This is a genomic window from Candidatus Thiodiazotropha sp. AKAK2 (assembly GCF_058244685.1).
Genome location: NZ_JBSYOP010000021.1, coordinates 173,014 through 225,253, shown reverse-complemented (window position 1 = coordinate 225,253; position 52,240 = coordinate 173,014). Strand labels below are relative to the sequence as shown.

The window sequence follows — 52,240 nt, the reverse complement described above, 5'->3', positions numbered from 1 at the left end:
CGATATGTGAAAGTCCACAATAAATACAGCGCTAAACCATTTCGTTGGACAAAAAGTGCCGAGAAAATAATTGCTTCAGTAAATCGCGCTAAAAATGCGTCGTCGAATTAACCGCATGGCCCACTAGAGTGCCTCTCTAGCCGCGCTGTAAGAAGATAGCTAGAACGCTTCCCTATGAGATTCACCATCCAGACCAAACTGTTTTTAAGCCACTTTGCTGCCATTATTCTGGTTTCCGGAAGTGTCGGCAGCTACTTCTACCATAGCGCCATCGAAAATCTGATGCATGCCCTGCAGTCGCGGTTAATGAATAGTGCTTCCCTGATCAGCAGCAGTCTGCAGGATGCACAGTTGGATCAGATCAGGGAAGAGAAGGATATGACATCACCCAACTATCAGCACTACGTCAATCAACTCCGCAGTTATGTGAAAACCAATCCCGATATCGCCTTTATCTATGTGATGAGAAAGGTGGATGACAAGGCGGCCTTTGTACTGGATTCGGACATGCAGGAACCGGCCTTCCCGGGTGAAATCTATGAGCCTGATATCGCTACCCTGATGGAAGGATTTCTTCGTCCCTCGGTCGACAAGGAGCTGGCAGAAGATCGTTGGGGAGTGTTCCTATCTGGATACTCTCCGGTACAGGCGGGTAATGATGACTATCTGGTCGGTATCGATATGCGAGCCGATGAGGTGAAGAAGAAGTTCGAACAGATTCGACTCGCCGGCTTTTTGTCACTGGCTCTGTCTGTGATCCTGGCGATGATATTCAGCCGGCTTTTATCGCAAAATCTAACACGTCGGATCACCGATCTGACCACCCGTTTTGCCAGGATAGCCCCCGATGAGCAGTCAAATGGTAATCAGGCCAATGGTGATGAAATCGATCAGTTGGCGCGTGCTTTTGATTTGATGTCGCAAAGACTGGAGGTCAAACAGCAACAGATCGAGACCAACCAGATGGCACTTCGCAACGCTCACGATGACCTGGAGGAACGGGTCGAGAGCCGTACCATGGAACTGGTGCAAACGAATCAAAAGCTGTTGAGGGAGATCGCAGAAAGAAAGCATGTTGAACAGATGCTTGAAGAGACTTCACGCATCGATTATCTGACCAACTCTCTGAACCGCCGCGCCATGACCCGGCGTCTGGATCAGGTGGTCTCACAGACCGAACGGGGTTCAGAGAGCTTCTGCATCATCCTGCTGGATGTGGATCATTTCAAGCAGATCAATGACAGCTACGGTCATGATATCGGCGATCAGGTATTGAAATATATCGTCAAACAACTCAAAAGCCGGATTCGTGAGGCGGATGAGCTGGGTCGCTGGGGTGGTGAAGAGTTTATGATTCTCTGCCCGGAAACCCAACTGGCGGAAGCCAGACTGTTGGCTCAACGTCTGTGTGATGATCTGTCCGGCAATCCGATGACACTGATTGATAAACAGCTGGTGGTAACCGCCAGTTTCGGTGTCTCCCTGTACCAGCCCGGTGAGGTTTTGGACAACTGTCTGAAACGTACTGACTACGCACTCTATGAGGCCAAGGCAAAAGGGCGAAACTGTGTTGTGGTAGCGGATCAGTAACAGCTGAACTTTTTATTCAGAGCCCCGCTTAAGCGTCATCAGGACTGATCATCGCCCAGATGTTTGGCAATGCGCGCCTCATGTTTCTTGATACGTTTCCGCAAGGCTGGAAATCGTCTGAGCAGGTGCATGATCCAGCGCCGACCGGTCGGGGAGTGACGCATGATGATCGGCGTGCCGATCAAGAGCAGTGGCACCCCGATGGGCACCGGCAGCAGGAAGGTGATCAGGCCACTCAGGATGGATAGTGAGCCAATAGATAGGTAGAGCCATTTCATGATCATTCAAACGGGTTGGTGAAGTCTCTCTACCTGCCGCAATTCTTCGGTTAGAGTTGAATTCTAACCTGTGGAATGTGAAGCTTTGATGAAAGCTCCGAGCAATGGTCTGTGTCACGGATAGTCGGAGATCCATGTGATGGGTATGAGCGTTGGTTTGGTAATAAGGATCGGTTGAAGCAACCCTTCCATAACATAAGGTGACTGAATCATGTCGATTGACTGGCAGAAGATCAATGCCGCTGTCTGGCGTCCGCGCAAAGGCTACCTGCGAGGGATTGAGCGCATCGATCCAATCATGCTCTCCCAGTTGGTTGGTATCGATGAGCAGAAACGCCAGTTGATCAAGAATACCGAACGGTTTCTCAACGGTGATGGAGCCAATAATGCTCTGCTCTGGGGCTCTCGTGGTACTGGTAAATCTTCGTTGATCAAAGCTCTGTTGAACAACTATTGGCGCCAGGGTTTGCGATTGATTCAAGTGGATCGAAACGATTTGGTGGAGTTACCGGAAATCGTCGATGAGATCAGGGATCTGCCGCAAAAGTTCATCGTGTTTTGTGACGATATGACATTTGAACAGGGTGAAGCCTCCTACCGGGCATTGAAGAGCGTGCTCGATGGGTCAATTGAAGCACCACCGGAGAATGTACTGATCTATGCAACCTCGAATCGCCGCCATTTGCTACCGGAGTCGATGCAGGATAACCAGGATGCGGTGCTGGTAGGGCGGGATCTTCACCTGGGCGATACTGTGGAGGAGAAACTGGCGCTTTCTGATCGGTTCGGCTTATGGCTCTCTTTCTATCCGGTCAATTGGCAGGGTTACCTGGCTATTATCGATCACTATTTCAAGGATTTTACCGGTGACCGAGAGCGGCTGCACGAAGCCGCTAAACATTTTGCCATGGCGAGAGGAGGCTCAAAGAGCGGGCGGGCCGCACTGCAGTTTTACAAAGCCTACTTGGGCAGTGAACAGCTGGAAGATTGTTGATTATGCTGTTCTGGTAACTCTGGCACGTATGTCCAAAAAGATAAAAAGCGAGAGTAACAGCAGGTAGCCTGCCATGATGACGATCAACCACTGGGCCATGCTGAGGCCGATGAATTGCCACTGTATATCATCGCAGAAACCCGACGCTTGAAAGATGGTGGGAAACCACTCATCAAGTTTCAGCCAATCCGGGAATTTGGCGTTCACATCACAGCTCATGGATGGTGGAATGATACCCAGCTGAAGCCCGGACTGTTTGAGTGCCAGATAGAGCCCCCAGAGTGCCCCCGCAGACCAGATGAGATAGCTGAACCCACGTACGATTGAAAGATGGGGGGCGATGGCGCCGGTCAGGAAAGCGATGAAGAGTATGCCTACAGCGACACGCTGATAGATGCATAACACACAGGGTTCAAGTGACATGACATGCTGGAAATAGAGTGCCGCGAGTTCCAGCGTCAGCGTGGTTGCCGCGAGGAATAGCCAGCTAAGAGTACGATGGTGAGTCATGACAGCTTCTGATTTATGAACGATTTCAATGGTTGAGGATTCTATATTTTGTGAATCTGATCTGTTAATTTTTGTCATTGTATACGGCAGTCGGTTCGGGCCTGTTAACCCTGCCATGATGGCTATGGAAACTTTTTAAATGCTTCGCTCTCTTTTGTCACACATTTCTCATCATTGTTCCATAACAATGCTTTATAGAGTGTGGCTTAAAGGAACCTCGGAACAAGTCATGAACCGACATCTTGTGGTCAAAAAGCACCGCTTCTGCGTTACAGATCTTTGCAATAGCCGGCTACTAGGTGCGATCTGTACCTCGAACCGGCACGTTTTGATCGACAATCTGTTCGGCTCAGACTTAGTCAGAGGTTCCTTAAGGATTACAGGTTGAAGAAGACACTGACTATGATATAGGGATGCTTTGATTGATTCACCAGGTTGGTAAATGGTGGATTCATTGAAGATAACTGATTTTGCGAGCGAATAATTACAGGAGTTTTGCCAATGCGCTGTCACGAAGTTGACTATGAGATTCTGGGTTCGGAGATGCAACTGGTCGAGGTGGAACTCGATCCGGGAGAGACGGTGATAGCCGAAGCAGGTGCGATGACCTATCTGGAGGAGGGTGTCGATTTCGAAACCAAAATGGGGGATGGCTCCAATCCGGATGAGGGGTTTATGGGTAAGCTGTTTTCTGCCGGCAAGCGGGTGTTTACCGGTGAGTCCATATTCACCACTCACTTTACCAACCGTGGATCAGGCAAGCAGCGGGTAGCTTTTTCGGCGCCCTATCCAGGCAATATCGTCGCCCTGGATATGGCAAAGCTGGGTGAGAAGGTGACCTGTCAGAAAGATGCATTTCTCTGCGCCGCGCTCGGCACTAAGGTGGATATCGCTTTCAATCGGCGGATTGGCACCGGTCTGTTTGGTGGTGAGGGTTTCATTCTGCAGTCCCTGGAAGGTGACGGCATGGCGTTTATCCAGGCCGGGGGAACCATCGTGGAAAAACAGCTCAACGGTGAGACCTTGCGTGTGGACACCGGGTGTCTGGTGGGATTTACCGATGGCATCGACTATGACATACAGCGTGCTGGTAATTTGAAGTCAATGGTGTTCGGTGGGGAAGGGCTGTTTCTTGCCACCCTCAAGGGGCATGGCAGAGTCTGGTTGCAGAGCCTGCCTTTCTCACGCATGGCGGATCGTATCCTGGCCAATGCGCCTTCTGGCGGAGGTTCAGACAAGGGTGAAGGATCCGTGCTTGGTGGAATCGGCCGGGTTTTTGATGGTGATTGAGTCACCGATCCGGTTCTAAGATTTGATATTAGTGTCGCTGCAATCTTAGCTAAGCCTGTGATTTCAAGAAGGCTTTTAGCGCAAGCTATGACTTCCCCCGTGGTTCAAATAGGTCCACCTTGCCTGGGTGTGGCTTAGCGTTAGTAAAGTTTTAGGTGGGGCATGGCCCCACCCTACACTGTGAATTAACCGGTAGGGTGGGGCCATGCCCCACCGAATGCTCAACCGGCACCACCAGGTCAGAGTTATCAGAGCTCAGAATAGGATCCTGCCCCACAAAATGCCGCTAAAACTCGATCCCCTGTTCCGCTTTGATTCCTTGCTCGAAGGCGTGTTTGACCAGCCCCATCTCCGTCACCGTGTCAGCAACCTCAATCACCTCCTCCGGTGCTTGCCGTCCGGTCAGTACCAGATGCACCCATTTGGGTTTTGAGTGTTTGATGAAATCGGCAATCTCCTCACCGCTGAGCCAGCCATAGCTGCAGCAATAGTTGATCTCATCCAGGACCACCAGGTCATAGGCTTCCGAGAGGATTTTCTGTTGGCAGAATGACCAGATCTCCCGGCTCGTCTGCTGGTCCTGTTGTGGATTGTTGGTATCCCAGGTAAAGCCGTCTCCCAAGGCGTGCCACTCGATATTGTCAAACCGGGAAGCAGCTTGCTGTTCCCCGGTTTTCCATTTGCCCTTGATGAACTGAATCACCAATACCTTCATGTCCCAACCGGCAGCGCGAAACACCATGCCGAAGGCACTGGAAGATTTACCTTTTCCGTCACCGGTGTGAACCAGGGTCAGACCGTTGCGCTTTTCTCGCTGTTTCATGCTTATCTACCGATCCTCAACGCCGTTTCTGTGGTGGTTGGCAAATTTGGGAGGGGGGGATGTTGCGAAATCAAATGAAAATCGTTATCATTTGCATATGCCATTCAAAATACTCCCAAAGGAGACCTTATCGTGTCAATTTTTTCCAAACTCATCCTTGCTCCCCTGGTGCTGAGTCTATTGCTACCTGTGGTGGCCAGCGCTGATGAGGTTAATCTCTACTCTGCACGTAAAGAGAAGCTTATCAAACCACTATTGGACAGGTTTACTCAAGAGACAGGTATCGAGGTCAACCTGGTGACCGGGAAGGCGGACGCTCTGCTGCAGCGGCTGCAGAGTGAAGGACGAAATACCCCAGCGGATCTGCTGATCACCACCGATGCAGGCCGTTTGCACCGGGCCAAAGCGGCCGGCGTGACTCAGACTGTAGATTCTGAATTGCTGAATAAGGTCGTACCCAGTAACTATCGGGATCCGCAAGGTCACTGGTTCGGTCTCTCCTTGCGAGCAAGGCCGATACTGTATGTCAAAGGCAAGGTGGACCCAGCCACGCTCTCGTCCTATGAGGCGCTGACCGACCCTCAATGGAAGGGCCGGATCTGCATCCGTTCCTCAGGCAATATCTATAATCAGTCCCTGGTGGCCTCGATGATCGAAGCGAACGGTCTTGAAGCGACCGAGGCCTGGGCCAAATCATTCGTCAAACAGTTTGCCCGTCCCCCCAAAGGTGGTGACCGGGATCAGATCAAGGCGGCAGCAGCCGGCCTCTGTGATATCGCGGTGGCCAACACTTACTATCTGGCGGGAATGTTGAAATCAAAGGATCAAGCGCAACGTCAGGCTGCTGAGAAGATGGGTGTGTTCTGGCCCAATCAGGCTGGACGCGGAGCCCATGTGAATATCAGTGGCGCGGCCCTGATCAAGACCGCCAAACACAAACAGGCAGCGATAAAACTGCTCGAGTTCCTGCTCGGTGAATCCGCCCAGGCATGGTACGCAGAGACCAATGGTGAGTATCCGGTTCGCAGTAATGTGGCAGCGGGAGAGACATTGCAGGCCTGGGGAAAGTTCAGCATGGATGGCCTCAACCTGAGTCGCCTGGGTGAGCTCAATCCTGAAGCGCTTAAATTGATGGATCGCGCCGGTTGGAAATAACTGGCATGATTAGCCGATCTTTGGCTGATTTGTTGCGGAGTATGTGGTTGGGTGTTGAGAAGGTCAACAGGGTGTCACCGGTCGGCTTGATGGGCTGTGTCGGTGGTCTTCCCCTGGCTGTTGTTGAGGCAGGTTGTTATGCAATTGGTCTCTGACAAGCGGCTACTGCCACGTCTCCCGTTCCATACCAATGGCTGGAGCCTGGGAGTGATCAGCATCGCCCTACTGCTGGCGGTGCCGGTGTTGGTCGTGCTCAGCTATCTGTTGGAACCGGCGGGAGAGGTGTGGGAGCATCTGGCGGCCACGGTGCTTCAGGACTATGTGATCAACTCCCTGCTGTTGATGGTGGGTGTTGCAATCGGTGTGTTGCTGCTGGGCGTCAGTACCGCTTGGCTTACCAGTATGTGCCAGTTTCCGGGGCGTTGGTTGTTTGAGTGGGCGCTGCTGCTGCCAATGGCCATACCGGCCTATATCATCGCTTATACCTATACCGGGCTTTTCGATTTTGCCGGCCCGGTACAGACCCTGCTCAGGGAGCTCACCGGCTGGGGCTACGGAGACTACTGGTTTCCAGAGATCCGCTCCATAGAGGGTGCCGCACTGATGCTGGCGTTGGTGCTCTACCCCTATGTCTATCTACTCTCCAGGGCGGCCTTCATGGGCCAGTCGATCTGTGTGTTGGACGTCAGCAGAACCCTTGGCAACGGTCCCTGGCGGACCTTTTTCATGGTTGCTCTGCCACTGGCGAGACCCGCCATCGTGGCCGGTCTCTCCCTGGCGCTGATGGAGACTTTGGCCGATTACGGCACAGTGCAGTACTTTGGCGTTTCGACCTTTACCACCGGAATTTTCCGTACCTGGTACGGATTGAACAATGCAGCAGCAGCAGCCCAGTTGTCTGCCATGTTGCTGCTGGTGGTATTTACCTTGATATTGATCGAGAAGGGCTCCCGCAGGCAGGCCCGCTACCATCACACCACCCAACGACACCAGTCATTGACACGCTTTCAATTGACCCGCCTGCAATCTTTTATGGCCTTTATGATCTGCTTCGGCGCCCTGTTTTTCGGTTTTTTACTGCCTGCAGGTCAGCTGCTCTGGTGGGCATTGACCACGGCCGAGGAGAGCCTGGATGGGCGTTTTCTGAGTCTGATCAGCCACAGTCTGTTACTGGCCGCATCGGCTTCGGGTCTGGCCCTGTTGCTGGCTCTGTTTCTCAGTTATGGCAAGCGCCAGTATGGCAGTTGGCCGGTGGTGCTGGCGGTGCGAACCGCTGGTATGGGCTACGCCATACCAGGGACTGTGATTGCGATCGGTGTGATGATCCCCTTTGCCGCCTTCGACAATGCCCTGGATGATTGGATGCGGACCCAGTTTGGCTGGTCCACGGGTTTGCTGCTCAGTGGTACCCTGGTGGCGCTGATTTTTGCCTATCTGGTGCGGTTTCTCGCTGTCTCGCTACAGACCGTGGAGGCGGGGCTGGGTAAAATCCGGCCGACCATGGATGAAGTCGCCCTCTCCATGGGGGTGGGCTCCAAGGAGATCATTCACCGGGTGCATATGCCGATGTTGAAAGGCAGTTTGATGACCGCCCTGCTGTTGGTCTTCGTTGACGTATTGAAAGAGTTGCCGGCTACCCTGATACTAAGGCCCTTCAACTACAACACCCTCGCGGTCAGGGCTTATGAGCTGGCTTCAGATGAACGGCTGGCGGATGCTTCCTACGCCTCTCTGACCATTGTGGCTGTTGGAATACTGCCCGTAATTTTATTAAGCCGATCGATTACCCGGTCCCGTCATGCCGAACCAACTTAGCGTCAAACATGCAAGCGTCAAATACGGTCGTCAGACTGTGGTTGATGATGTCAGTTTCGAACTGCAACGCGGGGTGATCGGCTGTCTGCTGGGGCCCAGCGGTTGTGGCAAAACCAGTCTGCTCAGGGCAATCGCAGGTTTTGAGCCGCTGGCCAAGGGAGAGATACTGCTGCATGGCCGATGTGTATCCCGTCCTGGTGAGACCATGGCGCCGGAGAAACGGCGGGTTGGCATGGTGTTTCAGGATTTCGCACTCTATCCCCACCTGAACATTGAAGACAATATCGCCTTTGGCCTGCGTGGACAGAGTCAGGCGCAACGAAGAGAGCGGGTCAAATCCCTGTTGGCCCTGGTGGGTCTGTCCGGTACGCAGAAGAAGTATCCTCATCAGTTATCTGGTGGTCAGCAGCAGCGGGTGGCACTGGTACGGGCGATGGCGCCCCAACCCGATATTCTGTTGCTGGACGAGCCCTTCTCCGGATTGGATGTGGAGTTACGGGAACAGCTTGCCCGTGAGGTCAGGGATATATTGAAGCGTGAGGAGGTGACCGCCATTCTGGTGACCCACGATCAACTGGAGGCCTTTGCCCTGGCTGATGCTATTGGCGTACTGGGTGATGGGCGGTTACGCCAGTGGGATAACGGTTACTCCCTCTACCATCGTCCCAACGACCGGTTCGTTGCCGATTTTATCGGTCAGGGTGCGATGATCCCCGGTAAGGTGACTCAGGATGGTGATATTCAGTCCGCGCTGGGTAAGATCCATGGGGAGTTTGTCAAACAACCCACTGCCGGTGAGCGGGTGGAGTTACTGATTCGCCCCGATGATGTGGTGCATGATGACGACAGTGATTTCAAGCTGAGGATTGTCGACAAGGTATTCCAGGGGGCCGAATATCTCTATACCCTGGCACTCGAGGATGGCACTGAGTTGCTCTGTCTGGTGCAGAGTCACCATGATCACGATGTGGGTGAGATGATCGGTATACGCCTCTATGTGGACCATGTGGTGGCCTTTCCTGTCGTGGCCGATTAGGGATTGATTGCTGATTGTCTTGTGGCTGCTCATGTACGCGAACAGTCGCAAAGGGAATTCTTATAAAATGCCTATCCCAAGGCTGATTCTTAAATGATTTCTTATTGCGCCAACTCTTGACTGTTTGTGGCTTGTTTTTCTGGTTTTTTATGCGTTTTTCAAACCGATCCAAGCTGGGGAATTAATGATAGGCATATACTATAGTTGTTAAAGTAATAAACGATTTTAACAATTAATAGATCAGGCATAGAGTTAATACAGGTGATCCCACTACGGGTGATAAAACCTGAATAACGAATAAGGAGATGACTATGTCTGAGAATAGATGCCCCTTTCACCATACGGCAGGCGGCGGTACCACCAATCATGACTGGTGGCCCAATCAACTGCGCCTGGAGATCCTTCGTCAACACTCATCCAGGTCCGATCCGTTGGGTGAAGAGTTCAATTATGCGGAAGCCTTCAAAAGCCTGGATCTGCAGGCCGTGAAACAGGATCTCCGTGAGCTGATGACCGACTCTCAGGATTGGTGGCCGGCAGACTTCGGTCACTACGGTCCACTCTTTATCCGCATGGCCTGGCACAGTGCCGGGACCTATCGCACCAGTGATGGGCGCGGGGGTGGCGGTACCGGTAACCAGCGTTTTGCCCCGGTCAACAGCTGGCCCGACAACGGCAACCTGGATAAGGCGCGGCGTCTGATCTGGCCGGTCAAGCAGAAGTATGGACGCAGTATCTCCTGGGCTGACCTGATGATTCTGGCCGGTAATGTTGCCCTGGAGAGCATGGGATTCAAGACCTTCGGTTTTGCCGGTGGTCGAGCGGATATCTGGGAACCGGAAAAGGATATCTACTGGGGAATGGAGCAGGCGTGGCTGGAGGACAAGCGTTATGCCGGTGACCATGAAGCCCTTGAAAACCCCTTGGCTGCCGTACAGATGGGATTGATCTATGTAAATCCGGAAGGCCCAAACGGTAATCCCGATCCCCTGGCAGCGGCGAAGGATATTCGTGAAACCTTTGCCCGGATGGCGATGAATGATGAAGAGACCGTGGCGCTGATCGCCGGTGGACACACCTTTGGTAAGACCCATGGTGCGGGTGATGCCGCCCTGGTGGGAGCGGAGCCGGAAGCGGCCCCGATCGAAGCCCAGGGGTTCGGTTGGCAGAGCAGTCATGGCTCGGGAAAGGCAGGGGATGCCATCACCAGTGGTCTTGAAGTCACCTGGACCTCGACACCGACCCAGTGGAGTAACAATTTTTTCTGGAATCTGTTCGGCTATGAGTGGGAGCTGAGCAAGAGTCCGGCCAGTGCTCATCAGTGGATACCCAAACATGGTGCGGGGCAGGGCTCGGTGCCGGATGCCCATGATCCTGAGCGTCGTCATGTTCCAAAAATGCTAACCACGGATCTGGCGCTGAGGTTCGACCCCGAGTACGAGAAGATCTCACGTCGCTTTTACGAGCATCCCGATGAGTTTGCCGATGCCTTCGCCCGTGCCTGGTTCAAGTTGACCCACCGGGATATGGGCCCGAGAAGCCGTTATCTCGGAGCGGAGGTTCCGGCAGAGGAGCTGATCTGGCAGGATCCGATACCTGCAGTCGACCATGAGTTGATTGACGATCAGGATATCGCCCGGCTTAAGGACGCGATATTGGAAACGGAGTGTTCCGTTGCCGAGTTGGTGGCAACCGCCTGGGCGTCCGCCTCAACCTTCCGTGGTTCCGACATGCGCGGTGGTGCCAATGGTGCGCGGATCCGACTCGCGCCACAGAAGGATTGGCCGGTCAATCAGCCGGATCAGTTGAGCCGGGTGTTGATGATTCTGGAACAGGTTCGCAATGAGTTTGATAAACCGGTGTCGATGGCCGACGTGATTGTTGTTGCCGGATGTGCCGCTGTAGAAGAGGCGGCCAGGCGTGCAGGTCACGATGTACAGGTGCCTTTTACTCCGGGACGGATGGATGCCTCCCAGGAGCAGACCGATGTGGACTCGATTGCTGTGCTCGAACCGGAGGCGGATGGTTTCCGCAACTACCGGAAAGCCGAATACGCGGTTTCGCCTGAAGAGATGTTGCTGGATAGAGCCCAGCTTTTGACCCTGACACCACCTGAGATGACGGTGCTGGTCGGTGGTATGCGGGCTCTCAACAGCAACTACGAACAGAGTAGTCACGGTCTGTTTACCGATCGCCCGGAAGCCCTGACCAATGACTTCTTTGTCAATCTGCTGGATATGCAGACTGAATGGCAACCGGTCAGCGGGGAGGACAATCTGTTTGAAGGTCGGGACCGTGACAGCGGGGAGGTTAAATGGAGTGCCACCCGGGTCGATCTGGTCTTCGGTTCAAACTCTGAACTGCGGGCATTGGCGGAAGTCTATGCGGCAGACGATTCAACTGAAAAGTTTGTGCAAGATTTCGTTTCCGCCTGGAATAAAGTCATGAACCTGGATCGTTTCGATCTTAAATAAACAGAAAAAACACCCAGGCCTGGTTAAACCGGCCTGGGTGTTACGCTTCAACTGTTCAGCCACCCAATAAGGCCGCGGTCTCTTTTTTTCGTTTGACCGCTGAATGGCGACGGGGCTTGGCGGCTTCCTCAGTCTGAGTGGCCCGATTGTGTTTACGTGGGTTCTTGCCTTTTTGCTGATCCTTGTCGGCATGTCGTTTAGCCGATTGTTGAGACTTTCCGGTTGATCCTTTTTTACCGTCTCTTGAGCGATTGTTGCTGCCAGCTGCTCTTCTATCGTTATTGCGAGGATTGTTGTTTCTCTGTTTCTGAACAGGCTCCGCTTTAATGGTCGGATCCGGTTCATAGCCTTCAACCGTCACTTGTGGAATCCTGCCTTTCAAAAGACGTTCGATATCCTTCAGCAATTTGTGCTCATCGACACAGACCAGGGAGATGGCTTCACCTTCATTACCGGCACGACCGGTACGACCGATACGGTGCACATAATCCTCAGGCACGTTGGGTAGCTCGTAGTTCACCACGTGGGGAAGCTGATCGATATCCAGGCCGCGGGCCGCAATGTCGGTTGCCACCAACACCCGGACCTGACCGTTTTTGAAACCGGCCAGCGCACGGGTTCGCGCACCCTGGCTTTTGTTGCCATGGATTGCCGCCGCTGTAAGGCCGTCTCTTTCCAGCTGCTGCGCCAGACGATTCGCCCCATGCTTGGTGCGGGTGAAGACCAGTACCTGTTGCCAGTTTCCAGAGCCGATCATATGGCTGAGCATCTCCCGTTTACGGCGTTTGTCGACGGGGTGAATCACCTGTTTGATTCGCTCAGCGGTGGTATTTCGCCGGGCGACCTCGATCAGCTCGGGATGATCCAACAGTTGTCCGGCCAGCTTCTTGATCTCATTGGAGAAGGTTGCGGAGAAGAGCAGGTTCTGTCTTGTGCCATTGGCGGGCAACAGTGAAAGCACCTTGCGGATGTCATGGATGAAGCCCATGTCCAGCATCCGGTCCGCTTCATCCAGCACCAGTATATCAACCCGGGAAAGATCAACCGTGCCCTGTGAGGCGTGATCCAGAAGTCTGCCTGGTGTGGCGATCAGGATGTCGACACCCTGGCGCAGTTTGGCGATCTGGGGATTGATCTTGACCCCGCCGAAGATGACCGTGGAGCGCAGTGATGTATGCCGACCGTAGGTATCGACACTCTCACCGACCTGGGCGGCCAGCTCCCGGGTGGGGGTTAATACCAGAGCGCGAACTGGGCGTTTGCCTTTGGTGGTCGGTTTATCCGCAAGCCTTTGCAGCAGCGGAAGCGTGAAGCCGGCCGTTTTTCCCGTACCGGTTTGTGCGCCGGCCATGACATCTTTACCTGACAGGATAATCGGGATTGCCTTACGCTGAATTGGGGTGGGTTCTGTATAACCCTGCTCACCAACGGCGCGCAGGAGATCGGTCGACAGACCGAGACTATCGAATGACATAAAAATTCTACTCCGTAACCACCGAACCATAGATGCTAAGCAAGTGGGTCAAGTGGCCACATTCTATAAATTTAGGTATTCCAGAGAGGAGTTTTCCTTCCCGGCGACAGCAATGCTGGCGGGAGCCGGTCGGCTGGAAAAGTATCTGATATCTTAAGCGGGAGGCTCTGTTCCCGAAGGGGAGAAGCGAACGGCTCTAGGTATTCTGAACGACTAATTGATCGTTGTTAAGCGCTAACCGGTCAAGCGCAAGCCGTGCACATTAACACAAAAGAACTCAGAAATCATTTCGCATGGCTCGGATTAGCCAATTCCTCCTTTTCACAACAATCCTGTTTAAAAATCAGAACAGTATTAAATGATCCTCTTAATCTGTTGGCAGCAGGCTAATATCACAACATGGAACCGATGCTGGACTTGGACCCAGGCTGACTATATTCTTGAGTTCACTGCAACTGTTCTTTGCAACGGATTGGCAAATTAGAAAAGGATTTTCCGTTTGACCCCTCTTCTTCCCCTGAGAATCTGTCACGACACCATTTATTTCATGGCTCGACCTATATTGGGCGTTGCCAGGTTTGCTCTGTTGCAGATAAAAAGTCTCAGATGAATAGGGAGTGATTCTCATAATCTTCGACCGTTACTAAAGGGAGAGTGTAATGATTAGAGTGATTAGAAAGTCTATGTTGTCAGTCGTTTGGTTGTTGCTAACTACCGGACTGCTCCACGCCCAACAGATCAACCCACTCAAGGATTATGTCTACCAGGATGACCCTGCCTACACCTACCGGGTGATCGGCCAACTGCCCGGCGCAGGATACGACGCCTATTTTCTCAATATGGATTCCCAGAACTGGCGCAGCGAGGAGGAGGTGACGCCAACCCTGTGGAATCACTGGGTGACCCTGATCGTGCCCCATCAATTGACCACCACCACGGCGAACCTGACCATCGTCGGTGGCAGCTTCTCCACCACGCCACCTGAACCCGAGGATCTGGTCCTGTTCGTGCCGCTGGCAACAGCCACCGGTAGCATTCAGGTGGTGATCAGTCAGGTGCCCGGTCAGAAGCTGCAGTTTGCCGATCTCGATGCACCGGTCAGGGAGGATGCCCTGGTGGCCTACAGCTGGCGTAAAAGCATGGAGACCGGCGATCCCACCTGGGCGGCCTATCTGCCGATGACCAAGGCGGCGGTACGTGCCATGGATACCGCTCAGGATTTCGTCGCTGCTTCACTGGGGCTGGTGGTGAATGATTTTATCGTCACCGGTTTTTCCAAGCGTGGCGCTACCGCCTGGCTGACCGCTGCTGTGGATCCAAGGGTGGTGGCCGTAGTGCCCGGTGTGTTCAATGTGCTGCATATGGCGGATCAGTTTGAGCACCATTTCAACAGTTACGGCTTCTATTCCGATGCGGTGTCGGACTATGAAGAGAACGGGGTTTTACAACAGATCCGCTCTCCGGAGGGCGAGGTGCTGGAACAACTGATCGATCCGATCAGTTACAAGCAGGCGCTGACCATGCCCCATCTGTTGCTCAACGCCACCGGTGATGAGTTTTTTCTGCCGGATGCCTCCGAGTTCTATGTCGATGAACTCCCGGGAGAGACTCTACAGCGCATCGTGCCGAATACCGATCACTCCATGGAGAACGGATTTGAAGAGACGATGCTGGGCCTGATCGCCTGGTATCAGGTACAGCTCTATGGTGTTGCCAGACCGGAGATCGAATGGGAACTGGAGGATAATGGCGAGCTGGTGGTGAGCAGCGATCAGACCCCGCTGGTTGCCAAGCTCTGGCAGGCCAGCAATCCCGATGCGAGGGATTTTCGTCTGGAAATTCTCGGTGATCAGGCCTGGAATGACAGCATTATCGGTCCCGATGCTGACGGTAAATACCGGGTCACGGTACCACCACCTGCAAACGGTTGGAGTGCCTATCTGGTCGAGCTGACCTATCCGGGAATGACCGGCATTCCCCAGACCTATACCACCTCAGTCTTTGTAACGCCGGATGAACTGCCGTTCGAAGTGGAGGACCCCCTGGGTGACCCAAAGAAACCTGCCTATTGGCAGCGTCAGGTCAACCGGGCATTGGCGGGAAGACCGCTCGATTACGATCTGGATGCCCTGCAGGGGATGTTGCCGATCCGGGTACTGGGGGAGTATATCCGGGATCCGCAAACCCTCGCTGAAAACCTCAATCGGTGGGGCGCAAAACGCAGCTGCACTGCAGCCAGGCTTAATGTAGAGGCGGAGCAGCAGGGTTGGTATACAACGCTCTATGCTGTTGGTGATCGGAATATCAAGTTCTGGCAGACCTACCAGCTGGCTGAGCGTCTCTATGCTGAAGACCGTCAACTATTGGCGGCGGGCATCTGCCAGGCTTTGACCCGTCAGTAGTGTTGTCATCGAGGCCGGCATTTATCCGATACTACTGTTCCATTAACTTCGAAGGTTATACCGTTTGCGGATGAATTGTCTTTAGCTTTTCTTGCAGATTGGGAGTTGAAACATGAAAAGCATCGTGCAGCAGGGAATAAAAGCTGGAAAGAGTCGAATTTCATCTGTGTGCCAAATAGGCGGGAAGAATAGCTCCCCTCTCCCCTTGCGGGAGAGGGGCCGGGGGAGAGGGGGAGAATAAACGGTATCATTTAACCAAGAATCATCCTGATGAAAATAAAAGGTTAAAGCGGCTTTAGCTTTCACATGAAACGCTTCGCGTACACCCTCTCCCCAACCCCTCTCCCGTAAAGGGAGAGGGGCTTTAAGATTTGTACGCGTTAGACTGAAAGTTAGTGGGACAGCAATGATCCGATGCGATAAAAACAGGTCGTAGTGGGCTCGTCTGCACGCTTGGTTTTTTAAAAAGTAGTTGTAGATTATTGCAACACGATTATTCCAATCGTGTCAGACAAGCTCTCTGCCGCTGAAAACAGATATTGTTCAGACGTTGAGTTTTTACCTGTTTCGGGTTCACAGTTTCGACTTTATCAGCTGTCGTTTAATTAACGGTAACTGGACCTGGGTATAAAGGTTGTTTATTCTTTTACCCTGAGCTGTAACGCTTGAATGGAATGTTGTATTAGGCAGGGGCCGCTCGATCGATCCGCCACCTTCCCTTGAGCCCACGGATTCAGATTGAATCCTTTGTACAACCGATGCATCTCGGTTGGACGCTATGCGTGTGGTTTAAGGAATACCTTCCACTGTTTTATCCGCCCTGATCGAGGCAGGGTCGTGGCTATTTGTATCTGCTGTTAGTTGTTGGAGTAGTAAATGAATGGACTCTTTCGTCGGGCTGTTGCGGTCACCGGCCTGGTTCTGTTGTTTGCCGGTCTGCTGCATGCCGAGCAGTCGGCCCCGCTTAAAGCTTATGTCTATCAGGATGATCCGGCTTACGCCTATCGGTTGATCGAAGAGCGTCCGGGGCAGGATTATGATATCTATTTTCTGAAGATGGTCTCGCAGAGTTGGCGTACCGAGCAGGAGGTAACGCCAACACTTTGGGATCATTGGCTGACTGTCATCGTACCTCATCAATTGAGCGGCACCACAGCGAATCTGACTATTTTTGGCGGTGGGGCGACCGATTCGCCACCTTCTGTTGAATCCTTCGATCAGCTTATGCCTCTGGCGACCGCTACCGGGAGTATTCAGGTGATCATCAGTCAGGTACTTGGCCATCCGTTGAAGTTCAAGGAGCTGGATCAGCCACTCGAGGAGGATGCGCTGGTTGCCTACAGCTGGCGTAAAAGTATGCAGACCGGTGATCCCACCTGGTCGGCCTTTCTGCCGATGACCAAGGCCAGCGTTCGCGCCATGGATACAACACAGGCGTTTGTTGCCGAATCCCTGGGTCTGGTGGTGGATGAGTTCATCGTCAACGGGTTTTCCAAATATGGTGCCATCGCTTGGTTGACGGCAGCGATCGATCCCCGGGTGGTTGCTGTGGCGCCTGGGGTGTTCAATGTACTGCGTCTGGCCGATCAGTTTGAGCGTCACTACAACAGCTACGGTTTCTACTCCGACACCCTGTCGGCTTATGAACAGAACGGCATCATGAAAAATATCCGCTCACCGGAAGGCAGACTGCTGCAGCAGCTGGTCGATCCGATCAGCTACAAACAGGCGCTGACCATGCCCCATCTGCTGCTCAGTGCCACCGGTGACGAATTCTTTCTACCGGATGCCTCGGAAGCCTATATCCATGACATACCCGGAGAGACGCTGCAGCGTATCATGCCGAACACCAACCACTCGGTTGAGAACAAACTGCAGGAGATGATCCAGGGGCTGGTCGCCTGGAATCAGACGCATATCAACGGGGTTGCAAGACCGGTTATCGAGTGGCAGCTGGGTAAAACCGGCGAGTTGATCGTCAGCAGCGATCAGATACCGCTGGTGGCCAAACTCTGGCAGGCGAATAATCCCGATGGCAGGGACTTCCGCCAGGAGACCCTGGGTGATCAGGCGTGGCGTGAAAGCATCATCGAAGCTATGGATGATGGTGATTATCATGTCAGCGTCGCCAAGCCGGAAACAGGATGGACAGCCTATCTGGTGGAATTGACCTATTCGGGCATAGCAGGCATTCCCCAGGTCTATACCACCTCGGTGTTTGTCACGCCGGACGAACATCCCTTCGAAGTGGAGGATCCCCTGGACAGTCCGAAAGCCATTTACTACTGGCAGGAACAAGTCAACCAGGCCATGGTCGGCTCTCCGCTGGAATACGATCTACCCGCACTGCAGGCGATGTTGCCATTTCGGGTGTTCGGCGAGTACATTCGAGATATACAGACCCTGAGTGGCTACCTCAACACACCTGGACCTGAGCGTAACTGTATCGCCGCCAGGTTGAGTGTCGAAGCGGATCAGCAGGGTTGGTATACCACCCTCTATGCCTATGAGGATCAAAACTTCAAATTCTGGCAGATCTATGAATTGGCAGAGCACCTTTACGCGACAGATCAGCCGCGCCTCGCCGGAGGGGTTTGTCAGCTATTGACTCGATAATAAAAACTTAGCATTAACATCTGGAACTGTGCTGCTTGTGGTGTTTGTTAAAAACCTCTAAACAAGATCCTCAAGGTTGTTTTGGATATGCGCTCTTGTAATCTTCTCAAGGGCGTCCAGTGGGGCAGGCGTGGCTTGAGGATTACGGTAGACCGCCAGTTCCACCGGTTGCAGTTCTGGCAGACTCGCGACAGGATTTCTGTTTCTGTTTCTGTTTCTGTTTCTGTTTCTGTTTCTGTTTGACAGGCGGGCTGTAACCCCCAGACCGGCCTCCACTGCAGCCAGAAGGCCAGGAAGACTTGGGCTGGTGTAGACGATTCTCCAACTCATTGATGCCTTCTCCAATGCGTTGATCACTCGATCACGAAACACGCAAGGCGGTTCGAATAGAACCAGCTTCAAGGGTTGATCATTCGGTTCATTGAACGGTTCCGGGACAATCCAGGAGAGTTGGAGTTTTCCCAGAGAATCACCGCTATCGCCACGTTCCTGAAAGGCGACGGCGAGATCGAGTTTACCCTTGGCGATTTCCTGTTTCAGTTCACAGCTCGGATTGACCCGAACATCGAGCCGTACCCCCGGGTGGCTATCGGCGAACCGGGCCAGCACTGCAGCCAGACCTCGGTCGGCAAAATCCTGGGTCACTCCGAATCGGATCTGTCCCTGCAGAGGGATCGGTTTCAGTGCGGCGGCAGCCTCATCGTTCAATGAAAGAATCCGCCGGGCATAGTTGAGTAATAACTCACCGGATTCGGTGAGCAGCTGTCGCCGACCGGCTTTGCGAAACAGTTTCGAGCCACTCTGCGCTTCCAGGCGTTTCATCTGCAGGCTGATTGCCGACTGGGTTTTGTGCAGATGCCGTCCGGCTTTTGCAAAGCCGCCCAGGTCTGCAATGGCGACAAAGGTTCGCAACAGGTCGATATCGAGGTTTTTAAACATAATAAATAGATTAGCATTTTAAATGAATAATATAAAAAAGATTCAATTTATTTATTAATATAGGCGGGCTATCTTGACCGGCAAATGGACCCAAGGAGAAACAACATGCCGGTTATCAAGATTCAACACAGCGGTGAGCCACTATCCAACGACACTTGCAGCATGCTTCAGCGGCAGGTGACCGGGCTGATCAATCGGGTGCTGGGAAAAGCGGTACCGGTTACTGCGGTTCTGATCAGTTCACTGCCGAATCAACACTGGTCGGTGGGAGGCGATGCCATCACTTACCACCGATCGGCATTGATGGAGATCTACATCACTTCCGACACAAACAGTGAAGATGAAAAACGGTTGATGATCAGTGAGGCCTATTCACTGTTGGAGGCCAGTCTTGGTCCTCTGGTCGAGGCAAGCTATGTGGTGATTCAAGAACTGGCGCCAACCGACTGGGGGTATGGGGGGGTAACACAGGACGAACGCCGTCACATAACGGCCCAAACATGAATGGCCATCCATATCGGTTACCTCGGCGCCTCGAAGATGGGTCGATTGATCTGGCGTTCTACAAAGATCGGGCACTCGAGCTACGCTCGAATGTTTTCTTCTGTCTGTTTGGCAGGCTGGTGAATCTATTGAGAGGGTTGGTTAGCAGTTGAACAACCGGTGGATGGCATCCAATCCCTCCTGCACCACCTCATCCAGCTCTTCCGGGTCATCGTCATGCTCATAGGCCAGCATCGAATAGACCGATAGGGATTTCAGAGCCAAAGCGATTTTTTCAACGTCGGGTAGATTGAGCTCAACCCCGTCTCTCAGTCGGCAATCCTCACTCATGGTCAAAACCCTCTTACTGACATGGATTTATAGACTGGGATGGTCAGCCAGGATCGGCAGGCTGTCAAAAAAGAAGTGTGATTCTTTGATCTGAATCAATATCCCCTGGCCACTTTGGGCAAGGTATTTTCAATCTGGATAGGCTTCAGCCCGGCTCACAAGGTCTGTTCGGTGACATCCACATACAGCTTGATTCGCTGGCCAGGCTGTAGATATTTACCCTTGATGGTGTTCCAGCGCTTCAGATCCGCAACCGACACTTTGAACCTCTGGGCGATTCTGGAGAGAGAGTCTCCCCGTCTGACCTTGTAGTGCAATCGGCTCTGGGTGCCTGTGGGTTGCAGATCCAATAGGGAGGCGCTGGTCTGGTTGCGGGCGGTCCAGATGACTAAGGTCTGGCCCGTTTTAAGCGGGTCGCCGGGGGCCATACCGTTCCAGGCGGCAAGCTTTTTGTAACTCACATTATGCGCTCTGGCAATGGTCCAGAGGCTGTCCCCGGATTGAACCCGGTAGTGTTGCTTGGTGCCTTTTCTGGAGCGGTTTTGAATCGCCGCTTTGCGCTGGTCCTGGGCGTAGACATAGTGATCGATCTTTTTGCTCGATACCGGAATCAGCAGGTGTTTGCCGGCGCGAATCTTGTTGCCTCGCAGTTTGTTGACCTGCCTGATGAGCTTTGCGGTGGTGCCATGTCGACTGGCAATCACGCTCAGTGAGTCACCGGACTTGATTTTGTAGCGTTTCCAGGTGAGCCGCTTCTCCTGGGGCAGGGCGGCGAGCTTCTGTTTGAACGGTTCAACCCGGTCGAGGGGCAGGGTCAGCTTATGGGGGCCGTCCGGATCGGTGGCCCAGCGGTTGAAGCCCGCATTCAGCAGATAGAGCTCCTGGATGGGTAGCTCCGCCATCTCGGCGGCCAGCGCCAGATCGAGCTGGGATTTGATATCCACGGTGGCAAAATAGGCCTCGTCGGCGATTGGGTCCAGTGGCATGCCGTAGGCTTCCGCGTCCTTGAAGATCTTTGCCAGTGCGAGCAGGCGGGGTACATAGGCGCTGGTCTCATCCGGCAGCTTCAGCGACCAGTAGTCGGTCGGCTTAGCCTTTTTGCGGTTGCGTTTGATGGCGCTGCGTACGGTGCCGGCACCCGAGTTATAGGCGGCCAGGGCCAGCTCCCAGTCACCGTCGAACTGCTTGTTGAGGCGCTGCAGATAGTCGAGTGCAGCGCGGGTCGAGCTGACGACATCCCGGCGCCCGTCGTACCACCAGTTCTGTTTCAGGCCGAAATAGCGTCCGGTGGAGGGGATGAACTGCCAGATGCCGGCGGCACGGCCAGGGGAGTAGGCAAACGGCTGAAAAGCGCTCTCAACGGCCGGTAACAGGGCGATCTCCGCGGGAATGTCCCGCCTGTCGATCTCTTCAAGAATGAAAAACAGAAACGGGGCGGCCCGCTCTTGGATACGCTGCAGATATTTCGGGTGTTTCTGATACCAGCTCAGCTCTTTGCCGATACGGCTGTTGCTGGGGATGGTGAGGGCAAAATTCTGCCGCATTCTGTCCCAGGCGTGGGCCGGTGTCGGGTCGGGCAGAGAGGCAACCACTTCGGAGAGTTGTTCGGCCACCTCCGGCATCGACTCAGGTTTTACCTGTTCACTGCCGGCCAGGGGTTGGGTCTGTACGGTTTCGGTGGAGAGGCTGTCCAGAGGGACCTCGGTCAAGGCCGACTCCTCGGTGCCGTTCGGCAGAGACTGACAAGCCGCCAACAGACAGGTGAGTATTAGGTTCATTGCGAGCAGGTAGGGCTTGCTGAGAAGTGTTGCCGATCTGTTAAGTGACTTTGACATACCGAATACTGAAAGAAAATGTAACCAAAGCCGTGTATGATTTCCATGTAGTGTGAACTCCTGACAAACGGCCGCCTGTTGCAATCTGTGATCGTTACGGCCTCGTTACGCGTGGCATCACATATCACTGGGCGGGGCTGCTCGGTTGCACAGCAAATCCTTGATTTGCTTAGTGATGGTACGCCGGCCCAATGTTTCTATCCAGGCGCAGGCAATAACCTTCTAGTGCATGACAACCGCCGGGACATCGGTTAGCAATATGAGACGCTACACCTGAATCCTGCACAAACCAGGGCCGCTCCTTCGCCTCTTTGAGGTGCCATACTGATAGACAATCGAGTCGGATGCCACAACAGTAGGTTTAAGAGCGGCGCTCAAAAAGAAACACAGATTACCTGACAGTAGTGTCGGTAGCAAAGCCGATAGCTTGACAGATGAGAGAATATAGGCGGCTAAAACTGCGATCTTGCCAACAGAATCACATTCAGGAGTGGTTCGATACCCATCTTGGAGCGAATCTTATCGCCCAGGAACGGATCCCGCTTGAGCGCCATCTCTCTGCCATGTTCGGCTACCATCTGGTGCAGATCGGTCATCAGGGGGTGGGTGAGGAGCTGTTGCAGTTCAGTCCAGCCCGTAACCGGCTAGTGATGGGGATCGGCAACTCCGGTCAACCGAGTGAATTACAGGCTGATCCAAGCCATCTGCCGTTTGCCACCGACAGTGTGGATGGGGTGCTGTTGCCCCATACCCTCGATTTTTCCCTTGATCCGCACCAGGTGTTGCGCGAAGTTGAGCGGATTCTGATACCCGAGGGAAAGCTGCTACTGAGTGGTTTCAACCCCTGGAGTCTTTGGGGTGGGGTGAGGTTGCTGCGCATGCGCTCATCCAATCCACCCTGGTGTGGCCACTTTTTCAGCAGTCGGCGGGTACTGGATTGGCTGGCACTGCTGGGCTTCGATCTGCTGGAGATCCAGTATCTGAACTACCGGCCTCCGATCCAGCACCAGGGTGTGATGCAGAAGTTGCAGTTTATGGAACAGATCGGTGACAAGGTCTATCCGAATTTTGGTGGTGTGTATATCATACTGGCGGTGAAGCGCGTGGTGACGATTACACCGATCCGGCCGAAATGGTCGGTGAAGAAGCGGGTCATTCCCACCGCAGCGGAACCCACAATCAGAAACGGTGCCTGAATTACCCCTACCATGGATTGCAACAGAATTCGATGACACAGCATGTAGAACTCTTTACGGACGGCGCCTGCAAGGGAAACCCCGGGCCTGGCGGCTGGGGCGTGGTCTTGCGCTATGGCGATCATGAGAAGCACCTCTATGGGGGGGAGGCCACCACCACCAATAACCGTATGGAGCTGCTGGCGGTCATCAAGGGGTTGCAGCAGCTGAAACGGTCCAGTCGTGTCGCTGTGACCACCGACTCCCAGTATGTCAAAAACGGCATTACCCAATGGATTCACAACTGGAAAAAGAATGGCTGGAAGACGGCTGCCAGGAAGGCGGTGAAAAATGCCGATCTGTGGCAGATCCTCGACAGCGAGGTTAACAAGCACCAGGTGGATTGGTACTGGGTGAAAGGGCATGCAGGGCATCCCGGCAATGAGTTGGCGGACCAGCTGGCCAACAAGGGCATCCAGGAGCTGTAGGATGATGCGTCAGATCGTACTCGATACGGAAACCACAGGTCTGGAGCCTGAACAGGGCCACAGGATCATTGAGATCGGCTGTGTCGAGCTGGTTGACAGACGGCTGACCGGTAACAATTTTCATCAGTTTCTCCAACCGGATCGGGAGATCGATGCCGGGGCCATCGAGGTGCATGGCATCACCAACGAGTTTCTTGCCGATAAACCTAAATTTTGCGATGTGGCCCAGGATTTTGTGGAGTATGTACGCGGCGCCGAGCTGATCATCCACAACGCCCCGTTTGACGTGGGATTCCTCGATAATGAGCTGAAACTGATGCATGATTCCCAGCGTATTGACAGCCTTTGCGCGGTTACCGATACCCTGGTGATGGCAAAGAAGATGCATCCGGGGCAGAGGAACAGCCTCGATGCCCTGTGTAAACGCTACGATATCGACAACTCTCATCGTGAGCTCCATGGAGCGCTACTCGATGCGGAGATACTGGCGGATGTCTATCTGATGATGACCGGCGGTCAGGCAGCGCTGGTGTTGGATGATGAGCTGGGTCGGCAGGGTGGTGAGGAGCGCGCGGCCGACAATATCCGTCGTTTGGCCACCGATCGTCCACCTCTGAAGGTGATCCAGGCGGTTGAGTCCGAGTTGGAAGCTCATCAGCGGCAGCTTGAAGCGATGGGTGAAGCCTGTATCTGGCACAAACAGCCGTAGCAGTCGTATCGGCTAACAGACCCTTCGTCAGACCCTCGATTGACTCGATTTGGCGCTGTCGCAGCCCTGCACGATGTCGTAGAGTCTGGGGATGTCGAGCAACTGAACGTGCTTGCGCTCCACTCTCAGCAGATTTTCATCCTGAAAACGGGTAAACAGCCGGCTGACTGTTTCAACGGCCAGGCCAAGATAGTTACCGATTTCATGACGGGACATACTCAGAAAGAAGTCGCTGGCTGAAAATCCCCGTTGCTTGAATCGCTCCGAGAAACTGAGCAGAAAGGTGGCCAGGCGCTCTTCGGCACTCTTTTTACCCAGCAGGGTCAGCATTTCCGTATCCTGGCCGATCTCCCGGCTCAGCAGGCGGTACATCTGGTGCTGCAGGCTGGGCATGATGGCGCTCAGGGACTCCAGCTGGGAGAAGGGGATCTCGCACACCGCTGTGGTCTCAAGGGCGATCGCCGAGCAGGTGTGGCAATCATCCTGAATGGCATCCAGGCCGATCAGCTCACCCGGAAGGTGGAAGCCCAGTACCTGTTCTCCACCATCTTCGTTGGGGCTGTAGGTTTTTACCGAGCCGCTGGTAATGACCCGCAGGCTGTGGAACTTGTCACCACCACGGTAGAGGTGGTCCCCCCGATGGTAGGGCCGCCCCCGTTTAATGATGCAGTCAAGGCGCTCCACGTCATCCGGTGTCAATCCCATCGGTAGACAGAGAGTGGCCAGACTGCAGTTCTTGCAGGCTACCTTGATATTTTCAAATGAGACAACTTTTCTGCTAGTCAAGTGATCGCTCCGGCATGCGGGGTGCTTTGATATCAACGCTTGGTAAAGACGGTTTACGCTTAAGGGGTATCATTTCCTTTCCGAGATGACCTCAATTTCCTCAATGGCGTTACAGCTCCCAGAGGTTGGTGTTTAAACCACTGGAGCCACTTATACCGCTATTCCCGACAAACAGCCTGTCGGAGCGGATAGCTTGTCTCCCCATCCTACAACCACATCCGTGTCTCTCAATTTTTTGTGAACCAGCACCCGGCCTATTTTTCCAGAAATTCTTGATGTTGATCAAGTCGTTTTAGTTTTTTTATTACTTTGGATCATTGCAGGACTTGTATCCAGGGTGGCTGGGAGCAAAAAAAAGCCGGCCAGAAGGCCGGCTTTTCTGCACATGGGTAGGCTTATTGAGCCGGTGCAGCTGGTGCAGGTGCTGCAGCTGGAGGCGCAGGATAGCCGTATGGAGCACCGTAAGGAGCGCCATAAGGAGCACCATAGCCGTATGGAGCGCCGTAACCATAAGGTCCATAGCCACCATAGTCACGGTAGTAGTTGTTACCCCGGCCATAGCCAGAACCGCGGGCATTACCACTCATGCCGAAGCTGAAATCACCGGAGCCATCACCCCAACCATCGCCCCAACCGTCATTGTTCCAGCCGCGGTTACCATAGCCAGGACCGCCCCACCAGGCAGAAGCGCTGGTAGACGCAGCTACAAGAGCAGCGATGCTCAGAACTTTAGCAAATTTAGTCATGCTTTCTTCCTCTCAAATGATTGTTTTGATACTACCATCGGTGATGTATAAAAGTGGCTTCGTAAGCCTCCATCATACGATGCTTGAGGACTTCACAACGAGGTCGGCCAAAAAAATGGCCTGGACGATCGGGTAAAGTACTGCTTGCCTCAGTAGTTGTTATTTGCGAAACACGCCAATCGATTATAGACCTTGAGCGGTGATATTCAAACGAATTCTTCCCCCCTTGGGGGTTATCACGGCTCTGTGGCCAACCAGCCCTTCGAGATTGAGTGAAGAGGGCCAATCTGGTACTGTTTACCCCCGTCCTATATCCCATTCCCTGCACTCTAACCCTGGTAAGCAGAATTTCATGACCAGTTTTATTTTCATTACGGGCGGTGTGGTTTCCTCGCTTGGTAAAGGTATCGCCTCAGCCTCACTGGCCGCACTCCTCGAGGCTCGCGGCCTGGATGTCACCATGATCAAGCTGGATCCCTATATCAATGTGGATCCCGGCACCATGAGCCCTTTTCAGCATGGTGAAGTGTTCGTAACGGAGGACGGATCGGAAACCGATCTGGATCTCGGTCACTACGAAAGATTCATCGACAGCACCATGGGGTGCAATAACAACTTCACCACCGGCCAGATCTACGAACAGGTGATCCGCAAGGAGCGCAAGGGCGAGTATCTGGGTGGTACGGTACAGGTAATTCCACACATAACGAATCAGATTAAGGAGAGCGTTCTGCTCGGCGCCGGGGATAAGGATATCTGTCTGGTGGAGATCGGTGGCACCGTCGGTGATATCGAATCTCTGCCTTTTCTAGAGGCGATTCGTCAGATGGGTGTGGAGATGGGCCATCAGCGGGCCATGTTCATGCATTTGACCCTGGTTCCCTATATCAAGGCGTCAGGTGAGATCAAAACCAAGCCGACCCAGCACTCAGTGAAAGAGTTGCGCTCGATCGGTATTCAGCCGGATATCCTGGTCTGCCGTTCGGAGCAGCCCCTGCCGGAGCCGGAACGCAGAAAGATCGCTCTGTTCACCAATGTGCCTGAAGAGGCGGTCATCTCTGCGGTGGATGCCGACTCCATCTATCGAATTCCGGTGCTGCTGCATGCTCAGGGTATGGATGAGCTGGTAAACCAGCGATTCGGTCTGAATCTTCCCCCTGCCAATCTTTCGGAGTGGGAAGCCTTTCTCGAAGGGCTGGATAATCTCGAAGGCGAGGTGAAGGTGGCCATGGTGGGTAAATATGTTCACCTTACCGAAGCCTATAAATCCCTTTCCGAGGCCCTGGTGCATGCGGGTGTGCATACCGGCAACCGGGTGGTGATTCACTATGTGGATTCAGAGCAGATCGAGAAGAGCGGCACCGAGAGCCTGGAGGGTATGGATGCCATTCTGGTGCCTGGCGGCTTCGGAAACCGGGGTGTAGAGGGCAAGATCGAGGCTGTACGCTATGCCCGTGAAAACCGTATCCCCTATCTGGGTATCTGCCTTGGGATGCAGGTGGCGGTGATTGAGTTTGCCCGTCATGTGGCGGGATTGGAGGGTGCCCATAGTACCGAATTCGATCGCTCGACACCCAATCCGGTGATTGGCCTGATCGTGGAGTGGCTGAACGCCGACGGGCAACTGGAAAAGCGCAGCGAAAACTCCGACCTGGGCGGCACCATGCGGCTCGGCGGTCAGGAGTGCAACCTGCAGTCCGGTAGCCTTACCCATCAACTCTACAATAAGGATGTGATTGTGGAGCGTCATCGTCATCGCTATGAGTTCAATAACAGCTACCTGGATGACATTGTCACAGCCGGTATGAAAGTATCCGGTCGCTCGGTGGATGGTCGATTGGTTGAGATCGTTGAAATTCCTGACCATCCCTGGTTTGTCGCCTGCCAGTTCCACCCGGAGTTCACCTCCACACCGCGCCATGGGCATCCTCTCTTTTCCGGTTTCATTGAGGCCGCCCGCAAGCACAGGGATGGTGGGCAGTGAAGCTGTGTGATTTTGAGATCGGGCTGAATCGCCCCCTGTTTCTGATTGCCGGTCCCTGTGTGATCGAGAGTGAACAACTTGCCATGGACAGTGCCGGTGCGTTGAAGGAGCTCTGTGAGGCGTTGCAGATACCCTTTATTTACAAATCCTCCTTCGACAAGGCGAACCGTTCCTCGGCTGAGAGTTACCGTGGTCCCGGTATGGAGCAGGGTATGCAGATTCTACAGAAGGTAAGGCAGGAGCTGGCTGTGCCGGTGCTTACCGATGTACACGAGGATACCCCCCTGGAAGAGTTGTCCGAGTGTGTGGATGTGTTGCAGACCCCGGCGTTTCTCTGCCGTCAGACCAACTTCATTCAGCGGGTGGCCCGACAGGGGTTACCGGTGAATATCAAAAAGGGTCAGTTTCTCGCCCCCTGGGATATGGTGCATGTGGTTGAAAAGGCGAAAGCGGTCGGCAATCAACAGCTGATGGTCTGTGAGCGGGGCGTCTCGTTCGGCTACAACAACCTGGTCTCGGATATGCGCTCACTGGCGGCGATGCGAGAGACCGGCTGCCCGGTAGTGTTTGATGCCACGCATTCGGTGCAGCTGCCAGGCGGGCAGGGCAAAAGCTCCGGCGGGCAACGTGAATATGTGCCGGTGCTTGCCAGAGCGGCCGTGGCGGCCGGTGTCTCAGGGCTGTTCATGGAGACCCATCCCGATCCTGACAAAGCACTGAGCGATGGCCCCAACGCCTGGCCGTTACCGAAAATGGCTCAACTGCTTGAAACCCTGGTGGCTGTTGACCGGCAGGTCAAGCAGAGCGGCCTGATCGAACTTGAACTATAAGCCTGCCCAGTCATCTTCATGTAAAATGCAGCGATGATAATAGCGCTTATACAAACAAACGACAGAATTAGATGGAGACGAAATGTCTGAAATTGTTGATGTACGTGGGCGAGAAATTCTCGACTCACGGGGTAACCCAACCATAGAGGCCGATGTTTTTACCGCGGATGGTGCGATTGGACGGGCGATGGTCCCCTCCGGTGCCTCCACCGGGTCGCGGGAAGCACTGGAGCTCAGGGATGGCGACAAACAGCGCTATCTGGGTAAGGGGGTGCTGCAGGCTGTGGCTCACATAAACGGCCCGATCAAAGAGGCATTGATGGGCATGGAAGTCACCGAACAGGCTGCACTCGATCAGTGCATGCTGGATCTGGATGGCACCGAGAACAAAGCCAAACTGGGTGCCAACGCGCTGCTGGGGGTCTCCCTGGCCGCCGCTCACGGGGCAGCTCAGGAGCGTGCACTACCACTCTACCGCTCGCTCTCATCCGGTCCCTACCGGCTGCCTGTGCCAATGATGAACATCATCAACGGTGGCGCCCATGCGGACAACAGTGTCGATCTGCAGGAGTTCATGATCCTGCCGGTGGGGGCTGGTTCGATTCGTGAAGCGGTGCGTTATGGCGCTGAGGTCTTTCACGCCCTGCAGAGCGTACTCAAAGGCCGGGGCATGGCCACCGCCGTCGGTGACGAAGGGGGCTTCGCACCCAATCTACCATCCAACGAATCCGCCATTGAGGTGATTCTGGAGGCGATTGAAAAGGCCGGCTTCAAGTCAGGCAGCGACATCTACCTGGGGCTTGATGTGGCCAGTTCCGAATTCTATGAGGATGGGGTCTACAATCTGGCCTCCGAAGGGCGCAAGTTCAGTGCCGAAGAGTTCGCCGATTACCTTGCTGCCTGGGTCGATCAATATCCGATCATTACCATCGAAGACGGTATGGATGAGGGTGATTGGGCCGGTTGGAAACGGCTGACCGAAAAACTGGGTCAGCGGGTACAGCTGGTCGGTGATGATCTGTTTGTCACCAATACCAAAATTCTGAAACGGGGTATCGATGAGAGTATTGCCAACTCGATTCTCATCAAAGTGAATCAGATCGGTACTTTGAGCGAGACCATGGCCGCCATCGAAATGGCTCGGGATGCGGGCTACAGTGCGGTGATTTCCCATCGTTCGGGTGAAACCGAGGATACCACCATCGCCGATCTGGTGGTGGCGACCGGTACCGGGCAGATCAAGACCGGATCTCTCTCCCGCTCTGACCGGGTTGCCAAATACAACCAGTTGATGCGCATTGAGGATCAGCTGGGTGATGAGGCTGTCTACGCAGGCAAAGAGGCCTTCCCGGTAACCATCGCATGATCTGACTCACATCCTATCCTCCCTGGTTGGGCAAGGCGTCACTGGGTATGCTATAGGTTGTGCTCAGGGCGCCTGGAGCGATCCCGGACCGGGGAGGCCTAGTCCTCCGCCACGCTGAATCGATGAATATTCAGGGCTGCTCTGAATCCATACACTTTCACGTTCTTGATTGATCGATGCGCATCATTATTGCCATTTTGGTTGCCTTGCTGATGTTTCTGCAATATCGCCTCTGGGTGGGTGAGGGGAGTCTTGCCGAGGTTAACAATCTGAAGGATGAAATTGGTGCGTTGCAGCAGGAGTTGATCGGATTGCGCAAACGAAATCATGCCCTGCAGGCCGAGGTGGAAGATTTGCGCAGTGGCCAGGCCGCCATCGAGGAGCGTGCCCGCAGTGAGCTCGGCATGATCAAAGAGGGTGAGACTTTCTATCAGGTAGTCACCCCAGCGGGGACTGAGACAAATGAGCAATAGATGCTGGGCAGTAGTACCGGCCGCCGGTGTCGGTCGACGGATGGGTGGGGCGGTGCCAAAACAGTATCTGGATCTGTGTGGTCGCAAGATCATCGATCACACCCTGGAGAGGCTGTTGAATCACCCGCGCATCTCCGGGGTCTGTGTGGCCTTGTCGGCCGAGGATGGCTATTGGGAAAGCTGTGAACACCACAATCACCCGAATGTGATTCGGGCCGCCGGTGGGGCAGAGCGCTACCACTCAGTGCGCAATGCACTGGCAAGTCTCGCCGAATTGGCCGACGAGGCTGATTGGGTGCTGGTGCATGACGCCGCCCGCCCCTGTCTCTCTAGCGACGATCTGGACCGTTTGATCGAGACATTGCAGAGCCATCCGGTCGGAGGGCTGCTCGGTATCCCGGTCGCTGACACCCTGAAACGGGTCGATGATACCAATCAAATCGACGCCACAGTCTCACGGGAGCGTCTCTGGCGCGCCTTTACCCCTCAGATGTTTCGGCTTGGTCTGTTGAACCGCAGCCTGCAACAGGCGATTGAAAATGGTGCGGCCGTTACTGATGAGGCGAGTGCTGTGGAGCTGTCAGGCCATCGGCCCTTGATGGTGGAGGGTGACGGTACAAACATCAAAATCACCCATCAACACGATCTGCTGCTGGCCGAGCACTATCTCAAACTGGTCAAAGGTAAGGAGTGATCCGCTTACAGTGCTAGCAGATCACGCAGCTCACGGATCTGATCCCGGGCATTTTCAATGATGCCGATCGAATGTCTGGGGGTTAGTTTGCCCAGCGCCAGTTTATGAAACGCGGGCACCAGGTCGAGACGGGGTAGTCTGGCCATCGCCGGAGTACCGATAAAGGCATGCAGTTGGGCTATTACCACCAGATCCACATAGTCCGGCTCGTGACTGATATCCTCCATCCAGTCCTCTGCGTGCAGTGCGGACTGGACAAAGTAGTCCGGAAACTCCCATTTCCGCAATACCATCGCGCCGACTTCACCTTTCAGATTTTTCAGCACCCGATCAAGCAGTTCGGGGTTTTCGGCAAGTTCCGGCTTGCTGCGTGCAGCACCGATGATAGCCAGAGCACCGATATCGTGGAGTAGTCCACAGAGCAGCGCCTGGTCTGGGGCGAGTCCCGGGGTGACATTGGCCAGCTCATGACAGATCGGTGCCACATAGCTGACATGTTTCCAGAGGCTCAGCATCCGTTGCCGAAGTATCTTAGAACGGCTTTGAAACAGTTTCCCCAAGGCAAAACTGATCACCAGGTTATGGGTTACCGATCGTCCCAGCCGGGTTACCGCGTCGGGTAGGTTGTCGATGGGCTGCTTACCCCGGTAGGCCGCACTGTTGACCACGCTGATCACCCGGGCAGCCACTGTGGGATCCGCCTGTACCACATGAGCGATATCTTCGCTGTCGGAGTTGCTGTCATTGATCACCTTGGCAATGCGCATGGTGATATCCGGCATACTGGGAAGTTCCAGGGTGTTATTCTGCACGGCTTCATGGAACTCCCAGTAGAGCTCATCTTCCGGCCCTTCACTGTCCTGCAACTCGATGGTGTTGTTCGAGCGTTGATTGACCATCGGCGGCAGCCGTTTGATCGCATCGTAAAGCTCTCGTGGAATACTCAACAGGTCAACTGCAGTCAGACTGCCTATAGAGACTTCACTGGGGTTTTTTTCCGCTAGTGCAACCAGGCTGCAGGGTTGATCCGCTTTACAGATGATCTGCTTGCCATCATTGAAACTGACCCGGACTTCCCCGGCCATCAGGTAGAAGATCTGTTCGTTCGCCTCTCCGGCTACAGCGATGCGGGTATCCGCATTGCAATGTTCAATATGGGTTTCAGATAGAACATAGTTTTGCACCCGTTTCGGCAGGTGTCTGAGGATCTCAATCTTCTTGACCCTGTTTTGAGTCACTGCGGTTACACGTTGAATCATCTACTGGTTGCTCGATCTATTTAAACTTAATCCCTAGCGATTGGCATTACCCGCAGAACCGAAATATACCCGATAGGGTGGGAATCCTGCCTGCTCCTGGCCGATATCTTTAATCACCAAGTTAAATGTTGCTACAAAGCGTACAATGCTGTTTATTTATCGACCCGATCGGATAACTCTTAAGCGGCCAGGGTGAAAAAATTATGCGTATAGGACAGGGTTATGATGCTCACCGTTTCGAATCTGGCTCCCCGTTGGTGCTCGGTGGGGTCGAGGTGCCACACGATCAGGGCCTGAAGGCCCATTCCGATGGGGATGTGCTGATTCATGCGCTTTGCGATGCTCTCCTTGGTGCGGCTGCCCTGGGTGACATCGGGCGGCATTTTCCCGATAACGATCCAGCCTATGCGGGCATTGACAGTCGGGAACTGCTTCGTCAGGTCATGCAGAAGCTGCGTGAGTTGGGCCTCAAGCTTGCCAATGCGGATATGACTATTATCGCTCAGAAACCCAAGCTGGCACCCTATATCGATGATATGAGGTCGCTACTGGCCGGGGATCTGCAAACCAATCTCGATCGGGTCAACATCAAGGCCACCACCACCGAGGGTATGGGTTTTACCGGTCGGGGGGAGGGCATTGCTGCACTGGCCACAGTATTGTTGGTGGAAAAGATCCAGTGAACGATCAATCCTGGATAACCCTGGCGCAGATGCCCTACGCCCATGGCAGTCCCGTTGGCGATGGTGTGATCAGATCCTGCGCAGATGATTTTCAGGTGGATGAAGAGCTTGGTTTCCTGCCGGACGATGAGGGGGAACACCTGCTGGTTCAGATCAGAAAAAGAGAGACCAATACCCAGTGGCTTGCCGGGCAGCTGGCGCGACTGGCCGGGATCGACAGAAGGGATGTGGGTTTCGCTGGTCTGAAAGACCGTCACGCCGTGACCACTCAGTGGTTCTCCCTGGGTATGGCGGGTCGACCTGAGCCGGATTGGCAGGCCCTGGATGACGATCTGATCGAGGTGCTGGCGGTTCATCGGCACAGAAAGAAGCTGCGTCGGGGAAACCTGCGGGGTAACCGTTTCGTACTCAGAGTCCGGCAACTCACTGGATTGCAACAGGCTATTGAAAAGCGTCTCCAGCAGCTGCAGGAAGCCGGAATGCCCAACTACTTTGGAGAGCAGCGCTTTGGCCATGATTACAGTAACCTGGATCAGGCGAATCTCCTGTTTTCGCCATCCAGGCCGCGACTCAATCGATCGTTACGCGGGCTGATTATCTCAGCGGCCAGGTCGCAGCTGTTTAACCAGATTCTGGCTGCCCGAATCGAACAGGGAAACTGGAACAGTCCGATACCAGGTGACTATTTTCAACTGGATGGTAGTCGGGGCGGTTTTGCAGACCATGAAGAGCAGCCCGATCGGTTGGTCAGCCGCTGTGCATCACTGGATATACATCCGACCGGTCCGCTCTGGGGGCGTGGCCGGAGTCTGGTCAAACAGGCGGCAGAGAGTTTGGAAGGGCAGGTGCTGGCCCCCTTCGAGCTGTGGCGAAATGGTCTGGAGCATGTAGGATTACAGCAGGAGCGGAGGCCGATGAGAGTCGCTCTGAACGGCTTGGAGTGGCAGTTTCTTGAGGAGGGGGATCTGGAGCTGAGGTTTTTTCTGCCAGCCGGTTGTTATGCCACAGCCATGTTGCGTGAACTGCTTGTCTACGAACTTCCGAGCGTCCAGGAGTAATTTCAAATATAGTATAAAAAACAAGTGGTTGTGGTCATTCGGCAAGTCTGTATTACCCTGATTACTCGGGGGTGGTAAAAGAGATTCTAAAATATAGGATTGTTAACAGGCCCTAAGAAGGTGACTCGATGAAAGGTACACTCAGGCAACTCTGTTGCACGGTACAACGTAATTGCCATATCTCTGATGCCCGTCATGGCACCGATTATGGTCTCTGTACCTACCTTTTAAAGATGCGGGAGTACTACCGCTGGGAGAACGGACTCGACTACGAGACCTCTCTGGCCAATGAATCCGTCGGCGATTGGCTTACAGCGCGGGAAGCGCTCTGGGAGTCCCTGGTGGATGACAACTTCGACTCCCTGCCGATTGATGGCCAAGTCTACGATCCTTTCGATGTGGAAGCCATCAACCAATCACTTGAACCCTTGGGGCTGGTCTACAGCGCGGGCTATGGTGCGAAAAACAAACCGCTGTTTTTTCTTGGGCACCTGGAACGTCGTGAAGAGCCGGAGGGTATCTCGGTCTGGGTTGCCGGACGTGAGCTCGCCAGAGATTTATCCGCACCAGCGGCGATGAATCAGGGGGGACGCATCTATATCAGACGGGAGTCCTTTCGCCGGCTGCTGTGGGAGAAGTTTGAGAATTGGCGATGGCAGCAGGCTGATAATGCCCTGGGGCGAGCCTTCTCTCACTACGATTTTGAAAATCAGCTTCAAAGCTCCCTTGATCTGATGGTGGAAAAAGAGCTGGCGGCCGTCTTGCTGCATGAGAAGGGAGAGTATCAGGCGGGACGGATACTGGGGGATCAGTGGAATGAGATGGTTCTGGAGCTCGGTCATTCCGCTGCCGAGCTGATGGTTCGTGCAGTCAGGGATCATTGGGCCGATTGTCAGGTGACACTGCCTCAATTGCTGGAAGATGAGGATGAAGCCTCTCTGCATTTCTATATCGGCGGGTTGACCGGGATGCGTAAATCTCTCTTCCCGGCGTTGATCTCAGCCTATGAAGGCTGGTATCAGGATAGAGACTGGCAACGTTTCTATCAGCTGGTATCCGATGGACAGGCCCACTGGTCTGGATTGGCGACCCGACTGCTCGACTGTTACCGGAGTCGACCGGTCGATACCCGCTCAGCGGTCAAACAGATGGTGGAAGAGAGTATTTTCTGAAATAAGCAATAGACACTTCAGCTGTGCAGAATCTGTTGTGTGTTGAGCTGGGTCGTCATGTTTTATGAAACTTGTGAATCAGGTCATGCTGATTGAGGTGTTAATTTCCCAAGTCATTCCGAATTTCATTGTATATATCTTTACTACCTGGACTGCATCGATTTCAGATCGTTTTGTATTGATCATAGCGGGGTAGATGCAATCCAAGGTTGATTAAATTAAGCAGGATAGTGTTAAAAGGGAGCAGCATGAGTCAGGTCAATCCAAAATTACTGATCGCATTGGCAGTAGTCATACTGTTTGCGGTTTATCTGAAAGTTTCCAATCCACATCGAAAATTCAGTACTCAGGAGTACTGGGCCGATGCAACGCTTCAGTCCGTTGCCGAGGTGCCCGATGAGGCTTTGGAACCAGGCAATAAAAATGGTGGTGTGCTGATGTGGGCGGCAATGGCTGTGGAGGATCCGCAGATCATCGAGGCGTTGGTGGCGCGTGGTGCGGAGGTCAATGAGGCCGATTCAATTTTCAAAGGTACTCCATTGACCGGTGCGGCGGGTTACAGCTCGAATCCGGCGGTGATCGATAAACTGATCGATCTGGGGGCGGATATCAATCAGCTGGTGAACAACGGTGAAGATGCTCTGATGATCGCTGCTCAGTATAACCACCATGGGCCTGTTGTTGATCGCTTGATCCATCATGGAGCCGATACCGAGAGGAAAAACAGTCGTGGCATGCGTGCTGAGGATCTGGCGATAAAGAACAACAATCAACCGGCCATCAAGGTTTTTCAGGCCCGTTCCGACAAAGCGGGACAGGCTGGCCAACGCTATGGTTTGTAGGTGGTCAGATAACAGTGATCATGTAAAAAGTCTTTAATTTCAGGGGGTACTCGGCCTGGTTGGTCTATGCTCTTAAGCTGTGAATTCAGATAGTGTCATTGGTTGATTTTCTGCCTCTATCGCTTGCGAAAAGCAGCTGATGTTTTTCCTCTGACAACTCTGAAATTCCAGTCAATCGAGATTGAGAACAACGACAGGGAGTACCACAATGCAATTCATGGATGCCAAGGCGATGTTCTTTTCTCAAAACTGGGAAGATGCTGCCCGCTCCTCTCTGAAAAAACACAGGTTTCGGACGCATACCAAACTTGAACTTGAGGCATTTGAAAGCAAATTCGGCAAAGGGGCAGGTTTGTTAACGCGTTCACTCTTACTTATCAGAGGCAGTCGCTGATCAAATCCGACAGTCCGTAGGGAGAGACCGAACCGGTTTGACAGATTTTACACTTCAATAGCATGCGGTTTTGTAACCGAGTTTATGTCGATTGGTGCTGTCAATCTGGTGTGAGACTGGATCGATGGCCAATCGAGTGATTGATCCTGATCGCAAGATTGATGGATTACTGGAATGAGGTCTCTTCCGGCTCCCCGGTGTTATCGATGACCACCTGCCTGACACCCTGCATACGGGAGACGATATAAGCCCCCATCATCAATGCCAACTGTTCATTGTCGGTCTCCAGGGCGGTGAGCAGTTTTCCTGCAACCAATTGGCAGCGCTGGGTATTGTCCGGATTTTTTACCCACTTCTGGCCAATTTGCCAGCCCTTGTTCATATCCTGATCCATTTTTTCGAAAGACTCATTCATGGCGTCAATATAGCCATCAGGTATTTCAAGGTTCATTGACCAGTCATCGATAATAAGATTTAGTTGCATGGTACAGATCGACGGTTTACAAAATACTAAGATCCAAAACAGAGAGCCTCGGCGTTCAATTCGTCCGAGGGGATTATAATCAGGTCTTCGAAAGGTAAAATCAAGCGTATGGAAGATCAGGAATTACTCGCCGTGGTTGAATTGGGTGGTTACCCGAATTTCATACCGCTCTATCAACGTCTGAACTTCAAGGTGGAGATGGTCAACTCGGTGCGCAAGGCCCAATCCTGGCTTAAGAAGCATCGTCCTCAGGTGGTTGTTGCAGAGTTCTATTCCGATCCGCAGTTCAGGGATCGTATGAGTAATCTGGAATCCCTGTTGGCAACCCTGCAACGTTACGATATCGAAGCTGGTATCGTTGTGCTGATCGACGCTAAATATTTACAGCGACTGGAGGAGGTCAAATCCCGTTATGCGGTGCATGCGGTGCTGACATTTCCGGTCGACGAACAAGCGATGCAAACGGCTCTGGAATCACTATAGGAGTTTCTGATGTTGTTGGAAATTGAAGGTCTACTCGACTCAGCACTGTTACAGAAGATCGATCAGATACTGGCCGATGCGGAGTTTGTCGATGGCAAGCTGACGGCCGGTATGGCCGCACAGAAAGTCAAAAACAACCAGGAACTGAAAGGTTCACCAAAACAGATGGAATTGTTGATTCGGATTCTGACCAGTGCCATGGGGCAGAATGGTACCTTTCGTTCAGCGGTTCTCCCTTTCCGGATGGCTGATCCGATCTTCGCCCGATACCATTCGGGGATGACCTATGGTGATCATGTGGATGATCCCATCATGGGGTTGAGTGGTCAGCGATTTCGCAGCGATATCTCGATGACCATTTTCCTTCGGGAGCCAGAAACATACGAAGGGGGCGAGCTGGTGATCCGCACCACATTCGGCGAAAAGAAGGTCAAGCTGGCGGCGGGCAGTGCGGTGATCTATCCCTCGTCAAGTCTGCATCATGTTGCCGAGGTGACCCGGGGTGAAAGGTTGGTGGCACTAGCCTGGATACAGAGTTATGTGCGCGATCCAGCGCGGCGAGAGCTGCTTTTCGAACTTGATCAGGCGCGGGAGGATCTCTTGATAAATCGTCCTGAAGAGTCGACTACCGGATTGGTGGATAAGTCCTATGCCAATCTGCTGCGGATGTGGAGTGATGTTTGATTATTGTGGGGTGACTAGCTTACCAGGGTAAGGGTGATCCTTACCCTGGTAAGCGTCAGTAACTTAGCCGATCGGCTTAATAACCGCCCTTGCGCTTGGTTTCTGGCAGGCCGGCAATTTTACTTGCCTGCTTTGCCGGACCTTTGGGGAAGTGGATATAGAGTGCTTTCGCATCCACCTTGCCCTCATCGGTCCAGACGCCTTTGAAGTGCTTGACCATATTACGTTCGTTAGGCTGATTGCCACTGTTATTAATATATTCATCGCGCAGGAAGTTGATGATTTCCCATGCCTTTTCAGACAGGCTCACTCCTTCTTGCTCAGCAATGGCCTTGGCCACATCTTCACTCCAATCGGTCAGATTGACCAGATAACCGTTCGCATCAGCTTCGACTGTATTACCGTTTACTTCATATGACATTGATCTCTCCTAACTAAATCACGAGACACGCTATCCCGTTAAATCAAATTTTGCTTTTGGAATTCTCTGTTCCGATCAGCGCCTGGATCATCTTCCAGGGTTGGTGTCTCGATAGAAACCCTGCTGACCGGTGAATTTGCAGCCTGTAATCTTAAACAGTCTTGTGTGGATTAAACAAGCCAAAGCCGCGAGTACGCAGTGGGCCCAGTCCCTCCTCCTGCAGTGTGACGGCATCGTCCAGGGGTAGGCCAGCCACCATCAGGCTTTTTGTCATCAGTGCGCCGTCCGGCGTCTCAAACTGCTCGCCTTTGCCGCAAAGCACCTTGTTAAACCTCAACTTAAGTGCTTTCAGTTGTTCGACGGAGTGGTGCAGAAACTCATCTTCCGACTGATTCTCCGCAGCGATCAAATGGCGGCAATAGAGGGTGGTCGTCATACCCAGCAGACGGGTATGACTTTTTCCCACTTCCAGACTGTGTCCATCGATATCCAGGATCTTGCCGGTCAGTGCGCCCGCGTCCTCAACTCGACGGTTGGGTAGACGTAGTATCAGCGGCGTACGTCTCGACAGATAGAGTAATTGGTCACTGCCCGAGGGGCGCTCCCAGCCGTTACCTGAATCCGCCCCGTAGATCAGATGCAGGCCGGTATTGGGTTCATCGGCAAACCAGGGCAATGCCTGCTGGATCGCCTGTGCCAGGGCCCAGGCGTGGTCGATGGGTAGGGTGGCGCATTTGATTTTAAACAGTAGATCCAGCACATTGTCCGGGACTACAAAACGCTCCTCATCTTCCTCTTCTTGCCAGAACATATTCAACTCCAGATCAGGCTACTGCGGGGATTTTGCTGCGCAGCGCTTCCCGGTCGTACCACCACTCCCCGTCAACGATCACCTCGAGCACCGTTGCCAAACGGGGCAGGAATTTGGCGGGATCGTCCAGTTCCATGCGTTCCACCCAGAAATCGAAAATCTCCTGCTCTTCCACCTGGCTATGGCGTCTGGCAACCTGGCCCATCAATTGGTTGGTGAAAAACCTGAGGTCTTCCTGGGCCTGACCCTCGGCACGCAGATCGACGATGTAGCAGGCGGTTGCCGCTGCCACCGCAGCACCATCCGAGTTATCCGGCGTTTCGTCGATCAGATGTTGCAGCATGGCGACACTGAGTTCAGGATCGATGGGAAAAGTGACCCCCAGCCAGATGCCGTGAGCCAGTGCTTTGGCACCATCTTCCTTCTCCGCCTGATAAAGCACATCACAAGCCTCCACCGCAGCCAGCCAGCTTTCTGAGTCAAGCGCCCTGTCAAACACGCTCTTGGCGATTTGCCAGGCTTCATCGTTGCGGTCCAGATCGAGCAGGATATAGCAGCTCTCAATCTCCATTGAGAGGCGCTGCTCAGAGGCGCTGTCTGTATCGAGCGCCTCCAGTTGTTGACGGAGCTCCTGCAGCTTTACTTCGAGAAGCTTGCTTGATTTGACAGCATCTTCAGCACTTTCGCTGTCTCCGAGAAAAGTTTCTGATTCCAAATACTTCACAGATCTCTACCCTGATTACTATTTTTGCCTTTGCTTACCCTGGAGCCTAGGTAAAGGCCGCTTCAAGGCGATCTTCCCAATTGTCCGGGGTATCCGCAAAGGGTGGTTTGACGTCGATACGGAAGAATACCTCCGTTTTCGAACGCTCTTTGACAACATTCAGCAGTTGCTCAAAATTATCAACCTCTGGATGTTGCATCATGATCTCGCTCAGGTACAGCATACTTTATTTGCCTGTTTAAATACTTAGTAAAACGCTAGGATATTACTATTGAACAATATGCTTAAGCTGGGTTCAAGTCCTATCTGCAGTTAAATCGTGCAAATCTCTCCCTTGCAGAAAAAATGGGATATTCACTTAATTGAGTAAATTGGGAATGGTTTATAACTCGCTGTGATTGCAGTAGTTATACCGGTAATAGTGTTTAAAATATGGCTGTTGAACAGCGATTATATATCCCATTTGGGATAGATGTTTCTATCCCTGTCTCTCCCATCGGAAGGATATGGGTCAGCATTAGGAAACTCTAAACTTGCTGCCCAGTAGAAGCAGGCCCTGCCTGTGAGGTTAAGATTGCGGGTCGGTGGCCAGATTCTACAACTTGGTTTTCAGCCAAGAATAATTAGGATGTGCAAAATGCTGACGACCTCGATAAACGACCATTGGGAGAAACAGTGATGGCAAAACAGATGCATGATACCCCCATGCTTGATCAGCTGGAGAGTGGCCCTTGGCCCTCATTCGTTACCGGCCTCAAGCGCCTCGCCAAAGACAACGATATGATGGTTGACCTACTTGGTCAGCTGGAGACTTCTTACGAAACCCGCAAAGGCTACTGGAAAGGTGGTACTGTGGGCGTTATCGGCTACGGCGGTGGTATCATTCCCCGTTTTACCGAATTGAAGGGTGATGACGGCCAGGCTCTATTCCCTGCCGCTGCGGAATTCCACACCCTGCGTGTTATGCCTCCTCCAGGCATGCACTATGACACCGACACCATTCGCAAATTCTGCGATATCTGGGAAAAGTACGGTTCCGGTTTGATTGCGTTCCATGGTCAGTCTGGCGACATCATGTTCCAGGGTTGTTCCACTGACAATGTTCAGCCTGCATTCGATGAGATCAACGAAATGGGTTTTGATCTCGGTGGTGCCGGTCCTGCGGTACGTACCGGTATGTCCTGTGTTGGTGCAGCACGTTGCGAAAACTCCTGCTTCGACGAGGGTCGTACCATGCGCATGCTGGTCAACAACGCCCTTGACGATATGCACCGTCCGGCGCTGCCCTACAAGTTCAAATATAAAGTCTCCGGTTGCCCGAATGACTGCATGAACTCTGTACAGCGCGCTGACCTGGCTACCATCGGTACCTGGCGCGATGACATGAAAGTCGATCAGGACGAAGTGAAAAGCTTCGTCGCTGAGAAAGGTCGCAAGTATGTCATCGACAATGTGATCACCCGTTGCCCAACCCAGGCACTGTCATTGAATGATGACGACACCCTGGCGGTGGACAACCCCTCCTGCGTCCGTTGCATGCACTGTATCAACGTGATGAACAAAGCGCTCTCTCCCGGCGACGACAAAGGCGTTACCCTGCTGTGCGGCGGTAAACGTACTCTGAAGATCGGCGACCTGATGGGTACTGTTATCGTGCCTTTCATGAAGCTTGAGTCTGATGAGGACTTTGAAACCCTGGAGGAGCTGGCTACCGAGATCCTCGATTTCTTCGCAGAGAATGCGCTGGAGCACGAGCGTACCGGTGAGATGATCGAGCGTATCGGTCTGGTCAACTTCCTCGAAGGCGTCGGCCTGGAGATCGATCCGAACATGATCGAGCGTCCGCGTATGAATCCTTATGTCCGCATGGATGGTTGGGATGAAGAAGCGAGCAAGTGGGCTGAACGCAAAGCGCAATAATTCTATCTTCTGCTGATTGACAGCAGGTTGAAAGGGGGGCATCGGGTACGCCCGAATGCCCCTTAAAACGAATCAATTACCCTATTTTTTTGGAGGTAGGTATGTCGGAACCTCGTATGCCGATTGAGAGTGGCGTCCCGGAGATGGAGCCCTACTTGCACCCCGTCCTGAAGAAGAACTATGGCGAATGGGCCTGGCATGAGCGCCTGCGTCCTGGTGTCCTTCGTCACGTTGCCAAGAGTGGTGACAGTATCTGGACAGTGCGTGCCGGTACTCAGCGTCAGATGGACCTCTACACCATTCGTAAGTTGATGGATATTGCTGATGAGTTTGCTGAAGGCTACGTCCGCTTCACCATCCGTTCCAATATCGAGTACATGGTCGGTGATGAATCCAAGGTTCAACCACTGATCGACAAGCTGAATGCGGAAGGTTTTCCGATCGGTGGTACCGGTCCTTCGGTCTCCATGATCTCTCACACCCAGGGTTGGTTGCACTGCGACATCCCGGGTACCGACGCATCCGGTGCTGTTAAAGCACTGATGGATGACCTCTACGACGATTTCGTAAAGGAAGAGATGCCCAACCGTGTACGTATCACCACCTCTTGCTGCCAGATCAACTGTGGTGGCCAGGGCGATATCGCAATCAACATCCAGCACACCAAGCCGCCTAAGATTGACCACAGCCAGGTGGCCAATGTTTGTGAGCGTCCTTCGGTTGTTGCTCGTTGTCCGGTTGCTGCGATCCGTCCTGCAATGGTTAACGGTAAGCCTTCTCTGGAAGTCGACGAAAAGAAATGTATCTGCTGTGGCGCCTGCTTTCCGCCATGTCCGCCGATGCAGATCAACGATCCAGAGCACTCCAAGTTCGCAATCTGGGTGGGTGGTAAGAACTCCAATGCCCGTTCCAAGCCGACCTTCCATAAACTGGTTGCTGCCGGTGTACCGAACAACCCCCCACGTTGGCCGGAGGTTTCCACCGTCGTCAAGCAGATCCTCAGCGCTTATAAAGAAGACGCCAAGGATTGGGAGCGCATCGGTGAGTGGGCTGATCGTATCGGTTGGCCGAAATTCTTCGAAAAGACCGGTCTGCCTTTCACCAAGTATCACATCGATAACTGGCGTGGTGGTCGTAGCAACCTGAATGCCTCTGCTCACATCCGTTTCTAATAACGGTTGCAGTTGTATAGGCGATTAACAGGAAGGTCATACTGATGAAATTTGCGATTCAGGTAAACGAAGGTCCGTACCAACATCAGGCTACGGACTCAGCGTACCAGTTCACCAAAGCCGCGCTGGAAGGCGGGCACGAAGTGATGCGTGTCTTTTTCTATCACGACGGTGTGAATAACGGTACCAAACTAACAACCCCGCCACAGGACGATCGTAATATCGTCAACCGGTGGTCGGAACTGGCGAAAAAATACGATCTCGACATGGTTGTCTGCGTGGCAGCAGCCCAGCGTCGAGGCATCGTTGATGAAGGCGAGATGCAGCGTAACGGAAAGGACGCTGAAAATATCGCTGACAATTTTCGTATCTCCGGTCTCGGGCAACTGGTCGAAGCGGGCATTCAGTCCGAACGACTGGTGGTTTTCGGTGATTAAAGCATAGAGGTTGATCATGTCTGAGCAGATAAAAAAATTCATGTACCTCAACCGCCGTGCACCCTATGGCACCATCTACGCCTGGGAGTCACTGGAAGTTGTGTTGATCGGGGCAGCGTTTGACCAGGATGTAAGTTTGGCTTTCCTGGATGATGGTGTGTTTCAGTTGGTTAAGGGGCAGGACACCGCTGAGGTGGATATGAAGAATTTCTCCCCCACCTATCAGGCACTGGGTGACTACGATGTGACCAAGCTTTTCGTCGAGAAAGAGTCTCTGGAAGAGCGTGGTTTAACGCTCGATGATCTGATGCCGCTCACCTATGAGGACGAAGACGATGATTGGGCCGAGAAGGATTCAATCAAAGTTGTGAGTCGTGCTGAACTGGCTGACATCATGGAAGAACAAGATGTCATGTTTAGCTTCTAATCCGGAGTATTGAATATGAGCACGCTACACACAGTCAATAAATCACCCTTCGAGAAGTCTTCCATGGACAGCTGTCTGGCCTACGCCAAACAGGGCAGCGCCGTGCTGATGTATGAAGATGGTATCTATGGTGCGATCAAGGGCACAGCGATTGCTGACAAGATTGCTGCGGCAAGCGGTGTCAGCTTCTATGTGCTGGGCCCCGACCTGAAAGCGCGCGGTGTCGCTGAAGACAAGGTCGTTGATGGTATCGAAATCGTGGACTATCCCAAGTTTGTCGCCCTCGCGGCCGAGAACGACAAAGTACAGGCTTGGGTCTGATTAGTTTACTGAACAACTCTGTAACGTAATTTGGAGAGAAAATATGGCTATCGAAGCAAACGGTAAGACCTTCGAAACTGATGAAGAGGGTTACCTGACCAACTTGGGCGAATGGGAGCCTGCTGTTGCTGAAGTTATGGCGGCAGAGGATGACCTCGAGCTGACCAGTGAGCATTGGGAGATCATCAACTTCCTGCGTGAGTACTATGAAGAGTACCAGATTGCTCCTGCCGTTCGCGTTCTGACCAAGGCTGTTGGTAAGAAACTGGGTAAGGAGAAAGGCAACTCTAAATATCTGTATGCCCTTTTCCCATATGGTCCTGGTAAGCAGGCTTGCCGTTTCGCCGGTCTGCCTAAGCCTACTGGCTGTATCTAAGAGACCTATACACTAGGCGGGTGAATGGCGACATTCATCCGCCGGTGAATCAGACCAACACTAGAGGAACGCAGGAACATGTCATCTGTCTACGCGTTGCTGTTTATCGTAGCGACCATCGTTCTGGTAATTGGCTTGACGAGAAAAATCGTCCAGTATGCCAAGACACCTGCACCACTAAAGATTCCCACGACTCCGGCGCCTGTGACTCAGACCGGGGTTGTATTCAGACTGTTTCGCGAAGTTGTACTCTTTGAAAGTCTGTTCAAGAGCACTAAGTGGACCTGGATATTTTCCTGGATGTTCCACATGGGCCTTTTCCTGGTCCTGCTGAGACATGTGCGCTACTTCATCGATCCTGTATGGCTGCCTATCCAGTTGATACAGCCCTTCGGTAAGTATGCTGCCTTTGCCATGGTGGCAGGTCTGGCGGGTCTGCTGGTTCGACGCATTTTCGTTGACCGGGTTCGCTACATCTCAGCGCCATCCGACTACCTTTGGTTGTTGATTCTGCTGACGATCGGCATGAGCGGCGCCATGATGACATTTGTCATCCACACCGATGTGGTGGCAGTGAAGCAATTTTTTATCGGATTCTGGACCTTAAGCGGTGGTGAGCTGCCGATGGATCCGATCCTGTTGATACATTTGACTCTGGTTGCTGTGCTGATGATCTTGCTGCCATTCAGCAAGCTGCTGCATATCCCCGGGGTCTTCTTCAGCCCAACCCGTAATCAAGTGGACAATCCGCGTGAGCGTCGTCACTTGGTCGAGTGGGCCAGAAAGTTTGAAGAGTCTTAAGTCCACGCTTGGCCGATGAGGATTACTAATGGCTGGAGCTGAATTCGAAACACCGGAACTGAGTGAACACATCGAAGTTCCTGAATTGGTCGAAGGTACCATGGAGCATATCACTTGCTTTGTGGCCAAACCTGAACATCAGACAGATTTGGGATTTCCCGGTGAGAAAGTAGAGAACTGGAAAGAGGTCGCTATCGACAAGATGGGCGATCTGCTGAGCCGCTATCGCTCATTCCAGGTTTTCATGGATGCCTGTGTGAAATGTGGTTCCTGTACGGATAAATGCCACTATTTTCTCGGTACCCAGGATCCCAAGAATATGCCTGTGGGTCGTCAGGACCTGCTGCGTAAAGTCTATCGTCGCTACTTCACCTTCGCCGGAAAGTACTTTCCGAAACTTGTCGGCGCTGTCGATTTGAGCGAAGAGATCATCGACGATTGGTACAGCTATTTTCACCAGTGTTCACAGTGCCGACGTTGCTCAGTGTTCTGTCCATATGGCATCGATACTGCCGAGATCTCCATGGCTGCCAGAGAGATTCTCGATTCCATCGGTGTCGGTCAGAAGTACTGTAACGAGATCATCGGTAAGGTACACAAGATCGGTAACAACCTGGGCCTGCCCGGACCTGCTATCCTCGACACCCTTGAAGGTTTGGAGGAAGATGTTTACGAAGAGGATGAAGTCGCCGTTAAATATCCGCTTGATGTGAAAGGCGCCGACATTCTTCTGGTTACCCCTTCAGCTGACTTCTTTGCCGAGCCCCATGTGGATGGCTTGATCGGTTACGGAAAGGTTTTCCATGAAGCCGGTGTCAGCTGGACATTGAGCACCAAAGCTTCAGAAGCCGGTAACTTCGGCATGTTCATCGGCAGCTATGAAAATATGCGCCGGGTGTCATTGAGAATCCGTGAAGCGGCTTTGGAGCTTGGCGTTAAACGCATCGTATTCGGTGAGTGTGGTCACGCCTGGCGTATCGCCTACAGTTTCCTCAACACCCTGGCCGGTCCATTCGATTTCCTCGATCCGGACTATCCGGTCCCGCAGCATATCTGCGAATTCACCCTGAATGAGATCGAAAAGGGTACCCTGGAGTTCGACAAGTCGGAAAATGATGACATGTCGATCACCTTCCATGATTCATGCAACGTGGCCCGTGCTTCCCGTATGGGCGACACACCGGGCGGCCAGTTTGAGATTCCCCGTAAAGTCATCAAGGCAGTCGTCAACAACTACCACGACATGGAGTGGGACACCATCCATGAGCGCACCTTCTGCTGCGGCGGTGGTGGTGGTCTGCTGACCGATGATTTGATGGAAGTGCGCGTCAAAGGGGCGAAGCCTCGGATGAGCGCCTTCAAAAATGTCATGGAAGAGAAAGGTGTTACCCATTTGGCTGCGATTTGCGCCATCTGCAAGAGTCAGTTCACCAAGGTATTACCTTACTACGGTATGGATATGTTTCAGGTCGTCAGTGTTCACCAATTGGTCAGTAATGCCATTGTGTTGAACAGAAAAACGCCGCCCGAGGAAGCTCCGGGCTATGGCGAAGATGATGATGATTAAAGATACGATTAACTAGCGCAACATAGATTCCTACCCTGTGTAGGGCACGACCAAGATAAGTTCTATAAGGAGACTGAATATGGCAACTCCTAGCGAAGAGATGAAAGAAGACGTTACTTGGCGTCGTTTTGAAGACGGCGACAATGAGTGGGATGATTGGGGTGATAAGATCTTCCAGGAAGATACATCCTACAAGTGCCCTACCTATATCAACCGTACGCCTCCCTGTCAGGGTGGCTGTCCGTCTGGTCACGACATCCGTGGCTGGCTGGCGATCGTACGTGAGCAGGAAAAACCTTCCGAAGGTATGGAGTGGGAACAGTATGCGTTCGAGCGTGCTGTCGAGGCCAACCCTTTTCCTTCCATGATGGGCCGTGTCTGTCCGGCACCCTGTCAGGATGGCTGTAACCGTAACGAGGTTGAAGACTTCGTCGGCATCAACTCGGTTGAGCAGTACATCGGTGATACCGCCATCGAGAAAGGTTTCAAATTTACCCCTGGCGCCGATACCGGTAAAAAAGTCGCGGTAATCGGTGGTGGACCGGCTGGTATGGCTGCTGCCTTCCAGCTGCGTAAAATGGGTCACGGGGTTACCGTATTTGAAAAAGATCCTGAACTTGGCGGTATGATGCGTTACGGCATCCCCAACTATCGTATTCCGCGCGATAAGCTGCAGGCTGAGATTCAGCGTATTTTGGATATGGGCGTAGAGACCCGTACCGGCGTCAAAATCGGTTCCGATGTTCCGGTTGCTGATCTCGAAAAAGAGTACGATGCCATTCTTTGGGCACTGGGTTGCCAGAATGGTCGTGATCTGCCGGTTGATGGCTGGGTCGGTACACCAAACTGTGTCTCAGGTGTCGCCTTCCTCAAGGCCTTCAACGAGGGTCGCATGAAGGTCACTGCGAAGAACGTGGTCTGTATCGGTGGTGGTGATACCTCCATCGACGTAATTTCAGTCGCCCGACGTCTCGGCACCAATGACGCGGCTGGTAAACCTGAAGATGTGGTTCTCGATATCACGATGAATCAGGATGATGCACTGGCCGATGGGGCAGCACCTGCCAACGCCACATTGACCTCTCTGTTCACCAAGGACAAGATGTTTGCTGCACAGCACGAGATTCACGATGCACTGCATGAAGGCTGTGAGATTCTGGATGGTGTGATGCCTCTGGAAGTGATTCTCGGTGCTGACGGTCGTGCGACCGGACTGAAGGTTTGTGATTGTACAATGGACGGTATGACCCCGGTTCCAACTGAAGGTACCGAACGTGTACTGGAAGCTGACCTGATCGTATCCGCGATTGGCCAGAGTGCCGATATGGATGGCCTGGAAGATATGGCCAATGATCGTAACCTGATCGATGCGGACAAGTTCTATCAGGTACCCGGTAAAGAGGGTCACTTCGTCGCTGGTGATATCGTTCGTCCTCATCTGCTGACCACCGCGATTGGTCAGGCATCCATTGCCTGCGAAAGCATCGATGCCTATATGACTAAGAAAACGATGGCCAAGCGTCCCAAGGTAGATGTACACCACTTCGACCTGCTGGATAAGCTGAAAGAGGCCGATATGGCGCCCGAAGCCTTCGATAAGAATGAAGGTGATCTGCGTGGTACCAACTCTGCGAAATTTGCTGTCCACAACTATGAGGATCGTTCCCGTCAGGAGGTTATTCCTGCCAACGATCTGTTCCTCGGCCACTTCGAATTCACACCGCGTCTGCTGCGTTCAGAAGATGTTCCTACCGCTGATGAAGTATTACACCACTTCAAAGAGCGTATGAATGGTCTTAACCAGGAACAGGTGCAGGAAGAGGCCAAACGCTGCATGAGCTGCGGCATGTGTTTCGAGTGTGACAACTGCGTGGTTTTCTGTCCTCAGGATGCGGTATTCCGTGTCAAGCGCAATGAGACCACCACGGGACGCTATGTGGACACAGACTACAACAAGTGTATCGGTTGTCATGTTTGTACCGATGTCTGCCCAACTGGTTATATCCAAATGGGGTTAGGTGAATAGGAGCTGAGATGCGTAGTTCTCTCATCAGCAACAGGTCTCTCTTGATCCTGCTGGCGGCGCTTTTGGCGCCTGCCATGCAGGTGTTCGCTGAGAGTCGCTTTGTGACCGAAAATTCGGAAGCCGCTTCGCTTAAGAGTTGCGTGGCACCAACGGATCAGATGCGCAGGAATCATATGGACTACCTGCAGCATGGCAGAGATGACACCGTACTGGATGGTATTCGTGGCATCGATTACAGTCTGTCGGAATGCATCGACTGTCATGCTTCGAAGAACCCACAAGGTCAGGCGGTATCTGTAACCGATGAGGGTCAGTTTTGTCAGGCTTGTCACGAGTATGTTGCGGTGAGCCCTGCCTGTTTTCAGTGCCACAGAACAACGCCCGACACACAGGCCGGAGCTGCCAAATTAGGACATCATAGTGGTGACTCCGATCCGCATGAAGGCCTTGATATTCAACTGCCAGCTGGGATTCAGAGAGACTGAAGATGAGTAATAAGTGTGACCAGCCGAATATGGATCGCCGCAAGATGATTGGCGGCGCCATTGCTGCAACCGGTGCCATGACCATCGCCCCTGGCGTTATTCTGCATGCTGCTTCTGTCAGTGATGAGGCTTCTTCAGGAGCCGATGCTAAGCATCGTTGGGGCATGTTGATCGACAGTAACAAATGTGCTGACGGTTGTAGTGCCTGTGTCGACGCCTGTAATACAGAGCATGGTCTGAAAGGCCATGGCAGACCGGCAACCGACGCCGTCTGGATTCGTCCGGTAAAACTGAAAGACAAGCAGACCGGCCGTGAAAACCGCCTGGTTATGATGTGTCAGCATTGTGAACATCCACCCTGTGTCGATGTCTGTCCGACCAACGCCTCATTCAAACGTGTCGATGGCATTGTGTTGGTGGATCGCCACCGCTGCATCGGTTGTCGTTACTGCATGATGGCCTGTCCCTATAAAGCCAGGTCATTCATCCATGAAGCTCTGACTGAACAGTCGGTCAATGCGCCACGTGGTAAAGGCTGCGTTGAGTCCTGCACGCTCTGTGTGCATCGTGTCGATGATGGGGTTATGCAGACGGCCTGCCAGGAAGCCTGTGCCGAAGAGGGCCACGCCGCCATTCTTTTCGGTGACTTGAATGATCCGAACAGCGAGATCAGCAAGACACTTAAATCCACCAACTCAGTACAGATCCGGGCCGACCTCGAGTTGAATACCGGCGTGCGTTATCTCAACCTGTAATCTGAGGGGAGCTAGGATTCAAAATGAGTAAGATGTATTACCGCGAACTCTATTGTGGCACGCCGGCAAGATACTGGTCCGGGCTGGCCCTGTTGGGCGTGATCATCGCGATTGGTCTGGGCGCCGCCTACTACATGGAGCACAATGGCCACTGGGTTACCGGCATGTCGAACCAGATTGTCTGGGGACTGCCTCATGTATTCGCCATCTTTCTGATTGTCGCCGCTTCCGGAGCGCTGAATGTGGCTTCCATCGGCTCAGTCTTTGGTGGTCCGCTGTATAAGCCTCTGGGTCGTTACTCCGGCTTGCTGGCTATCGGTCTGCTGGCAGGCGGCCTGATGGTGCTGGTACTTGATCTGGGGCGTCCCGACCGTCTGATCGTTGCCATGACCGAGTACAACTTCAAATCAATATTCGCCTGGAACGTCATTCTCTACACCGGTTTCTTTGCGATCGTCGGTATCTATCTGTGGACCATGATCGACCGCAGCGTTAATAAGTATAATCGCACCGTCGGTTTTGCCGCCTTCTTCTGGCGTATTGCGCTGACCACCGGTACCGGTTCCATCTTCGGTTTTCTGGTCGCCCGGGAAGCCTACGATGCAGCGATCATGGCACCGATGTTCGTTATCATGTCGTTCAGCTATGGTCTGGCTTTCTTTATCATCACCCTGATTGCCGCTTATATCTGGGGTGACCGTGAACTGGGTGATTTCCGTCTGACCAAACTGAAAAACCTGTTGGGGGTTTTCGTTGGTGCAGTGTTTTATTTCACCCTGGCGTACAATCTGACCAATCTCTACATTACCCAGCATCATGGTATCGAGCGCTTTATCCTGCTCGATGGTGGTATCTATACCCAGATGTTCTGGATCGGTCAGATCTTCATCGGCAGTATCATTCCGCTGTTTCTGCTCTACTCACCGGCATTTGAAAAGTCCCGCTGGGCAATTGCAGCGGCATCCATTGCGGTGCTGATTGGTGGTTTCTTCCAGATCTATGTGATTGTGATCGGTGGACAGGCCTATCCGATGAATCTGTTCCCGGGTAAAGAGGTTGTGGAGAGCGGTTTCTACGACGGACAGGTGATGAGTTATGTGCCTACCCTGCCTGAAGCAGCACTCGGTGTTGCAGGTATCGCAGTTGCACTGACCATGGTTGCGGTTGGCGCCAGGGTTTTCAAGGTCTTTCCCGAGACTCTGGAAGACTAATCGATCTTTCATCCTCGAAAATCGAACAGGATTGATAGAGATCCATCACCGCTTTGCGGTGGTGGATTTTTTGTTTACAGCGTAGGATGTAGTCAGCTTACTTGAAAACCATTCCCATCAGCCGTGCCATCAATCTACATATCAGCCGCCCATAAATCTTCCGGCAAAACCACGCTCTCGATTGGACTTGTGCGCGCTCTGGTGGATAGGGGCTTGCAGGTCCAACCCTTCAAAAAGGGACCTGACTATATCGATCCCCTCTGGTTGAGTGCGGCGGCAGGCAGAGCTTGCTATAACCTGGATTTCTACACTCAGAGTCGGGATGAGATTACTGAGCGCTATATCAATCAGCAGCAGGATTGCGATCTGGTGCTGATCGAGGGAAACAAAGGATTATATGACGGCGTTGAT

At 53.1% G+C, this 52,240-nt stretch carries 53 protein-coding genes (1 of these 53 cut by a window edge); 38 read left to right on the top strand and 15 right to left on the bottom strand.

Features of this window, described 5'->3' with window-relative positions; translation table 11 throughout:
• Positions 1-174: 174 nt before the first annotated feature.
• Entirely contained in the window at positions 175-1,590 is a 1,416-nt protein-coding gene (locus tag AC4IE8_RS08810) for a sensor domain-containing diguanylate cyclase (RefSeq protein ID WP_068988055.1), read from the top strand.
• 38 nt (positions 1,591-1,628) lie between these two features.
• Here AC4IE8_RS08810 and AC4IE8_RS08805 read toward each other — a convergent pair whose 3' ends face one another.
• Positions 1,629-1,868 carry a hypothetical protein gene (locus tag AC4IE8_RS08805; RefSeq protein WP_490790817.1) on the bottom strand — a complete coding sequence of 80 codons (240 nt, stop codon included), beginning with the start codon at positions 1,866-1,868 and terminating at the stop codon, positions 1,629-1,631.
• A 211-nt stretch (positions 1,869-2,079) separates the two neighbouring features.
• Between AC4IE8_RS08805 and AC4IE8_RS08800 the strand changes: the two genes are divergently transcribed.
• A complete protein-coding gene (locus AC4IE8_RS08800; protein ID WP_068988057.1) occupies positions 2,080-2,862 on the top strand; it encodes an ATP-binding protein in 783 nt (260 codons plus the stop codon).
• Here the strand turns inward: AC4IE8_RS08800 and dsbB are convergent, their stop codons facing one another.
• Entirely contained in the window at positions 2,863-3,372 is a 510-nt protein-coding gene (gene dsbB, locus AC4IE8_RS08795; RefSeq protein WP_068988605.1) for a disulfide bond formation protein DsbB, read from the bottom strand.
• A gap of 501 nt (positions 3,373-3,873) precedes the next feature.
• Here dsbB and AC4IE8_RS08790 point away from each other — a divergent pair.
• Entirely contained in the window at positions 3,874-4,662 is a 789-nt protein-coding gene (locus AC4IE8_RS08790) for a TIGR00266 family protein (protein WP_068988058.1), read from the top strand.
• 286 nt (positions 4,663-4,948) lie between these two features.
• Here AC4IE8_RS08790 and cobO read toward each other — a convergent pair whose 3' ends face one another.
• Positions 4,949-5,485, bottom strand: coding sequence for a cob(I)yrinic acid a,c-diamide adenosyltransferase (cobO, locus tag AC4IE8_RS08785; RefSeq protein ID WP_068988059.1), 537 nt, complete (start codon positions 5,483-5,485; stop codon positions 4,949-4,951).
• A 132-nt stretch (positions 5,486-5,617) separates the two neighbouring features.
• Here cobO and AC4IE8_RS08780 point away from each other — a divergent pair, with 132 nt between their 5' ends.
• The 4 genes from AC4IE8_RS08780 (at position 5,618) to katG (ending at position 11,965) form a co-directional block, all read left to right on the top strand.
• On the top strand, positions 5,618-6,640 hold the full coding sequence (locus tag AC4IE8_RS08780) for a Fe(3+) ABC transporter substrate-binding protein (RefSeq protein ID WP_490790816.1): 1,023 nt from the start codon (positions 5,618-5,620) through the stop codon (positions 6,638-6,640).
• 138 nt (positions 6,641-6,778) lie between these two features.
• Positions 6,779-8,455 carry an ABC transporter permease gene (locus AC4IE8_RS08775; RefSeq protein WP_068988060.1) on the top strand — a complete coding sequence of 559 codons (1,677 nt, stop codon included), beginning with the start codon at positions 6,779-6,781 and terminating at the stop codon, positions 8,453-8,455.
• On the top strand, positions 8,439-9,491 hold the full coding sequence (locus AC4IE8_RS08770; RefSeq protein WP_068988061.1) for an ABC transporter ATP-binding protein: 1,053 nt from the start codon (positions 8,439-8,441) through the stop codon (positions 9,489-9,491). The genes AC4IE8_RS08775 and AC4IE8_RS08770 overlap by 17 nt, the downstream gene beginning before the upstream one ends.
• A gap of 311 nt (positions 9,492-9,802) precedes the next feature.
• Positions 9,803-11,965 (top strand): catalase/peroxidase HPI, encoded by a 2,163-nt coding sequence (gene katG / locus AC4IE8_RS08765; protein ID WP_068988062.1) that lies wholly within the window; start codon positions 9,803-9,805, stop codon positions 11,963-11,965.
• A gap of 55 nt (positions 11,966-12,020) precedes the next feature.
• On the opposite strand, the gene rhlE is transcribed toward katG, so the two are convergent.
• The gene (gene rhlE, locus AC4IE8_RS08760; RefSeq protein ID WP_083225918.1) at positions 12,021-13,439 is read right to left on the bottom strand and encodes an ATP-dependent RNA helicase RhlE; all 1,419 of its coding nucleotides are present in this window, start codon (positions 13,437-13,439) and stop codon (positions 12,021-12,023) included.
• A 659-nt stretch (positions 13,440-14,098) separates the two neighbouring features.
• On the opposite strand from rhlE, the gene AC4IE8_RS08755 reads away from it, so the two are divergent.
• Positions 14,099-15,841, top strand: coding sequence for a PhoPQ-activated protein PqaA family protein (locus AC4IE8_RS08755; RefSeq protein WP_083225919.1), 1,743 nt, complete (start codon positions 14,099-14,101; stop codon positions 15,839-15,841).
• Positions 15,842-16,717: 876 nt separating this feature from the next.
• Positions 16,718-18,457, top strand: a complete 1,740-nt coding sequence (locus AC4IE8_RS08750; protein WP_490790815.1) for a PhoPQ-activated protein PqaA family protein — start codon at positions 16,718-16,720, stop codon at positions 18,455-18,457.
• 57 nt (positions 18,458-18,514) lie between these two features.
• Here the strand turns inward: AC4IE8_RS08750 and AC4IE8_RS08745 are convergent, their stop codons facing one another.
• A complete protein-coding gene (locus tag AC4IE8_RS08745) occupies positions 18,515-19,396 on the bottom strand; it encodes a LysR substrate-binding domain-containing protein (protein WP_490790814.1) in 882 nt (293 codons plus the stop codon).
• Positions 19,397-19,501: 105 nt separating this feature from the next.
• Between AC4IE8_RS08745 and AC4IE8_RS08740 the strand changes: the two genes are divergently transcribed.
• The gene (locus AC4IE8_RS08740; protein ID WP_068988066.1) at positions 19,502-19,900 is read left to right on the top strand and encodes a tautomerase family protein; all 399 of its coding nucleotides are present in this window, start codon (positions 19,502-19,504) and stop codon (positions 19,898-19,900) included.
• Between the two features lie 141 nt (positions 19,901-20,041).
• Here the strand turns inward: AC4IE8_RS08740 and AC4IE8_RS08735 are convergent, their stop codons facing one another.
• Entirely contained in the window at positions 20,042-20,230 is a 189-nt protein-coding gene (locus tag AC4IE8_RS08735) for a ribonuclease H (protein ID WP_068988067.1), read from the bottom strand.
• Between the two features lie 155 nt (positions 20,231-20,385).
• Positions 20,386-22,065: a lytic transglycosylase gene (locus tag AC4IE8_RS08730; protein WP_068988068.1), complete on the bottom strand. Its 1,680-nt coding sequence runs from the start codon at positions 22,063-22,065 to the stop codon at positions 20,386-20,388.
• Between the two features lie 434 nt (positions 22,066-22,499).
• Between AC4IE8_RS08730 and AC4IE8_RS08725 the strand changes: the two genes are divergently transcribed.
• Genes AC4IE8_RS08725 through dnaQ form a run of 3 tightly spaced genes read left to right on the top strand, consistent with a single transcriptional unit; the run spans position 22,500 to position 24,437 of the window.
• Complete coding sequence (locus AC4IE8_RS08725; protein ID WP_068988069.1) at positions 22,500-23,261, top strand: class I SAM-dependent methyltransferase; 762 nt, start codon at positions 22,500-22,502, stop codon at positions 23,259-23,261.
• Positions 23,262-23,293: 32 nt separating this feature from the next.
• Positions 23,294-23,728, top strand: coding sequence for a ribonuclease HI (rnhA, locus tag AC4IE8_RS08720; protein WP_068988070.1), 435 nt, complete (start codon positions 23,294-23,296; stop codon positions 23,726-23,728).
• Positions 23,729-23,732: 4 nt separating this feature from the next.
• The gene (gene dnaQ, locus AC4IE8_RS08715; RefSeq protein ID WP_068988611.1) at positions 23,733-24,437 is read left to right on the top strand and encodes a DNA polymerase III subunit epsilon; all 705 of its coding nucleotides are present in this window, start codon (positions 23,733-23,735) and stop codon (positions 24,435-24,437) included.
• 27 nt (positions 24,438-24,464) lie between these two features.
• On the opposite strand, the gene fnr is transcribed toward dnaQ, so the two are convergent.
• The gene (gene fnr, locus AC4IE8_RS08710; RefSeq protein ID WP_068988071.1) at positions 24,465-25,223 is read right to left on the bottom strand and encodes a fumarate/nitrate reduction transcriptional regulator Fnr; all 759 of its coding nucleotides are present in this window, start codon (positions 25,221-25,223) and stop codon (positions 24,465-24,467) included.
• Positions 25,224-25,618: 395 nt separating this feature from the next.
• Complete coding sequence (locus AC4IE8_RS08705) at positions 25,619-25,969, bottom strand: sulfur globule family protein (protein ID WP_068988072.1); 351 nt, start codon at positions 25,967-25,969, stop codon at positions 25,619-25,621.
• A gap of 352 nt (positions 25,970-26,321) precedes the next feature.
• Here AC4IE8_RS08705 and pyrG point away from each other — a divergent pair, with 352 nt between their 5' ends.
• From pyrG to ispD, 5 genes are all read left to right on the top strand, one after another.
• On the top strand, positions 26,322-27,953 hold the full coding sequence (pyrG, locus tag AC4IE8_RS08700) for a CTP synthase (RefSeq protein WP_490790813.1): 1,632 nt from the start codon (positions 26,322-26,324) through the stop codon (positions 27,951-27,953).
• Positions 27,950-28,783 (top strand): 3-deoxy-8-phosphooctulonate synthase, encoded by an 834-nt coding sequence (gene kdsA / locus AC4IE8_RS08695; RefSeq protein ID WP_068988073.1) that lies wholly within the window; start codon positions 27,950-27,952, stop codon positions 28,781-28,783. The genes pyrG and kdsA overlap by 4 nt, the downstream gene beginning before the upstream one ends.
• An 82-nt stretch (positions 28,784-28,865) precedes the next feature.
• On the top strand, positions 28,866-30,149 hold the full coding sequence (gene eno, locus AC4IE8_RS08690) for a phosphopyruvate hydratase (protein WP_068988074.1): 1,284 nt from the start codon (positions 28,866-28,868) through the stop codon (positions 30,147-30,149).
• A 176-nt stretch (positions 30,150-30,325) separates the two neighbouring features.
• Complete coding sequence (gene ftsB / locus AC4IE8_RS08685) at positions 30,326-30,622, top strand: cell division protein FtsB (protein ID WP_068988075.1); 297 nt, start codon at positions 30,326-30,328, stop codon at positions 30,620-30,622.
• Positions 30,612-31,316, top strand: a complete 705-nt coding sequence (gene ispD / locus AC4IE8_RS08680; RefSeq protein ID WP_068988076.1) for a 2-C-methyl-D-erythritol 4-phosphate cytidylyltransferase — start codon at positions 30,612-30,614, stop codon at positions 31,314-31,316. Before ftsB ends, ispD begins: the two co-directional genes overlap by 11 nt.
• 5 nt (positions 31,317-31,321) lie before the next feature.
• Here ispD and AC4IE8_RS08675 read toward each other — a convergent pair whose 3' ends face one another.
• Entirely contained in the window at positions 31,322-32,575 is a 1,254-nt protein-coding gene (locus AC4IE8_RS08675; RefSeq protein WP_083225920.1) for an HDOD domain-containing protein, read from the bottom strand.
• A gap of 203 nt (positions 32,576-32,778) precedes the next feature.
• Between AC4IE8_RS08675 and ispF the strand changes: the two genes are divergently transcribed.
• The 5 genes from ispF (at position 32,779) to AC4IE8_RS08650 (ending at position 36,724) form a co-directional block, all read left to right on the top strand.
• Complete coding sequence (gene ispF, locus AC4IE8_RS08670) at positions 32,779-33,258, top strand: 2-C-methyl-D-erythritol 2,4-cyclodiphosphate synthase (RefSeq protein ID WP_068988077.1); 480 nt, start codon at positions 32,779-32,781, stop codon at positions 33,256-33,258.
• Positions 33,255-34,316: a tRNA pseudouridine(13) synthase TruD gene (gene truD, locus AC4IE8_RS08665; protein WP_490790812.1), complete on the top strand. Its 1,062-nt coding sequence runs from the start codon at positions 33,255-33,257 to the stop codon at positions 34,314-34,316. Before ispF ends, truD begins: the two co-directional genes overlap by 4 nt.
• Positions 34,317-34,444: 128 nt before the next feature.
• Entirely contained in the window at positions 34,445-35,488 is a 1,044-nt protein-coding gene (locus tag AC4IE8_RS08660; RefSeq protein WP_068988078.1) for an Sfum_1244 family protein, read from the top strand.
• Positions 35,489-35,736: 248 nt separating this feature from the next.
• A complete protein-coding gene (locus tag AC4IE8_RS08655) occupies positions 35,737-36,330 on the top strand; it encodes an ankyrin repeat domain-containing protein (protein ID WP_068988079.1) in 594 nt (197 codons plus the stop codon).
• 208 nt (positions 36,331-36,538) lie between these two features.
• A complete protein-coding gene (locus AC4IE8_RS08650) occupies positions 36,539-36,724 on the top strand; it encodes a hypothetical protein (RefSeq protein ID WP_068988080.1) in 186 nt (61 codons plus the stop codon).
• 166 nt (positions 36,725-36,890) lie between these two features.
• Here the strand turns inward: AC4IE8_RS08650 and AC4IE8_RS08645 are convergent, their stop codons facing one another.
• A complete protein-coding gene (locus AC4IE8_RS08645; RefSeq protein WP_068988081.1) occupies positions 36,891-37,208 on the bottom strand; it encodes a hypothetical protein in 318 nt (105 codons plus the stop codon).
• A 108-nt stretch (positions 37,209-37,316) separates the two neighbouring features.
• Here AC4IE8_RS08645 and AC4IE8_RS08640 point away from each other — a divergent pair, with 108 nt between their 5' ends.
• Together AC4IE8_RS08640 and AC4IE8_RS08635 are read left to right on the top strand one after the other, a co-directional pair.
• Complete coding sequence (locus AC4IE8_RS08640) at positions 37,317-37,691, top strand: hypothetical protein (RefSeq protein WP_068988082.1); 375 nt, start codon at positions 37,317-37,319, stop codon at positions 37,689-37,691.
• Positions 37,692-37,700: 9 nt separating this feature from the next.
• Positions 37,701-38,375 (top strand): Fe2+-dependent dioxygenase, encoded by a 675-nt coding sequence (locus AC4IE8_RS08635; RefSeq protein WP_068988083.1) that lies wholly within the window; start codon positions 37,701-37,703, stop codon positions 38,373-38,375.
• A 76-nt stretch (positions 38,376-38,451) separates the two neighbouring features.
• Here the strand turns inward: AC4IE8_RS08635 and AC4IE8_RS08630 are convergent, their stop codons facing one another.
• From AC4IE8_RS08630 to AC4IE8_RS08615, 4 genes are all read right to left on the bottom strand, one after another.
• A complete protein-coding gene (locus AC4IE8_RS08630; protein ID WP_068988084.1) occupies positions 38,452-38,796 on the bottom strand; it encodes a TusE/DsrC/DsvC family sulfur relay protein in 345 nt (114 codons plus the stop codon).
• A 151-nt stretch (positions 38,797-38,947) separates the two neighbouring features.
• Complete coding sequence (locus tag AC4IE8_RS08625) at positions 38,948-39,607, bottom strand: type I-MYXAN CRISPR-associated protein Cas6/Cmx6 (protein ID WP_490790811.1); 660 nt, start codon at positions 39,605-39,607, stop codon at positions 38,948-38,950.
• Between the two features lie 13 nt (positions 39,608-39,620).
• Positions 39,621-40,331, bottom strand: a complete 711-nt coding sequence (locus AC4IE8_RS08620; RefSeq protein WP_068988086.1) for a hypothetical protein — start codon at positions 40,329-40,331, stop codon at positions 39,621-39,623.
• Positions 40,332-40,377: 46 nt separating this feature from the next.
• Positions 40,378-40,554 (bottom strand): sulfur relay protein DsrC, encoded by a 177-nt coding sequence (locus tag AC4IE8_RS08615; protein WP_068988087.1) that lies wholly within the window; start codon positions 40,552-40,554, stop codon positions 40,378-40,380.
• Positions 40,555-41,009: 455 nt separating this feature from the next.
• On the opposite strand from AC4IE8_RS08615, the gene dsrA reads away from it, so the two are divergent.
• From dsrA to AC4IE8_RS08550, 13 genes are all read left to right on the top strand, one after another.
• Complete coding sequence (dsrA, locus tag AC4IE8_RS08610; RefSeq protein ID WP_068988088.1) at positions 41,010-42,251, top strand: dissimilatory-type sulfite reductase subunit alpha; 1,242 nt, start codon at positions 41,010-41,012, stop codon at positions 42,249-42,251.
• Between the two features lie 101 nt (positions 42,252-42,352).
• Positions 42,353-43,423, top strand: coding sequence for a dissimilatory-type sulfite reductase subunit beta (gene dsrB / locus AC4IE8_RS08605; RefSeq protein WP_068988089.1), 1,071 nt, complete (start codon positions 42,353-42,355; stop codon positions 43,421-43,423).
• A 44-nt stretch (positions 43,424-43,467) separates the two neighbouring features.
• Positions 43,468-43,860, top strand: a complete 393-nt coding sequence (gene tusD / locus AC4IE8_RS08600; RefSeq protein WP_068988090.1) for a sulfurtransferase complex subunit TusD — start codon at positions 43,468-43,470, stop codon at positions 43,858-43,860.
• A gap of 16 nt (positions 43,861-43,876) precedes the next feature.
• Complete coding sequence (gene tusC / locus AC4IE8_RS08595) at positions 43,877-44,287, top strand: sulfurtransferase complex subunit TusC (RefSeq protein ID WP_068988091.1); 411 nt, start codon at positions 43,877-43,879, stop codon at positions 44,285-44,287.
• A gap of 15 nt (positions 44,288-44,302) precedes the next feature.
• Complete coding sequence (tusB, locus tag AC4IE8_RS08590; protein WP_068988092.1) at positions 44,303-44,608, top strand: sulfurtransferase complex subunit TusB; 306 nt, start codon at positions 44,303-44,305, stop codon at positions 44,606-44,608.
• Between the two features lie 43 nt (positions 44,609-44,651).
• On the top strand, positions 44,652-44,984 hold the full coding sequence (locus tag AC4IE8_RS08585) for a TusE/DsrC/DsvC family sulfur relay protein (protein WP_068988093.1): 333 nt from the start codon (positions 44,652-44,654) through the stop codon (positions 44,982-44,984).
• 78 nt (positions 44,985-45,062) lie between these two features.
• Complete coding sequence (locus tag AC4IE8_RS08580) at positions 45,063-45,785, top strand: respiratory nitrate reductase subunit gamma (protein ID WP_068988094.1); 723 nt, start codon at positions 45,063-45,065, stop codon at positions 45,783-45,785.
• Between the two features lie 28 nt (positions 45,786-45,813).
• Positions 45,814-47,352, top strand: a complete 1,539-nt coding sequence (dsrK, locus tag AC4IE8_RS08575) for a sulfate reduction electron transfer complex DsrMKJOP subunit DsrK (protein ID WP_068988095.1) — start codon at positions 45,814-45,816, stop codon at positions 47,350-47,352.
• Between the two features lie 79 nt (positions 47,353-47,431).
• The gene (locus AC4IE8_RS08570) at positions 47,432-49,378 is read left to right on the top strand and encodes an NAD(P)-binding protein (RefSeq protein WP_068988096.1); all 1,947 of its coding nucleotides are present in this window, start codon (positions 47,432-47,434) and stop codon (positions 49,376-49,378) included.
• An 8-nt stretch (positions 49,379-49,386) separates the two neighbouring features.
• Positions 49,387-49,863, top strand: coding sequence for a sulfur reduction protein DsrJ (locus tag AC4IE8_RS08565; protein WP_490790810.1), 477 nt, complete (start codon positions 49,387-49,389; stop codon positions 49,861-49,863).
• A gap of 2 nt (positions 49,864-49,865) precedes the next feature.
• On the top strand, positions 49,866-50,618 hold the full coding sequence (gene dsrO, locus AC4IE8_RS08560; RefSeq protein WP_068988097.1) for a sulfate reduction electron transfer complex DsrMKJOP subunit DsrO: 753 nt from the start codon (positions 49,866-49,868) through the stop codon (positions 50,616-50,618).
• A 23-nt stretch (positions 50,619-50,641) separates the two neighbouring features.
• Positions 50,642-51,829, top strand: a complete 1,188-nt coding sequence (gene nrfD, locus AC4IE8_RS08555; protein ID WP_068988098.1) for an NrfD/PsrC family molybdoenzyme membrane anchor subunit — start codon at positions 50,642-50,644, stop codon at positions 51,827-51,829.
• 123 nt (positions 51,830-51,952) lie between these two features.
• Positions 51,953-52,240: the start of a cobyrinic acid a,c-diamide synthase CobB gene (locus AC4IE8_RS08550; RefSeq protein WP_490790809.1), read on the top strand. It continues 1,098 nt past the right edge of the window; only the first 288 of its 1,386 coding nucleotides appear in the window; the start codon lies at positions 51,953-51,955; its stop codon lies off the right edge, out of view.

Bases quoted from the DNA above. Each gene is read 5' to 3' on its own strand.
- katG (WP_068988062.1), top strand. From the start codon at position 9,803: ATGTCTGAGAATAGATGCCCCTTTCACCATACGGCAGGCGGCGGTACC.
- AC4IE8_RS08725 (WP_068988069.1), top strand. From the start codon at position 22,500: ATGAGAGAATATAGGCGGCTAAAACTGCGATCTTGCCAACAGAATCAC.
- AC4IE8_RS08750 (WP_490790815.1), top strand. From the start codon at position 16,718: ATGAATGGACTCTTTCGTCGGGCTGTTGCGGTCACCGGCCTGGTTCTG.
- tusD (WP_068988090.1), top strand. From the start codon at position 43,468: ATGAAATTTGCGATTCAGGTAAACGAAGGTCCGTACCAACATCAGGCT.
- AC4IE8_RS08630 (WP_068988084.1), bottom strand. From the start codon at position 38,796: ATGTCATATGAAGTAAACGGTAATACAGTCGAAGCTGATGCGAACGGT.
- AC4IE8_RS08650 (WP_068988080.1), top strand. From the start codon at position 36,539: ATGCAATTCATGGATGCCAAGGCGATGTTCTTTTCTCAAAACTGGGAA.
- AC4IE8_RS08675 (WP_083225920.1), bottom strand. From the start codon at position 32,575: ATGATTCAACGTGTAACCGCAGTGACTCAAAACAGGGTCAAGAAGATT.
- AC4IE8_RS08735 (WP_068988067.1), bottom strand. From the start codon at position 20,230: ATGAGTGAGGATTGCCGACTGAGAGACGGGGTTGAGCTCAATCTACCC.
- AC4IE8_RS08645 (WP_068988081.1), bottom strand. From the start codon at position 37,208: ATGCAACTAAATCTTATTATCGATGACTGGTCAATGAACCTTGAAATA.
- nrfD (WP_068988098.1), top strand. From the start codon at position 50,642: ATGAGTAAGATGTATTACCGCGAACTCTATTGTGGCACGCCGGCAAGA.
- AC4IE8_RS08640 (WP_068988082.1), top strand. From the start codon at position 37,317: ATGGAAGATCAGGAATTACTCGCCGTGGTTGAATTGGGTGGTTACCCG.
- dsrA (WP_068988088.1), top strand. From the start codon at position 41,010: ATGGCAAAACAGATGCATGATACCCCCATGCTTGATCAGCTGGAGAGT.
- AC4IE8_RS08740 (WP_068988066.1), top strand. From the start codon at position 19,502: ATGCCGGTTATCAAGATTCAACACAGCGGTGAGCCACTATCCAACGAC.
- rhlE (WP_083225918.1), bottom strand. From the start codon at position 13,439: ATGTCATTCGATAGTCTCGGTCTGTCGACCGATCTCCTGCGCGCCGTT.
- dsbB (WP_068988605.1), bottom strand. From the start codon at position 3,372: ATGACTCACCATCGTACTCTTAGCTGGCTATTCCTCGCGGCAACCACG.
- AC4IE8_RS08565 (WP_490790810.1), top strand. From the start codon at position 49,387: ATGCGTAGTTCTCTCATCAGCAACAGGTCTCTCTTGATCCTGCTGGCG.
- ispF (WP_068988077.1), top strand. From the start codon at position 32,779: ATGCGTATAGGACAGGGTTATGATGCTCACCGTTTCGAATCTGGCTCC.
- AC4IE8_RS08615 (WP_068988087.1), bottom strand. From the start codon at position 40,554: ATGCTGTACCTGAGCGAGATCATGATGCAACATCCAGAGGTTGATAAT.
- cobO (WP_068988059.1), bottom strand. From the start codon at position 5,485: ATGAAACAGCGAGAAAAGCGCAACGGTCTGACCCTGGTTCACACCGGT.
- ispD (WP_068988076.1), top strand. From the start codon at position 30,612: ATGAGCAATAGATGCTGGGCAGTAGTACCGGCCGCCGGTGTCGGTCGA.
- AC4IE8_RS08585 (WP_068988093.1), top strand. From the start codon at position 44,652: ATGGCTATCGAAGCAAACGGTAAGACCTTCGAAACTGATGAAGAGGGT.
- AC4IE8_RS08790 (WP_068988058.1), top strand. From the start codon at position 3,874: ATGCGCTGTCACGAAGTTGACTATGAGATTCTGGGTTCGGAGATGCAA.
- pyrG (WP_490790813.1), top strand. From the start codon at position 26,322: ATGACCAGTTTTATTTTCATTACGGGCGGTGTGGTTTCCTCGCTTGGT.
- AC4IE8_RS08660 (WP_068988078.1), top strand. From the start codon at position 34,445: ATGAAAGGTACACTCAGGCAACTCTGTTGCACGGTACAACGTAATTGC.
- AC4IE8_RS08745 (WP_490790814.1), bottom strand. From the start codon at position 19,396: ATGTTTAAAAACCTCGATATCGACCTGTTGCGAACCTTTGTCGCCATT.
- rnhA (WP_068988070.1), top strand. From the start codon at position 23,294: ATGACACAGCATGTAGAACTCTTTACGGACGGCGCCTGCAAGGGAAAC.
- AC4IE8_RS08730 (WP_068988068.1), bottom strand. From the start codon at position 22,065: ATGTCAAAGTCACTTAACAGATCGGCAACACTTCTCAGCAAGCCCTAC.
- dsrB (WP_068988089.1), top strand. From the start codon at position 42,353: ATGTCGGAACCTCGTATGCCGATTGAGAGTGGCGTCCCGGAGATGGAG.
- tusC (WP_068988091.1), top strand. From the start codon at position 43,877: ATGTCTGAGCAGATAAAAAAATTCATGTACCTCAACCGCCGTGCACCC.
- dnaQ (WP_068988611.1), top strand. From the start codon at position 23,733: ATGCGTCAGATCGTACTCGATACGGAAACCACAGGTCTGGAGCCTGAA.
- AC4IE8_RS08570 (WP_068988096.1), top strand. From the start codon at position 47,432: ATGGCAACTCCTAGCGAAGAGATGAAAGAAGACGTTACTTGGCGTCGT.
- AC4IE8_RS08625 (WP_490790811.1), bottom strand. From the start codon at position 39,607: ATGTTCTGGCAAGAAGAGGAAGATGAGGAGCGTTTTGTAGTCCCGGAC.
- eno (WP_068988074.1), top strand. From the start codon at position 28,866: ATGTCTGAAATTGTTGATGTACGTGGGCGAGAAATTCTCGACTCACGG.
- AC4IE8_RS08705 (WP_068988072.1), bottom strand. From the start codon at position 25,969: ATGACTAAATTTGCTAAAGTTCTGAGCATCGCTGCTCTTGTAGCTGCG.
- AC4IE8_RS08800 (WP_068988057.1), top strand. From the start codon at position 2,080: ATGTCGATTGACTGGCAGAAGATCAATGCCGCTGTCTGGCGTCCGCGC.
- AC4IE8_RS08755 (WP_083225919.1), top strand. From the start codon at position 14,099: ATGATTAGAGTGATTAGAAAGTCTATGTTGTCAGTCGTTTGGTTGTTG.
- dsrO (WP_068988097.1), top strand. From the start codon at position 49,866: ATGAGTAATAAGTGTGACCAGCCGAATATGGATCGCCGCAAGATGATT.
- AC4IE8_RS08635 (WP_068988083.1), top strand. From the start codon at position 37,701: ATGTTGTTGGAAATTGAAGGTCTACTCGACTCAGCACTGTTACAGAAG.
- dsrK (WP_068988095.1), top strand. From the start codon at position 45,814: ATGGCTGGAGCTGAATTCGAAACACCGGAACTGAGTGAACACATCGAA.
- AC4IE8_RS08810 (WP_068988055.1), top strand. From the start codon at position 175: ATGAGATTCACCATCCAGACCAAACTGTTTTTAAGCCACTTTGCTGCC.
- AC4IE8_RS08580 (WP_068988094.1), top strand. From the start codon at position 45,063: ATGTCATCTGTCTACGCGTTGCTGTTTATCGTAGCGACCATCGTTCTG.
- tusB (WP_068988092.1), top strand. From the start codon at position 44,303: ATGAGCACGCTACACACAGTCAATAAATCACCCTTCGAGAAGTCTTCC.
- ftsB (WP_068988075.1), top strand. From the start codon at position 30,326: ATGCGCATCATTATTGCCATTTTGGTTGCCTTGCTGATGTTTCTGCAA.
- AC4IE8_RS08655 (WP_068988079.1), top strand. From the start codon at position 35,737: ATGAGTCAGGTCAATCCAAAATTACTGATCGCATTGGCAGTAGTCATA.
- AC4IE8_RS08770 (WP_068988061.1), top strand. From the start codon at position 8,439: ATGCCGAACCAACTTAGCGTCAAACATGCAAGCGTCAAATACGGTCGT.
- AC4IE8_RS08775 (WP_068988060.1), top strand. From the start codon at position 6,779: ATGCAATTGGTCTCTGACAAGCGGCTACTGCCACGTCTCCCGTTCCAT.
- AC4IE8_RS08805 (WP_490790817.1), bottom strand. From the start codon at position 1,868: ATGAAATGGCTCTACCTATCTATTGGCTCACTATCCATCCTGAGTGGC.